The 57269-nt window shown below is 69.0% G+C and carries 48 protein-coding genes (2 of these 48 running past the window's edge); 29 read left to right on the top strand and 19 right to left on the bottom strand.

Features of this window, described 5'->3' with window-relative positions; genetic code table 11:
* From UC35_RS06455 to merP, 6 genes are all read left to right on the top strand, one after another.
* Positions 1-2977, top strand: the 3' portion of a protein-coding gene (locus UC35_RS06455; RefSeq protein WP_061497320.1) for a GH36-type glycosyl hydrolase domain-containing protein. The gene continues 392 nt to the left of window position 1, outside the view; the window shows 2977 of its 3369 coding nt (coding positions 393-3369); its start codon lies beyond the left edge, outside the window; the stop codon is at positions 2975-2977.
* 1 nt (position 2978) lies between these two features.
* Entirely contained in the window at positions 2979-6089 is a 3111-nt protein-coding gene (locus UC35_RS06450) for a discoidin domain-containing protein (protein ID WP_227820474.1), read from the top strand.
* 101 nt (positions 6090-6190) lie between these two features.
* Complete coding sequence (locus tag UC35_RS06445) at positions 6191-8305, top strand: glycoside hydrolase family 3 N-terminal domain-containing protein (RefSeq protein ID WP_227820473.1); 2115 nt, start codon at positions 6191-6193, stop codon at positions 8303-8305.
* A gap of 242 nt (positions 8306-8547) precedes the next feature.
* Complete coding sequence (locus UC35_RS06440) at positions 8548-9606, top strand: transglutaminase-like domain-containing protein (protein WP_227820472.1); 1059 nt, start codon at positions 8548-8550, stop codon at positions 9604-9606.
* Positions 9607-9662: 56 nt separating this feature from the next.
* On the top strand, positions 9663-10004 hold the full coding sequence (locus tag UC35_RS06435) for a mercuric transporter MerT family protein (protein ID WP_061497314.1): 342 nt from the start codon (positions 9663-9665) through the stop codon (positions 10002-10004).
* A gap of 10 nt (positions 10005-10014) precedes the next feature.
* Complete coding sequence (gene merP / locus UC35_RS06430; RefSeq protein ID WP_061497312.1) at positions 10015-10299, top strand: mercury resistance system periplasmic binding protein MerP; 285 nt, start codon at positions 10015-10017, stop codon at positions 10297-10299.
* A gap of 16 nt (positions 10300-10315) precedes the next feature.
* Here merP and UC35_RS22945 read toward each other — a convergent pair whose 3' ends face one another.
* The gene (locus UC35_RS22945; protein ID WP_082792735.1) at positions 10316-10858 is read right to left on the bottom strand and encodes a TlpA family protein disulfide reductase; all 543 of its coding nucleotides are present in this window, start codon (positions 10856-10858) and stop codon (positions 10316-10318) included.
* Positions 10859-11156: 298 nt separating this feature from the next.
* Here UC35_RS22945 and UC35_RS06420 point away from each other — a divergent pair, with 298 nt between their 5' ends.
* The gene (locus tag UC35_RS06420) at positions 11157-12269 is read left to right on the top strand and encodes an S-(hydroxymethyl)glutathione dehydrogenase/class III alcohol dehydrogenase (RefSeq protein WP_061497308.1); all 1113 of its coding nucleotides are present in this window, start codon (positions 11157-11159) and stop codon (positions 12267-12269) included.
* Between the two features lie 75 nt (positions 12270-12344).
* On the opposite strand, the gene UC35_RS06415 is transcribed toward UC35_RS06420, so the two are convergent.
* From UC35_RS06415 to UC35_RS23865, 3 genes are all read right to left on the bottom strand, one after another.
* Positions 12345-12956, bottom strand: coding sequence for a hypothetical protein (locus tag UC35_RS06415; protein WP_061497307.1), 612 nt, complete (start codon positions 12954-12956; stop codon positions 12345-12347).
* 135 nt (positions 12957-13091) lie between these two features.
* Positions 13092-14456 (bottom strand): tetratricopeptide repeat protein, encoded by a 1365-nt coding sequence (locus tag UC35_RS06410; RefSeq protein ID WP_061497305.1) that lies wholly within the window; start codon positions 14454-14456, stop codon positions 13092-13094.
* A complete protein-coding gene (locus UC35_RS23865; protein WP_158513863.1) occupies positions 14453-14611 on the bottom strand; it encodes a hypothetical protein in 159 nt (52 codons plus the stop codon). The genes UC35_RS06410 and UC35_RS23865 overlap by 4 nt, the downstream gene beginning before the upstream one ends.
* Before the next feature lie 210 nt (positions 14612-14821).
* Between UC35_RS23865 and UC35_RS06405 the strand changes: the two genes are divergently transcribed.
* Complete coding sequence (locus tag UC35_RS06405; RefSeq protein ID WP_227820471.1) at positions 14822-16102, top strand: hypothetical protein; 1281 nt, start codon at positions 14822-14824, stop codon at positions 16100-16102.
* A 12-nt stretch (positions 16103-16114) separates the two neighbouring features.
* Here the strand turns inward: UC35_RS06405 and UC35_RS06400 are convergent, their stop codons facing one another.
* Positions 16115-16858: an RNA pseudouridine synthase gene (locus UC35_RS06400; RefSeq protein ID WP_227820470.1), complete on the bottom strand. Its 744-nt coding sequence runs from the start codon at positions 16856-16858 to the stop codon at positions 16115-16117.
* Positions 16859-17009: 151 nt separating this feature from the next.
* Here UC35_RS06400 and UC35_RS24370 point away from each other — a divergent pair, with 151 nt between their 5' ends.
* The 8 genes from UC35_RS24370 to UC35_RS06370 all read left to right on the top strand — a co-directional run bounded on the left by UC35_RS24370 (position 17010) and on the right by UC35_RS06370 (position 30074).
* Positions 17010-17132 carry a hypothetical protein gene (locus tag UC35_RS24370; protein WP_265331337.1) on the top strand — a complete coding sequence of 41 codons (123 nt, stop codon included), beginning with the start codon at positions 17010-17012 and terminating at the stop codon, positions 17130-17132.
* A 178-nt stretch (positions 17133-17310) separates the two neighbouring features.
* Complete coding sequence (locus UC35_RS06395; RefSeq protein ID WP_061497301.1) at positions 17311-18114, top strand: M48 family metalloprotease; 804 nt, start codon at positions 17311-17313, stop codon at positions 18112-18114.
* Positions 18115-18553: 439 nt separating this feature from the next.
* Positions 18554-19558 carry a phosphotransferase enzyme family protein gene (locus UC35_RS06390; protein ID WP_227820469.1) on the top strand — a complete coding sequence of 335 codons (1005 nt, stop codon included), beginning with the start codon at positions 18554-18556 and terminating at the stop codon, positions 19556-19558.
* A 73-nt stretch (positions 19559-19631) separates the two neighbouring features.
* A complete protein-coding gene (locus UC35_RS06385; RefSeq protein WP_061497297.1) occupies positions 19632-25547 on the top strand; it encodes an alpha-2-macroglobulin family protein in 5916 nt (1971 codons plus the stop codon).
* Positions 25544-27667, top strand: coding sequence for a penicillin-binding protein 1C (gene pbpC / locus UC35_RS06380; RefSeq protein WP_061497296.1), 2124 nt, complete (start codon positions 25544-25546; stop codon positions 27665-27667). The genes UC35_RS06385 and pbpC overlap by 4 nt, the downstream gene beginning before the upstream one ends.
* 61 nt (positions 27668-27728) lie before the next feature.
* A complete protein-coding gene (gene pepF / locus UC35_RS06375; RefSeq protein WP_061497293.1) occupies positions 27729-29528 on the top strand; it encodes an oligoendopeptidase F in 1800 nt (599 codons plus the stop codon).
* 117 nt (positions 29529-29645) lie between these two features.
* Positions 29646-29843, top strand: a complete 198-nt coding sequence (locus UC35_RS23440; RefSeq protein ID WP_145979354.1) for a hypothetical protein — start codon at positions 29646-29648, stop codon at positions 29841-29843.
* A 15-nt stretch (positions 29844-29858) separates the two neighbouring features.
* A complete protein-coding gene (locus UC35_RS06370; protein WP_145979353.1) occupies positions 29859-30074 on the top strand; it encodes a hypothetical protein in 216 nt (71 codons plus the stop codon).
* 62 nt (positions 30075-30136) lie between these two features.
* Here the strand turns inward: UC35_RS06370 and UC35_RS06365 are convergent, their stop codons facing one another.
* The 4 genes from UC35_RS06365 to UC35_RS06350 all read right to left on the bottom strand — a co-directional run bounded on the left by UC35_RS06365 (position 30137) and on the right by UC35_RS06350 (position 33932).
* Complete coding sequence (locus UC35_RS06365) at positions 30137-30427, bottom strand: KTSC domain-containing protein (RefSeq protein ID WP_061497288.1); 291 nt, start codon at positions 30425-30427, stop codon at positions 30137-30139.
* A 46-nt stretch (positions 30428-30473) separates the two neighbouring features.
* Entirely contained in the window at positions 30474-31268 is a 795-nt protein-coding gene (locus UC35_RS06360; RefSeq protein ID WP_061497286.1) for a sulfite exporter TauE/SafE family protein, read from the bottom strand.
* A 79-nt stretch (positions 31269-31347) separates the two neighbouring features.
* Positions 31348-33243 (bottom strand): sensor histidine kinase, encoded by a 1896-nt coding sequence (locus tag UC35_RS06355; protein WP_061497284.1) that lies wholly within the window; start codon positions 33241-33243, stop codon positions 31348-31350.
* Entirely contained in the window at positions 33240-33932 is a 693-nt protein-coding gene (locus UC35_RS06350) for a response regulator (RefSeq protein WP_227820468.1), read from the bottom strand. Before UC35_RS06350 ends, UC35_RS06355 begins: the two co-directional genes overlap by 4 nt.
* Positions 33933-34498: 566 nt before the next feature.
* On the opposite strand from UC35_RS06350, the gene UC35_RS06345 reads away from it, so the two are divergent.
* Positions 34499-35545 carry a hypothetical protein gene (locus tag UC35_RS06345; RefSeq protein WP_145979352.1) on the top strand — a complete coding sequence of 349 codons (1047 nt, stop codon included), beginning with the start codon at positions 34499-34501 and terminating at the stop codon, positions 35543-35545.
* 22 nt (positions 35546-35567) lie between these two features.
* Here UC35_RS06345 and UC35_RS06340 read toward each other — a convergent pair whose 3' ends face one another.
* The 4 genes from UC35_RS06340 to UC35_RS06325 are packed head-to-tail and all read right to left on the bottom strand — an operon-like array spanning position 35568 to position 41106.
* Positions 35568-36995: an FAD-binding oxidoreductase gene (locus UC35_RS06340; RefSeq protein WP_061503705.1), complete on the bottom strand. Its 1428-nt coding sequence runs from the start codon at positions 36993-36995 to the stop codon at positions 35568-35570.
* Positions 36996-37026: 31 nt separating this feature from the next.
* Positions 37027-38502, bottom strand: a complete 1476-nt coding sequence (locus UC35_RS06335; RefSeq protein ID WP_061497278.1) for an NAD-dependent succinate-semialdehyde dehydrogenase — start codon at positions 38500-38502, stop codon at positions 37027-37029.
* A 31-nt stretch (positions 38503-38533) separates the two neighbouring features.
* Positions 38534-40051, bottom strand: coding sequence for a UxaA family hydrolase (locus UC35_RS06330; protein ID WP_061497276.1), 1518 nt, complete (start codon positions 40049-40051; stop codon positions 38534-38536).
* Positions 40052-40110: 59 nt separating this feature from the next.
* A complete protein-coding gene (locus UC35_RS06325) occupies positions 40111-41106 on the bottom strand; it encodes a tripartite tricarboxylate transporter substrate binding protein (protein WP_061497275.1) in 996 nt (331 codons plus the stop codon).
* Between the two features lie 149 nt (positions 41107-41255).
* On the opposite strand from UC35_RS06325, the gene UC35_RS06320 reads away from it, so the two are divergent.
* A complete protein-coding gene (locus UC35_RS06320) occupies positions 41256-42188 on the top strand; it encodes a LysR substrate-binding domain-containing protein (protein WP_061497273.1) in 933 nt (310 codons plus the stop codon).
* A gap of 39 nt (positions 42189-42227) precedes the next feature.
* Here UC35_RS06320 and UC35_RS06315 read toward each other — a convergent pair whose 3' ends face one another.
* The 3 genes from UC35_RS06315 to UC35_RS06305 form a co-directional block, all read right to left on the bottom strand.
* On the bottom strand, positions 42228-42593 hold the full coding sequence (locus tag UC35_RS06315) for a TfoX/Sxy family protein (protein ID WP_061497271.1): 366 nt from the start codon (positions 42591-42593) through the stop codon (positions 42228-42230).
* A 28-nt stretch (positions 42594-42621) separates the two neighbouring features.
* On the bottom strand, positions 42622-43527 hold the full coding sequence (locus UC35_RS06310) for an alpha/beta fold hydrolase (RefSeq protein WP_061497269.1): 906 nt from the start codon (positions 43525-43527) through the stop codon (positions 42622-42624).
* 275 nt (positions 43528-43802) lie between these two features.
* Positions 43803-44315, bottom strand: coding sequence for a YybH family protein (locus tag UC35_RS06305; RefSeq protein ID WP_227820467.1), 513 nt, complete (start codon positions 44313-44315; stop codon positions 43803-43805).
* Between the two features lie 101 nt (positions 44316-44416).
* Here UC35_RS06305 and UC35_RS06300 point away from each other — a divergent pair, with 101 nt between their 5' ends.
* From UC35_RS06300 to UC35_RS06290, 3 genes are all read left to right on the top strand, one after another.
* Entirely contained in the window at positions 44417-45394 is a 978-nt protein-coding gene (locus UC35_RS06300; protein WP_227820466.1) for a LysR family transcriptional regulator, read from the top strand.
* A gap of 66 nt (positions 45395-45460) precedes the next feature.
* Positions 45461-45703, top strand: coding sequence for a glutaredoxin domain-containing protein (locus UC35_RS06295; RefSeq protein WP_061497264.1), 243 nt, complete (start codon positions 45461-45463; stop codon positions 45701-45703).
* Between the two features lie 115 nt (positions 45704-45818).
* Positions 45819-46388, top strand: coding sequence for a hypothetical protein (locus tag UC35_RS06290; protein WP_061497263.1), 570 nt, complete (start codon positions 45819-45821; stop codon positions 46386-46388).
* 60 nt (positions 46389-46448) lie between these two features.
* Here the strand turns inward: UC35_RS06290 and UC35_RS06285 are convergent, their stop codons facing one another.
* On the bottom strand, positions 46449-47300 hold the full coding sequence (locus tag UC35_RS06285; RefSeq protein WP_061497261.1) for a hypothetical protein: 852 nt from the start codon (positions 47298-47300) through the stop codon (positions 46449-46451).
* Between the two features lie 129 nt (positions 47301-47429).
* Between UC35_RS06285 and gltS the strand changes: the two genes are divergently transcribed.
* From gltS to UC35_RS06260, 5 genes are all read left to right on the top strand, one after another.
* Complete coding sequence (gene gltS / locus UC35_RS06280) at positions 47430-48620, top strand: sodium/glutamate symporter (RefSeq protein ID WP_061497258.1); 1191 nt, start codon at positions 47430-47432, stop codon at positions 48618-48620.
* Between the two features lies 1 nt (position 48621).
* Positions 48622-50127, top strand: a complete 1506-nt coding sequence (locus UC35_RS06275) for a TAXI family TRAP transporter solute-binding subunit (RefSeq protein ID WP_061497256.1) — start codon at positions 48622-48624, stop codon at positions 50125-50127.
* Between the two features lie 72 nt (positions 50128-50199).
* Positions 50200-50562: a hypothetical protein gene (locus UC35_RS06270; protein ID WP_061497254.1), complete on the top strand. Its 363-nt coding sequence runs from the start codon at positions 50200-50202 to the stop codon at positions 50560-50562.
* 255 nt (positions 50563-50817) lie between these two features.
* Positions 50818-51234 carry a PAS domain S-box protein gene (locus UC35_RS06265; protein ID WP_061497249.1) on the top strand — a complete coding sequence of 139 codons (417 nt, stop codon included), beginning with the start codon at positions 50818-50820 and terminating at the stop codon, positions 51232-51234.
* A gap of 441 nt (positions 51235-51675) precedes the next feature.
* Positions 51676-53061, top strand: a complete 1386-nt coding sequence (locus UC35_RS06260; RefSeq protein ID WP_061497247.1) for an FAD-binding oxidoreductase — start codon at positions 51676-51678, stop codon at positions 53059-53061.
* 43 nt (positions 53062-53104) lie between these two features.
* On the opposite strand, the gene UC35_RS06255 is transcribed toward UC35_RS06260, so the two are convergent.
* Positions 53105-54538, bottom strand: coding sequence for a cytochrome P450 (locus UC35_RS06255; protein ID WP_061497246.1), 1434 nt, complete (start codon positions 54536-54538; stop codon positions 53105-53107).
* Between the two features lie 203 nt (positions 54539-54741).
* Between UC35_RS06255 and UC35_RS06250 the strand changes: the two genes are divergently transcribed.
* From UC35_RS06250 to UC35_RS06240, 3 genes are all read left to right on the top strand, one after another.
* A complete protein-coding gene (locus tag UC35_RS06250; protein WP_061497244.1) occupies positions 54742-55293 on the top strand; it encodes a carboxymuconolactone decarboxylase family protein in 552 nt (183 codons plus the stop codon).
* A gap of 96 nt (positions 55294-55389) precedes the next feature.
* The gene (locus UC35_RS06245) at positions 55390-55614 is read left to right on the top strand and encodes a hypothetical protein (protein WP_061497242.1); all 225 of its coding nucleotides are present in this window, start codon (positions 55390-55392) and stop codon (positions 55612-55614) included.
* 110 nt (positions 55615-55724) lie between these two features.
* Positions 55725-56516, top strand: a complete 792-nt coding sequence (locus tag UC35_RS06240; protein WP_061497240.1) for a hydroxyacylglutathione hydrolase — start codon at positions 55725-55727, stop codon at positions 56514-56516.
* Positions 56517-56544: 28 nt separating this feature from the next.
* On the opposite strand, the gene UC35_RS06235 is transcribed toward UC35_RS06240, so the two are convergent.
* On the bottom strand, positions 56545-57269 hold the 3' portion of the coding sequence (locus UC35_RS06235) for a methionyl-tRNA formyltransferase (RefSeq protein WP_061497238.1). It continues 223 nt past the right edge of the window; only the last 725 of its 948 coding nucleotides appear in the window; its start codon lies off the right edge, out of view — the gene reads right to left on this strand; it ends in the stop codon at positions 56545-56547.

The following is a 57269-nucleotide window of genomic DNA, read 5'->3' as shown; positions in this document are numbered from 1 at the left end:
CGACTACGGCGCCGTGCGGCTGAACGAGTACTACGTGAGCCAGTACGTCGACCACACGCCGCTGGCGCATCCTTCGCGCGGGGCCGTGCTGGCGGTGCGGCAGAACCTGTCCGTAGGCGGACGCCATCCATGGCTGTGCCTCGGTTCCCTGCGGCGAGCGACAGGTTTTTGCACCGATGCGCTCCAGTTCCACGGGCTGTCCACGCGCGCCGGGGGGCCGCCCGCGGCGTTGCTGGCCGAGCGCCTGCCCGCAACGCGCCGGCAGCACGAGCATTCGATGGCCGTGCTGCAGGACGATCCGCTGCGGCTCGCCGCAGGAGAGCGCGCCACCCTCGGCTTCTTCGCATGGCTGGAGCCCGACCATCCTCATGCCAGCAGTGCCGCCGACCTCGGCTTCGTCGATCGCGCCCAGGCGCTGCCCGAGGCTGCCCCGCCAGGCGAGTACAGCGGCGCGGCGTCGGTGCGCGCCGCGACGCTGTTCAGCGATGCGTCGCTGCTCACCGCGGAAGAGCTCGATCCGGGCACGCTGGCGGCGCAGTTCCGCACCGAGCGCCGTGCCGTCGAGGAGGCGCACGGGCAGCTGCTGTCCTGGTTCACCGGTGACGGCGGGCACGTCGTGCTGCCGGCCAAGGAGCGCGCCAGCCTGCGCCCGCACGGGCAGATCCTGCGCACGGGCGAGCGCCTCGTGCCCGACGAAGCGTCGCTCACGACGACGGTGTGGATGGGCGGGGTCTTCCATTCGATGGTGACCCAGGGACACGTCAGCATCAACCGCTTCCTCTCGACCACGCACTCGTACCTCTCATTGTTCTGCTCGCACGGCCAGCGGGTGTTCATCGAGCGCTACGGCCGTTGGCATCTTCTCGGCGGGCCATCCGCCTTCGAGATGACCGGCAGCGGCGCACGCTGGCTCTACCGCCATGCGGATCTCCTGCTGGAAGTGCGCAGTTGGGCGGCAGTGGACCGGCACGAGCTGTGGCTTACGGCGCGAGTGCTCGAAGGACCGCCGTGCCGCTTCCTCGTGTCGCACCACGTGGCCCTGAACGGAGATGACGGTTCGCAGGCAGTCCCGGCCCGCTGGACCCGCGACGGACAGGCCATGGTCTTCGCCTGCCTGCCGGATTCCGACTTGGGCCGCCGCTTCCCGGACGGCACGTTCCGCATCGATGCCACGCGTGAGACTGTGCTGGAGCGCGTGGGCGGCGACGAGCTGCTGTTCGCGGACGGCCGGTCGCGCGGCCAGCCATTCGTGGTGCTCGTCACCGCGCCCAGCACGACGCTGGGCTTGCGTATCACCGGCCAGCTCACCGCCGCACCTCCCGCCGAGGCTGCAGTGGACCGGTATGCGGCAGACGCCGCCTGCGCGGAACGCTTCTGGCGCGGCATGACCGGCGAGCTCGTCCTGGAGCATCCCGGGTGCACGGACGTTACGCGCCTTGCGGCCATCCTGCCGTGGTTCGCGCATGACGCCTGGATCCACCATCTCGCCCCACGCGGCCTCGAACAGTATTCGGGCGGCGGCTGGGGCACGCGCGATGTGTGCCAGGGACCAGTGGAACTGCTGCTGTCGCTCGGGCGCATGCCGCCCGTGCGCGACCTGCTGTTGCGCGTCCTGCGCAACCAGAACGAGGACGGTGATTGGCCGCAGTGGTTCATGTTCTTCGAGCGTGAGCGCGGCATACGCGCCGGCGACTCGCACGGCGACATCGTGTTCTGGCCGCTGCTGGCGCTCGCTCGATACCTGCTCGCCGGAGGCGACGCGGCGGTGCTCGACGAGCAGGTGGCGTTTTTTCATCCCGAAGGCGACGCGAAGGCGCAGCACGGCAGCGTGCTCGCGCACGTCCAGCGCGCGCTGGCGCTGATCGACCGACGCGTGATCCCAGGCACGCGCCTGGCGGCGTACGGTCACGGTGACTGGAACGATTCGCTCCAGCCGGCCGACCCCGCGCTGGCCGGGGAACTGTGCAGCGCGTGGACCGTGACGCTGCACTATCAGACCGTGTCGGCACTGGCGCAGGCACTGCGCCAGTGCGGCCGCGATGCCCTGGCCACTGCGCTCGAGGCTTCGCTGGCGGGCATCCGCGAGGACTTTCAGCGGCTGCTCGTTGCTGACGGCGTCGTCGCCGGTCTCGCGCGCTTTCGGTCCGGCGGCGCGGTGGAGCACTGGCTGCACCCGAACGACGGCGAGACCGGCGTGCGGTACAGCGTGCTCCCGATGATCCATGCGATCCTCGCGAACCTGTTCTCCTCCGAGCAGGCCTCGCATCACGTGCAGCTGATCCGGAGTCACCTGATCGCGGCCGACGGCGCGCGCCTGTTCGATCGGCCCCTGCGTTATCACGGCGGCCTGCAGCGACACTTCCAGCGTGCCGAGACCAGCACCTACTTCGGGCGCGAGATCGGCCTGATGTACATGCACGCCCACCTGCGCTGGGCCGAGGCCCTGGCACACCTGGGCGATGGCGAGGCCGCGTTCCACGCGCTGCGGCAGGCGAATCCGGTCGGGCTGCGCGATACCGTTGCGAACGCGCGGCTGCGCCAGGCCAACTGCTACACGTCGAGCTCGGACGCCGACTTCGCGGATCGCGCCGAGGCCGCGGCTTCCTACGACGCGGTGCGCACCGGCGCCGTCGATGTCGAGGGCGGCTGGCGCGTCTACTCGAGCGGTGCAGGCATCGCCGTGCGACTTGTGCGTGAGTGCCTGCTTGGCCTGCGCCTGCAGCGGTCGGCACTGTGCATAGACCCGGTGCTACCGCGGGCGCTGGACGGACTCGTCGCGCGCGTGCAGCTGCAAGGGCGAGCCGTGACGGTGCGCTACCGCGTCGGCGCGTTGGGGCACGGGCCGAAGGCGCTGGCATGCAACGGCCAGCCACTGGCCATAGAGCGCGAGCCGCACCCGTACCGCACGGGCGGCGCCCTCGTGCCGATGGATGTGCTGCAGGGCGGTGACAACGTCATCGAAGTCGAGGTGGGCTGACATGGCTGACATGACGCCGAACGGTGAGCCGCTGGACGACTTGAGCGACATCTCCGGCTGGGGCGCGATCGTGTCCGGCCGGGCGCGTCTCGAGCTCGCGGCCGATGCCGGCCCGCCCGGCCACCCCGCGCTGCGACTGGACTACGACTTTCATGGCGGCGGCGGCTTCGTGGTGGCGCGCAAGCTCGTGGCGCGCCGGATGCCCCCGGCATGGGCCCTGTCGCTGCGCGTGCGCGGCGCCGCGCCGGCGAACAAGCTCGAGATCAAGCTGGCGGACGCGAGCGGCCACAACGTCTGGTGGTGGCATCGTGACGCCTACACGTTCCCTTCCGAGTGGCAGGCGCTGCGCATCCGCAGCAGCGAGGTGACCTTCGCCTGGGGGCCGGCCGGCGGCGGTACCTTGCGCGAGCTGGGCGTGCTGGAGATCGCGATCGTCGCGGGACCGGGCGGCCGCGGGACCGTGTCGATCTGCGACATCCGCCTGGAGGACCTGGCACCGGCCGGCCCGCCGCGGGTCGCTGCCTCGAGCGCGGCACCCGGCCACGCGCCGGAGCAGGCACTGGACCCATCGCCGCACACCAGCTGGTGTGGCGCGCCCGGCGACTTTCCCGCCTGGCTCGCGCTCGACTTCGGCCGGGAGCACGAGTACGGCGGCCTGGTGATCGACTGGGCAGGGGACGGGGCCCCACTATCCTTCGAGGTCCAGAGCGGCGACGACGGCGCCGCGTGGACGGCACTGGCCACCGCAACGCAGGCCGAAGGCGAGCGCAGCTACGTCTACCTGCCGGGCGGCGGACGCTCGCGGCACCTCCGGCTGCTGGTCCACGGGGTGGCCGCCGCCGCGCCGCCCGAGATCCGCCGACTCGAGTTGCGGCCCTTCGACTTCTCGCGCTCGCTCTCCGAGTTCTTCCACGCTGTCGCCGCGAGTGAGCCCCGCGGACACCATCCGCGCTGGCTGCATCGCGAGCAGTCGTACTGGACACCCACGGGCGCCCCGAGCGGGACGACGGCGGCGATCATGAACGAAGAAGGCATGCTGGAGCCCGAGCGCGGCAGCTTCTCGCTGGAGCCCTTCCTTTACGCGGACGGTACGCTGATCACCTGGGCCGACGCGCAGATCGGCGTCTCGCTTGAGCAGGGCGAGTTACCGATCCCGTCCTCCACGTGGCGCCACGGCGACCTGACCTTGACCATCACGGCGTACGCGGCCATCGAGTCGGGGCGGCCGCAGGCGGTGGCGAGGTACCGGGTTGAAAACGGCGGCCCCGCCGCACGGCGAGTTCGTCTCTTCGTGGCGCTGCGTCCCTTCCAGGTGTCCCCGCCCTGGCAGTCGTACCGTGGCATCGGAGGCATCGCGGAGATCCGGTCGCTCGCCTGGCAGGGCGGCGTGGCGCTGGTCAACGGCTCCACGCGAGTCGTGCCGCGTACGCCGGCCAGCGGCTTCGGCGCCGCGGCGTTCGAGCAGGGTGGCGTGATGCGCCACCTGGTGCGGGGTGTTCCGCCGCCCCACACAGAGATCGTCGACGCGCTGGGCTGCGCGTCCGGCGCGCTGCACTGGGATCTCGACGTGCCGCCGACGGCGAGCCGTGACGCAGAAATCGCAGTGCCCTTCCTCGAGCGACCGGCGCTCGGCCCAGTGACCGCTTCGGGATTGCGCGAGGACGAGCCATCGAGCCTCGACGAAGCCGTGGGCCATTGGTCGCGCAAGCTCGACCGCGTGCGCTTGCAGATCGGAGGAGACGGGTCGGAATGCATTCGGTCGTTGCGTTCCGCCACCGCGCACATCCTGGCGAACCGCGACGGCCCGGCTCTCCAGCCCGGGCCGCGGCGCTACACGCGGTGCTGGATCCGCGATGGCGCGACAATGTCCGCCGCGCTGCTGCGCATGGGCTGCGCCACCGAGGTGCGCGACTTTCTCGCTTGGTACGCGACCCACCAGGCCAGCGACGGCAACGTGCCCTGCGTCGTCGATCGCGACGGCCCGGACTGGTTGCCGGAGCACGACAGCCACGGGCAGTTCGTGTTTACGCTCGCCGAGTACTTCCGCTTCACGGGCGACCGCGACTTCACCGCGGCGCTCTGGCCGGCGGCGCAGCGCGCGATCGGCTACCTCGAGTCGCTCCTCGCGCAGCGCCGCACGCCGGAATTTCGCACACCGCAGCGACAGGCCTGCTTCGGCATCCTGCCCGAGTCGGTCAGTCACGAGGGCTATCTCGCACAACCGGTGCACGCATACTGGGACGACTTCTGGGCGCTGCGCGGGATCGGCGACGGCGCCGATCTGGCGAGAGCGCTCGGCACCGAGGGCGAGGCGGCGCGTCTTCGCGCCCTGCAGGGCGAGTTCGGCGGGTGCCTGTACGAATCGATCGCGGCGACCATGGCCTCGCACGCACTGAACTACATCCCCGGCTCCGTCGAGTGGGCGGATATGGACCCGTCGGCCACCGCCACGGCCATCGCGACCACCGATGCACCCGAACGCCTTGCGCCCGGCCCGCTCGCACGGACTTTCGACGACTACCTGCATCACTTCCGCAAGCGCCGTCGCAGGGAGATCGAGTGGAACAACTATTCGGCGTACGAGATTCGCGTTCTCGGCGCACTGGTGCGGCTCGGCCGCCGAGCGGACGCGCACGAGCTGCTGGAGTTCTTCCTCGCCGATCGCAGGCCGCCAGCCTGGAATCAGTGGCCCGAGATCTCGTGGCGCGACCCTCGCAGCCCGGGCCATCTGGGCGACGTGCCGCACGCATGGATCGGGGCGGAGTACGTGCTGGCGGTACTCGGGATGTTCGCCTACGAGCGTTCCAGCGACGCGGCACTGGTCATCGCGGCCGGCCTTTCCGACGCATGGCTTGACGCTGACGGTGTCGCGATCGAGGGCTTGCCAACGTGGTGGGGACCGCTGAGCTACACGCTGCAGCGCGACGGACCGGACACGCTGCGGCTCGACGCGCAGCCGGGGCTCGCGTGCCCGCCCGGTGGCATCGTCATGCGCCCGCCGCTGCCTAGACCGCTGGTGCGCGTGGAGGTCGATGGCAGGCCTCTCGACGCATTCGATCAGGACGGCGTCACCTTGCCAGAGTTGCCAGCACGCGTTGTGTTCCGTTGCTAGCATTGCCGGTTGCATCGACTCGCCGGCGCCTCCAGCATGATGCCCCTTTGGTCTTGTTTGCCAGGTTTCCGATGAGTCGCATTGATACCCTCCTGGGGCGGATGACGCTCGCTGAAAAGCTGGGCCAGCTGACGATGACGGCCTGCAGCCATGCGGTGACCGGGCCGGTGATCGCGGGCAATACCACGCGGGCTATCATCGACGGCACGATCGGGAACCTGCTGAACCTGGTGGGGGCCGGGCCGGTGCACGAGATGCAGCGGCTGGCCGTCGAGAAGTCGCGGCTCGGCATTCCGCTGCTGATCGGCCTGGACATCATCCACGGTCATCGCACGCTCTTTCCGATCCCGCTCGCGGAGGCGGGTGTCTTCGATGAAACCCTCTGGGAGCGCACGGCGCGCGAAGCCGCGCGCGAAGGCGCGGCCGAAGGTCTGGCGATGACTTTTGCGCCCATGCTCGACGTGTCGCGCGATCCCCGCTGGGGCCGTACGGCGGAAGGCCCTGGCGAAGACCCCTGGCTCAATGCGCGCATCGCGCAGGCCAAGGTGCGTGGTTTCCAGGGGAGCGACCTGTCGTCGGCCGATTCACTGGCTGCCTGTGCAAAGCATTTCGTCGCGTACGGCCCGGTCACCGCGGGGCGGGACTACGCCGCCGTGGACATCTCCGAGCGCGCGTTGCGCGAAGTGCATCTGCCAGGCTTCGAAGCGGCGATCGGCGCCGGCGTCGCGACGCTGATGCCGGCCTTCACCGATCTGAACGGCGTGCCCATGACGGCGCACGTCCTCTTGCTGCGCGACTGGCTGCGCGGCGAGATGGGCTGGGGCGGCGTGATCGTCAGCGACTACAACGCGATCGCGGAGTTGATCAAGCATGGAATTGCCGCAGATCTCGTCGATGCCGCGGTGCTGGCGCTGCGCGCCGGCGTTGACATCGACATGATGGCCGACGCGTATCGCAAGGGGCTGCCGGTCGCGCTCGAGCAAGGCCGGGTGACGATCGAAGAGATCAACGCTTGTGTGCGCCGCGTGTTGCGGCTCAAGGATCGGTTGGGCCTGTTCGACGATCCCTACCGCCGCGGCGCGAGTCCGGAACCCGCGACGGCCGTTGCCGAGCGACATGCGCTCGCGCGCGACGTGGGGCGCAGGGCGGTCGTCATGCTGAAGAACGAGCGCGACACGCTGCCCTTGCCTGCCGTGGTGAAAACGCTGTGCGTCATCGGCCCGCTGGCCGACGCGAGCACCGAGATGAAGGGCCCGTGGTGGGGCGCCGGCGAACACGAGCCGGCCGTCAGCGTGCTCGGCGGCCTGCGCGCCGCGCTGCCAGAGACCGCCATCCGCCACGCCGCTGGCGTCGCCATCGAGAGCGATGACGAAAGTGGCATCGAAGCCGCCGCCGCGCTGTGCGACGGCGTCGACGCCGTCCTGCTGTGCTTGGGTGAGCGTGCGACCATGAGCGGGGAGGCGGCGAGCCGCGCCACGCCGGCGCTCCCCGGCCGGCAGATGGCATTCGCCAAAGCGGTGACGGCCCGTGCACACGACCAAGGCATCCCCGTCGTCGCGATCTTGTTTTCGGGCCGCCCGCTGGTCATCCCCTGGCTGTCCGAACACGCCGATGCGCTGCTGGCGGCCTGGTTTCTCGGCGTCGAAGCCGGCAACGCGGTGGCCGATGTGGTCACGGGCCTGGTGTCGCCCAGCGGTCGCACGGCGATGAGTTGGCCGCGCGCCGTCGGGCAGGTGCCAATCTACTTCGGCCAGCGTCCCACCGGCCGGCCGATGAACCCCGCCGACCACTACACGAGCAGGTACCAGGACGTAGCCAACACACCGCTGTACCCCTTCGGCCACGGTTTGACCTACGGCCGTTTTCACTACGACGCGCTGCAGGTCGTACCGCGACACGCAGGCGAACGGGACACGCTCAAAGTCAGCGTCCGGCTTCGAAACGAAGGCGCGCGTAAGGCCGAGGAGACCATTTTCCTATTCGTTCACGACAAACTCAGTCGCGTCACGCGGCCTCTGCTCGAGCTCAAGGGGTTCGCGAAGCTGCGCTTGCGGCCCGGCGAAGCCGGCTGGGTCGAGATGGATCTGCCGGCGGCCGAGTTGCGCTATCTCGGGCCGGACCTGCAGTCCCTGTTCGAGGCGGGCGAGGTCGAGATCCTCGTCGGACCGAGTGCCGACCCAACAGCCTTGCTGCGGCAGTCCATCGATTTGTTTTGAATCCGGGGAGCTTGCCGCCCAAGGCATCCTTGCGAGAACGGCGGGCTTCCTCGCACCGAAACCAGCCGCGCAACCCTGGCGGCCTTCACGGCTGAGCGACGCCCAGATCGCACTTTGGCAAAATCGCGTCCTCAGCTGAAGCGCCGCCACGTCTGCAGATGGCTATCGCGAATCGTCCGGAACCTCGCATGACTCACCTTTCTCGTCGATCATTTGTCCACACCGCTTCCGCCATACTGGCGATGGCAGGCGCCCCCGTGATCCGCGCGGAGCAGGCCGCGCGCCGGTTCGAACCCTTGCCCGCCGGCTGGCGGGCGTTCGAGGTGACGACGACCGTCAAGCTGCGCGAGTCGGCCGGCGGCTCCCTCGTGTGGCTGCCGGTGCCGTCGCTCGAGACGCCGTGGCAACGTACCGTGAATACAAGCTGGTCGGGGAACGCCAGCGACGCGCGCCTCGTGGCCGACGGCACGACAGGCGCGAAGGTCCTGGTCGCGCGCTTCGACGACGGCACGTCCGAGCCGACCATCGTGCTCAGCAACCGGGTCGAGACGCAGAGCCGTGCGGTGGACTGGAAGCAGGGCCTCGCTGGCGCTCCCGCGGACCCGGCCGACCTGCGCAAGTGGCTTGCCCCCAGCGAGCGGATCGTCACCGACGGCATCGTGCGCAAGGTGGCGACGCAGATCGTGCTTGGCGCACGCAGCGATCGCGAGAAGGCGCAGCGCATCTACGACTGGGTTGTCGTCAGCACGTATCGCGAGCCCAAGGTTCGCGGCTGCGGCGAGGGTGACATCAAGGCCATGCTGGAGACCGGCAACCTGAGCGGCAAGTGCGCGGACATCAATGCGCTTTTCGTCGGGCTGTGCCGCGCTGCCGGACTGCCGGCGCGCGACATCTATGGCCTGCGTTTGGCGCCGAGTGCATTCGGCTACCGCGAGCTGGGTGCGAACCCGGCCAGCCTCAAGGGTGCGCAGCATTGCCGTGCCGAGGTGCACCTGAAGGAGCACGGCTGGGTGGCCATGGACCCGGCGGACGTGACCAAGGTCATGCGCCAGGAAACCGCGGAATGGATCAAGGATGCCGGCCATCCGATCGTGGCGCCGGTGCGCAAGGCGCTTTTCGGCAGCTGGGAAGGCAACTGGATGGGCTTCAACACCGCCAGCGACATCCGCCTGCCGGGCGCGAAGCGGGGCAAACTCGGGTTCTTCATGTACCCGCAGGCCGAAACGGCCGCGGGCGCCCGCGACCCCTACGACCCCGACACCTTCGCATACCAGATCACGGCCCGCGAGGTCACTGCGTGAGCGTGCGGGCCAGAACAAGGGCTGCCCTGCGGCGCCGGCCTGATCGTGCATCGGACATGGGAAGCGCGTCGGCGCTGACGCTCGCCGGCATCGCCGCGCTGCTGTCGTCCGCCTGCTGCGTCATGCCGCTGGTATTCGCCGTCGTCGGGATTTCCGGCGCGTGGATCGGACAACTGCAGCGGGTCGAGCCGTACGCGCTCGCGCTGTCGGCGCTGGCGGTCGCCTCGCTCTCCTGGGCAGCGTGGCTGCTTTACCGGCCTTCGGCCAATGCCTGCGACCGGGGCAGTGCCGCTGATTGCCGGCGCGTCGGCGCGTCGGCGCGTCGCTGGTTCTGGGTGGTTGTCACCCTCACCCTGGTGCCGATTCTCGTGCCGCTCGCGGCGCCCCTGTTCTACTGAAAGAGCCTGAATGAGCAAGTCGATTGCGATTGTTGCGGCCACACTCCTGTTCGCGGCGGGCTCTGCTTGCGCGGCGACGCGCCAGGTGACCCTGAGCGTGCCCACCATGCACTGTGACACCTGCCCGGTGACGATCCGTATTGCGCTCAAGAAGGTGCCGGGTGTGAGCGGCGTGGTCGTGAGCTACGCCCGCCGCAATGCCAAGGTGACCTTCGACGACACCAAGGCCGACGTCGCCGCACTCACGAAGGCGACGGACGCCGCGGGCTATCCCTCCTTTTTGGCGGACGAGTAGTAGCTCGCCGCGGCCGCTACAGGAGTTCCGAGACCCATCGCCCCGCGAGCGGGCTGTTCCAGTCGAACTCCCCTGTCACCACGAATCTCACGCGGCCGCTGCGGTCGATGGCAACGGTGCTGGGGAAGATGCGGACCCCGAAAGCCTTGGCTGCGGCGCCCTCCGGATCGAACAGCACTGGAAGGTCCAGCCCCGTCGAACCGGTGAAGCGGCGCACGGCCGCTTCGCTTTCCTTGTAGTTGATGGCCAGCACCCGCAGTCCATTGGCCTGGCGATGTCGGGCGAGCGCTTGCAGCGACGGCATTTCGGCACGGCAAGGTTCGCACCAGCTCGCCCAAAAATTGAGGAGCACGGGGCTGCCGACCGAAGAGGCGGGAGTCCAGCTGTCGCCATTGGCGAACCGGAGTTCGACGGCGGGCGTCGGGCGCGAGCGCGGCCAGGGTCTGCGCTGTGAGCCCGATTCGGCCAATGCCGCGGGGGCAAGGGGCAGCAAGGCGGCTGCAATCAGCCAGCACCGGCGGGAGCTTGCGGTCTCTAGCTGCAGGTCGAAAGCGGCCATGCTGATCAATGTCCCTGTCCTTTCGACTGGCGCGCCGCCATCGGCAGACCGCCTGCGCCGGCCCAAGGCTGCGCTCTTTCGGCGAACGCCTTGATGGGTTTCAGAATAGCCGGAGTTGGCACGACGCCTCCTCAAGAACGATGCCCAAGCTTACCTCTGGCCGTAGCCGGCTTCGCCGGCGCGTGCCGGCAGCCCGCGACCTTCGGGTTCGTGCGTGGACAATGCTGGCGCGAGTCGTGCGTGGTGACTAGCGAAGCTGCGTCTGCATTTAACCCATTCTTTTTGGAGCTTGTGAAAGATGAAGTCCCGTGCCGCCGTTGCCTTCGAAGCCGGAAAACCGCTGCAGATCGTCGAGATCGATGTCGCTCCGCCCAGGAAGGGCGAGGTACTGGTCAGGATCACGCACACGGGTGTCTGCCACACCGATGCGTTCACCCTGTCGGGGGACGACCCCGAAGGGCTGTTCCCCGCGGTGCTGGGGCATGAGGGCGCCGGCATCGTCGTCGAAACGGGCGAGGGCGTGACCAGCGTGCAGCCGGGCGACCACGTGATTCCGCTCTACACGGCCGAGTGCGGCCAATGCCTGTTCTGCAAGAGCGGAAAGACCAACCTGTGTGTGTCCGTGCGCGCCACGCAGGGCAAGGGCGTGATGCCCGACGGCACGAGCCGCTTCTCCTTCAACGGCCAGCCGGTCTACCACTACATGGGCTGCTCCACCTTCAGCGAGTACACCGTGGTTGCTGAGGTATCGCTGGCCAGGATCAACCCGCGGGCCAACCCCGAGCAGGTCTGCCTGCTGGGCTGCGGCGTGACCACCGGTCTGGGCGCAGTCAAGAACACGGCCAAGGTGCAGGAGGGCGACAGCGTGGCCGTGTTCGGCCTGGGCGGCATCGGCTTGGCGGTGATCCAGGGAGCGAAGATGGCCAAGGCCGGCCGGATCATCGCGATCGACACCAACCCCGGCAAGTTCGACCTGGCCAGGACCTTCGGTGCGACGGATTGCGTCAATCCCGATGACCACCCCAAACCGATCCAGCAGGTCATCGTCGAGATGACCGGGTGGGGCGTGGATCACTCCTTCGAATGCATCGGCAATGTCAGCGTCATGCGCGCGGCCCTGGAGTGTGCCCACCGCGGCTGGGGCCAGTCCGTGATCATCGGCGTGGCCGGCGCGGGCCAGGAAATCGCGACCCGGCCGTTCCAGCTGGTCACCGGCCGACGCTGGCTGGGTACGGCCTTCGGCGGGGTCAAGGGCCGCAGCCAGCTGCCGGGCATGGTGGAGGACGCGATGAAGGGCACGATCCAGCTCGCACCCTTCGTCACCCACACGATGCCGCTGACCGGCATCAACGAGGCCTTCGACCTGATGCACGCAGGCAAGTCGATCCGCTCCGTGGTGCACTACGGATGAATCAAACCTCGGGCGGGATCGCGTCCGGCACCTGTCAATAGGCTCACAGGCGCGGCGGAAGCGGCTCGGGACGCGTCATGCTTGCCCGCGATGCCGCACGAGAGCCAGGTACTCCGACCGGGTTTGCGGCGTCACGGCGGACACCAATTGGTCGTACGAGGTCTGATGGCGCGACAGCATGCGCGCGGACGCAACCGTCTTGGTTCTGCAGAACCAGTGGCAGGTGTGTTGCATCAGGAACAGTTCGGCAGAGATGGCGAAGGCGCGTTCACGCGGCGATGTGGCAGCGTTGGCGTCGATGGCGCGACGGATGCCGCGCGCATGGATGGCCAGCGCTTCGCGCATGTCGAAACTCCGGAAGATGGCGAATGAGAACGGCACCCAGATCGGCAGCAAGCTGACCCGCACGAGCGCCGGATCGGCGGACGCAAAGTCCGAGGCCAGGCGCGTGACCTGGGAGCACAGTTCCTGTTCAGTGGGGCGCAGGACGCCCCAGACGTGCTGCTGGCGGTCAGGCTCGGCCTCGCCGAGCGCGCGCAAATACCCCTGCGTCAGCGTTTCCATGTTCTTCTCGATGCGATGGCGCGACAGGAAATGCCCGAGCAGCGCGATGCGACGACCCTGCTGCCAGGATTTGAGCATCCAGCAGGCGATGAGTAACAGTGGGATGAGCAGCAAGGGGTCCATGGGAGGGCAGTTGGGTTTCCGGCGACGGCCAGGCCGTGCACGACAGGGACGGCAGCATAACGCCGCCGCCCCCTTGCCCTTCTCATGAGCCCGCGGTCGCGCACGCGGCTCGAATCCCATGGCGCCGCCCGGCAATCAAGCATCCAGGGCCCGGTCGGCTGCCCGCAGCTCAGTGGAATGGAGCGCCTGCCTTCCAGCCGGCTTGACCGGGGTTCGATCCCGTCCGTGCAGGCCATCTCTCGCTCTTCCACTCGACCTCAGGACGATCCGCGGCGGACGGCGCAAGCGTTCGACGGCTTTCAGCAGCGTCAGGTGCAGCACATCGCGCTGCGCGTGGCTGCCACCCAGGCGGTGCGCGTGCGCCGGCAGGCTGGCCAGCAAGCTGGTCGCGAGCGCGTCGTCGCCACGGCAGAAGGCGATCAGCGCCCGGCACGCCGGCAGGCCGAGCTGCAGCGTGGTCTGACCATGCCGCGTTGGCAGGTTCTGCGCGGCCGCCAGCGCGCGCTCCAGCCTCAGGGCGCGCTGCCAATCGCGCGCGCCGACGAAGGCCAGCATGGCGTGAACGTCGTTAAAACTGCAAAAGCCGTCGTCGATGTGCGGTGACCACGCGGCGGACAGTTCCTGCCAACGCGCACGGGTGTCCGTGCTGCCTTCGAGTTCAAGGCGCCAGAGCAGGGCGGCGGCGTCGATCAGGTCGGCGATCCCCTCCGACGGCACGGCCCTGACGCGCCGGTCGTACAGCGCGAGCGCGCGGTCGGCCTCGCCTTGCGCCAGGTGGAACAGCGCCAGGTGCCACCAGCAATGGGTGCTGACCAGGCTGTCCTCGGCCCAGTCCTGGATGTGCGCGTTCATCCAGCGCAGGCCCTCGGCGGTGCGGCCGGTCATCTCGAACACGTGCGCCATCACATGGTGGGCCCGCGCATTGGCGGGGTTCAGGGCGAGGGCGTCGCGCGCGGTCTCCTCGGCGCGCTCGAAGTCGCCGCACTCGCCCAGGCCGAAAGCGTGCATGGCCAGCACCGTGTGGTAGCCCGGCAGGTCGGCCGACCACTCGGGCAGCACCGCGGCAACGCGATCGTGCAGGCGCGCGACATCACCGGTGACGTGGTCGAACGCATGCGCCACGTGCAGTGCGACTGCATCGCGCGGATAGGTATCCAGCACATCGCCGAGGCGGGCCTTGGCCGCTTCGTAGTCGTCATCGATGACGGCTGCCAGGACGGCGAGGTGGCCCTGCTCGCGGCTGTTGGCGCGCAGCGCGGCGGCGCGCGCAACCACCGGGCGCGCCAGACGCACGCCCTTCGGGTCGCGCCCGCACGCCAGCAGGTAGGCCTGCAGCAGATGCGCCATCACGAAACCGGGCGACTGCTGCAGCGCCTGGGCCAGCGCCTCCTCGGTGCCGCTGCGCCAGCCGAGAAAGGCCGCCAGCGCGCGCTCGTAGGCCAGCAGCGCCGCCGGCGTGGCGCCGGTCACGGGGCAATCGCGTGCGTCGGCGGCGCTCATATCGATCCCTCGGCCAATACGCCAGGCGCCGGCGCGATGTCGAGATGGACGTCCGGCGGCGGATGCCCGATTTCCGCGATCACGCTGATGATGACGGCCGTCACCGCGATCGCCGACGCCATCGCAGCGGCCCGTTTGTAGAGCGGCAGAGTCATGGTGCTCTCCTTGGAATGCCTGTTCCGTGGAAGCGTCGACTGTCGCCGGCCGCGGTATTCGCGCCATTTCAGGGCGCACCGGTTTGCGGTCGTTTTGTATCGCGGGCGTGTCCGAAGTGGCCGCGTCGCCATGGCCGAGCTTGTGCTGCAGCACGCGCCGGCACGTGTGGCCCGAAGGTCCACTGGCGCCTGCCCGGGGGAGCAGGAAAGATGAAGCTCCGCCATTGCGCGGGGCTGGCGCTGCAGCACATGGACCCTTGTTCTTCTTCCGCCCTGTTCCAGACCCCTGGCCGGACCGCCGATCGGGCGGGCGCGGCCGGTGCGGCCCCGTCGATCCGCCATACGTGGTGGATCAGGAGCCCCGCCTGGGACCTCGTCTGGGTCCTGAACGCGCTGTGGCTGGCGCCCCTGGTCCTGCTGCTGGAGCGCACGCACGGACACGCACGCCACAGTCCCGTGGACTGGTTGTTCTTCGCCCTCGCCGTCCCCCTGTGGTTCGGCCATCGAGTCTCATCGGCTTGGCTCGCCTACACCACGCGGGCCTACCGCCCCCTGCTGTCGACCCAGCGCCTGCGCTTCGTGGCTTGCCCCCTGGCGATCGCCGTCGCCTGCTTCTCGGTCCTGCTCGCGCCCGAAAGCGTGCTGCCGATGCCGCTGGAACAGCGCGTGGTCTGCCTCGCCATCGTTGACTACCTGTTGGTCAGCCATCATTTCGCCGCACAGCACTTCGGCCTGCTCAGCCTTTACCGCGGCCGGGCGGGGCGCGGCGCGGACGGCATCGCCCGTCGCTTGGATCGGTGGTTTGCGCTGGTCGTGGGGGGCGGGGTCGTCGTGCTGGCCAACGCCCTGGCCGGATCGATTGCATTCCAGGATCGATGGATCGACCCGCTGCTCGGGGAAGCGCTGTCCGACACGGTGGTGCAGGCCGTGAGCAACGGCAGCATGGTCCTTGTCCTGACCCTCACCACGCTGATGCTGGCGGTGGAACTGCGTTCGCCGCGCCCGTCGCTGCCGCGCATGGCCTACGTCGCCAGCGTCTCCGCGATCGTTCTTCTCGGCTTCCTCCATCCCTTCGTGTTTCTCGTGCTCTGGAGCGTGCAGCACTGGAGCGCCGCCATGGGCGTCGCCGCGCTGGCGGCGGCCGGCGGGCCGCAGGAAACCGGCGCGCACTGGCAGCGCCTGCTCGCGCCTGTCAACCGGCGTGGCTGGTCCGTCCTGCTCGTGCTCGCCGTGCTTTCCGTCTTGCTGTTGCCCTTGCTGGAGGTGGAGGCGGTGAGCGACGACTACGTGTACGCCGATCGTCTCTTCGGCGAAGCAGCGCTTTGGCTGCGCGCCTCGCCTTTCGTGCCGGCGTTGCTGGCGCTCGGTTTCTCGACCGGATTCATCCACTACGCCCTGGACCGCGCTGCCTTCCGCTTCTCCTCGCCCGAGGTGCGGCAGGCCGCCCGCGGGCTGCTGGAGCGCGCCGACGAAGCCGACCCGCGGGCCTAGACCCCGCTCAGCTCAGAAGCGCTCGCCCGCCGGCAGATAGCGCCACTGCCCCGGCGGCAGGCTCGCCATGGGGACTCGCCCGATGCGGATGCGCCGCAGCGCGGCAAGCTCGAGACCGACCTGGGCGCACATCCACGCGATGGCTTCCGGTGCGATGCCCTTCACGGCGAAACGCAGGTGCGCTTCGCTCTGCCAGCTCACGCGTGCCGGCGGCAGCGCCCGCCCGTTCCGGACCAGGCCATGGCCAAGCCGCGACAGGCCGTCGGGCGCCATCGCGCCCTTCACTTCGGCGACGAGTTCCTGCTCGATGAAGGCCGCATCTTCGGTGAGCTTGCGCACCACGCGGAAATCCTGGCTGAAGACACACAAACCGCTCGCGTGCACCGGCAGCGGCAGCAGCGTTTTCAGGCCGACCTGGTGGGCCTTGCTGCGGCGGATGCCCGAGGTGTCCCCGCGCCAGTGGCCGGCCTCCGCCAGCAGCTCGCGCGCTGCCTCGCCCTCCATGCCCGCCGGCTTGTGGATCAGGAAGGTGGCGGACACGACGGGCTGCAGGCGCGCCTGCGGATCCACTTCCACGTGCTGGCCTGCCGCGACGCGCACCTGAGGCTCGTCGACACGCTGCCCGTCCACCCGCACCCAGCCTTCGGCGATGTATTGCTCAGCCTCGCGGCGCGAGCAGGGCACCAGGGCGGCGACGACCTTGGCGAGACGCTGGGCGTCGCCGGGCAGGGTGGGCATCGGGGGTGGCGTGCTCATGTCGAACATCATCCTATGGAGGGCGCGTTTCGTGGTGGGGACTGTTGCCCCCGCTGTTCAGGCGAACTGAACCCAATCCCTGCCAGTGGCAACTCAGTGGCGACCGGCCATTCAGAAACGGGCGTCGAGTGATCAACAGTGGAGAGAAGACATGGCGAACTACCGGATCGGGCGCATGGCCCTCCACCTGATGTGCATCCTGCGCGGCAGCGACTTCCGAATGCACATAGAGGGCATGGCGCGGGAACTGCAGCGCTGGCCTCCTGGCTGCTGAAGGCACGGATGGGGTGGTTCAGGCCAGGGCGGCCTCGCGGTAAAGACAGTCGCGCTCTAGCACCGCACGGAAACGCCCGGACCGCGATCCCTGGCCGGGAGATTTCCCACTGCTGTTCTTCCTACGGTCAGTCACCTATTCTTCGACGCAAGATGGTGTATTCCGGAGGTTCAGGCCGATGCTGAAGTTCCTCACCGTGTGCAGCGCGCAGGCTTCTGCCGCGCTTCTCGTGTCTGCAAGTGCCGCCTTGCCCGCATCTTCCCTGGCGCAATTGGCGTATGAACCCGTCGCGCTCGCCTGGACGGCGATGGAAGTCGAACATGCCGGCGTCAACGGTTGGGAGGCCATTCGCCAACGGGCCGCGCACGACGACCCCCTGGACTGCCGCAGCGCGTGTGAACGCGCCCAGTCGATCTTTCAGGAGTTGCTCCTCGTCGCCCGGGCGCAGACGCCACTGGCGCGGCAGCTGGACTGGTCGCTCACCATCGTTCGCGATCCTGCGATCCGCGCACTGTCGTTTCCAGGCGGACAGATCGTCATTTCGGACGCTTTCATCGGCGCGGAGCTCGTGAGCGACGAGGCCCTCGCGTTCGTGCTGTCGCACGAAATGGCGCACTGCGTGCTGGAGCACGAGCGTCAGGCACTGACCTTTGCACGGATGCTCTTGCCGCGCGAGGTTCCGCGCAGCGTCGCCGACGTCTACACTGAAATGGACTACAACTTCGGCCTGCTTCAATCGATGGAGCCCGTGCTGCAGCAGGGCGAGCTCGAGGCCGATGAGCTCGGGCTGCTGATGGCCAGTGCCGCCGGCTTTGCGCCTTCGCGACAGCTTGAATTCATGCAGCACGAGGTCCGGCGCGCAGGAAACGAGACGACTGTCGTCAACACACACCCAACTGCCGGCCAACGCCTGCAACTGCTGCGTGATCGCCTGCCCTTGGCCGAGCGTCTGTATGCCGCCTCGCCTGTTCGGGGCAACTAGGATACGGCTGGCGAGGGTCAGCGGTACGCAGACACGCAGCGAAGATTCAGCACACTTCGGCGCGCAGCTGACGCCTTGGCGCCGGTTCCGGCACCACTTCCAAGCCTGCACGCGCCCGTGGTCTCCCATTCCCGGAGAGTGACAGCCAGCAAGCGCTGCACGCGAGTGCGGAAGAGCGCCTGCTCGAAAACGTGACTTGCGGAGTCGCGGCCAACGATGGACCAGGATGCGTTCATGATGTCTCCCTGAAGCACGCGATTCTGCTTGGCGCGTATGTCATCCCGACGACAGGTGGTAAGCCGGCGTAAACCTGAGTTGGCGTGATGCGTGACAGTACTCAGCGGTGCCATCACGTCTGCGGCGATGCCTGGCCGAGCCATGCCGCTACCCATGTGGCAGAATGCGCCCCCTTCCTTCGCAGCCACTCCGAGGATTGCCAGTGACGTCCATCTCCATTGCGCAATCGACACCCACCGCCGCGGCCATCGCCGCCGTCGTCGCCCGCCACTACGCGTTCGGGGAAGCCGGCGAATGCGAATTCCTGCGGCGCAGTTTCAACCAGGTCTACGGCCTGCGGTTCGGCGATGGCCGCCGGGTCGTGGCCCGGCTGTGCGCGGAGCGGCCGCGGGGCGCGCCGAACACGATCTACGAAGCGGCGCTGCTGCGGCACCTCCGGGGAAGGGGCATCCCCGTCTCCGCCTGCCTGCCCAGCGCGGCTGGAGAAGACTCGGTCATGGTTCTTCTGCCCGAGGGCGAGCGGGCGTTGATGCTGTTCGAATACCTGGAGGGCGATGAGACCGGCGACGCGCCCGAGGACATCCACGCATTCGGCGCGGGGCTGGCCCAGCTGCACGACGCGGCCTCGAGCTACGCCGGCCCACCGAGCCGGTATGCGTTGGACCTGGACTACCTGGTCTCCCGGCCGCTGGCGCGCACGCTCCAGGCGCCGACCATGACCGACGAGCTGCGACCGCAGTTCCAGGCGATCGCGGCGCGCTTGCGTTCACGCATCGAGGAAATGCAGGGACTCACGCAGGTGGTCTGCCACGGCGATTCGCACGGGAGCAACAACTTCATCACGGCGGATCCGCACGGGCGCAGGGTTGCTTCCTTCTTCGACTTTGACGAGTGCGGCCCGGGCTACCTCGCTTACGAACTGGCGGTGTACCCGTGGTCGCTGCACCCGCGCAGCGTCGATGGCCAGCTGAGCGAGAAGGCGCTCGATCGCTGGAAGCGCTTTCTCGACGCGTATCGCGCCGTGCGCCCGGTGGCCGGGCAGGATGTCCAGGCCCTGCCGGCCTTCATCTCGGCGCGCCAGTTCTGGCTGATGGGCGAGTACGCCGGCCGCATTCCCGTGTGGGGATCCCAAGCCATGCCGACCTCGTGGCTGCGCCGGCAGGTGAAGATGCTCACGTACTGGGAAGAGATGACTCTGCCGAACTGACAGGGTCAGCCAGGCCGCGCCGTGGGCCGGGTCATGACCACTTGCGCTACGCTTCCCGCCACAGGAGGGGAACATGGGGCCAATCCAAAGAGCCGCCTTAGGCGGGCTGGTGTTCGCCGCGACGGTGGCACACGCGGTGCAGGTCGTGGGCGTCTCGCCGCAGGGCGAAGTCGCGCGGGTGCGCCAGCTCGTCGCCAGGTTCGACGAGGCCGCGGTCGCGTTCGGCGATCCGAAGGCGCCGGCACCCTTGCAGCTGTCCTGCTCCGATGCGCAGGCCACGCGGGGCACCGGCCGCTGGACCAGCGAGCGCGAGTGGGTCTTCGATTTCGCCGAAGACCTGCCCCCGGGCATCAACTGCACGATCCAGACCCGCGCCGCATTCAAGCCCGCCAAGGGCGAGCTGCTGGCCGGCCAGTGGCGCTTCAGCACCGGCGGGCCGTTCGTGCGCTGGGCCCAGCCGCCCGGCGGGCGGATCGACGAAGAGCAGCAGTTCCTGCTTCAGCTCAACGGCGACGCGACGCTGGCCAGCGTGCAGGAGCGCGTGTGGTGCGAAGTCGAAGGACTGGGCGAGAAGGTGCCGGTTCGGCTGCTGCAGGGACGCGAGCGCGACGAGCTGCTGAAGGCCCTGCACCGCGACAAGGCGGCTGCCAAGGCGCCGCTGGCACACCTCACGTTTGCCTGCAACCGCCGCCTGGCGCCGAACGCGCACGTGCGCGTCGTCTATGGCAAGGGCGTGCAAACGCCCAGCGGCGTGCCCAACTCGGTGGAACGGCGCTTCGAGTACCAGGTGCGCGAGCCGTTTGCGGCGAGCTTTTCCTGCGAGCGCGAGAACGCGCAGGCGGCCTGCCTGCCGATCCGGCCGGTGTTGCTGCGATTCAACGCGCCGGTGCCGCGCAAGCACGCCGCGCAGGTGCGCCTGCGCGGCGACAAGGGCGTCATCGAGCCCAGGCTCGATGACGCCGGCAAAGACGCCGACAGCGTCGTCGAGTCGCTGAGCTTCCCGGTGCCCCTGGCCGAGCGTGCGCAATACAGCGTGGAACTGCCCAAGGACTTCCGCGACGCCTCGGGCCGCGCGCTGCACAACGCCGACAGCTTTCCGCTGAAGTTCTCGACCGCGGCGATGCCGCCGCTGGCGAAGTTCTCCGCCGCGCCCTTCGGCATCGTCGAGCGCTATGCGGAGCCCGACTCGGGGCCGCTGCTGCCGGTGACGCTGCGCAATGTCGAGCCCGCGCTGCGCGTGCAGGCCGCAAGCCCGGGCGAAGTCATCGACTTGAAAGCCCAGGCGGATACCGAGATCGTGCGCTGGCTGCTCAAGGTGCAGCGCTACCACGAGAATCGCGTCGAGCGGGCGCGCGCGCAGGCCGACAGCCGCCTGCCGCTGCCGCCCGCGTTGGACAAGCAAGGCCGGGATTGGGTGGAGGGCCGCGCCGTTTCGCTGCTGGCCAACCAACCCGGCGCGCGCGTGCTGGAACTGCCACGGCCGGCGTCGAACGATCCGCGGCCGTTCGAGGTGGTGGGGATTCCGCTGGCGCCGGGCTTTCACGTCGTCGAGATCGCCTCGCCGGTCCTGGGGCAGTCGCTGCTCGATCCGCGCTACGGCCAGGCGCGCACCATGTACGTCCGCACCGCGGCGCTGGTGACCAACTTGAGCGTGCATTTCAAGCTGGGCCGCGAGAACGCGATCGCCTGGGTGACGACGCTGGACAAGGGGGCCGTGGTGCCGAATGCGCGTGTGCGCGTGTCGGACTGCCAGGGCCGCGAGCTCGCGAGCGCGGTGACCAACGCGCAGGGCGTAGCCGAACTGAAAGGGCTGGACCCCGAGGCACCCGCTTGTGGCGGAGGCGACGGCTGGCGGCGCGCCTATTTCGTCAGCGCCCGCGCCAAGGATGCGCAGGGTGGCGAGGAACTCGCCTTCACCTTCAGCGACTGGTACCGCGGCATCGAGCCTTGGCGCTTCAACGTGCCGACCAGCCGCGACAGGCAGCCCGATGCGCGGTACCACAGCGTGCTCGACCGTGCGCTGTTCCGCGCCGGCGAGACGGTGTCCATGAAGCATGTGGGTCGCGTCGAGACCAGCAAGGGCTTCGGCCTGCCGGAGGACCCGCCGCGCGACTTGGTGGTCACCCACCTGGGCAGCGGCCAGCAGTTCACGCAAGCGCTGGCCTGGCGCAAGACCGCCACCGGCGGCCTGAGCGCAGAATCCGCGTTCAAGATTCCGCCGGCGGCCAAGCTGGGCGAGTACTCGGTGGTGCTGAAGGGCAAGCCGCACCGCGAGTTCCCCTCGGCCAACTTCCGGGTCGAGGAGTTCCGCCTGCCGGTGCTGGAAGGGCGCGTGGCGCCGGAGCAGAAGACGCCGCTGGTCGCCGCGACCAGCGTGCCGGCCACCGTGCAGGTCAACCACGTCGCGGGGGGCGCGGCCGTGAACCTGCCGGTGCGCCTCTCGGCGCTGGTGCGCGGCAAGAACCTGTACTTCCCGGACTACGAGGAGTTCAGCTTCCAGCCGCCGCGCGAGCGCAAGGACACCGGCGCGGCGCCGGGCGAAGACGACAGCCAGCAGCCGGACGACGGCCGCGTCGTGGCCGACAAGCTGCCGGTCACGCTGGACCGCAACGGGTCCGGGCGGGTCGCCATCGAGAAACTGCCCGTTTCGCCACGCGCGCGCGAACTGGTGCTCGAGGCCAGCTACGCCGACCCGAACGGCGAGGTGCAGACGCTGCGCGCCGTGCACGCGCTGTGGCCGGCCGCGGTGGTCGTCGGGCTCAAGACCGAAGGCTGGGTGTCGGCCGGCAAGGCGATCCGGTTCCAGGCCATTGCGCTGGGATTGAACGGCAGGGTGCTCGAGGGCGTGCCGGTGCAGGTCAAGGCTGCGGCGCGTGCCGTCAGCACCAGCCGCAAGCGGATGGTGGGCGGCTTCTACACCTACGACAACCAGACCACGGTCAAGGACCTCGGCACCGTGTGCGAGGGCAGGAGCGACTCGCGCGGCCTGTTGCTGTGCGAGGCGACCATGGCGGAGCCCGGCGAGATCGAGTTGGTCGCGACCGCCAAGGATCCGCAAGGCCTCGCCAGCCAGGCCGCAGCCTCGCTGTGGGTGACCCGGCAGGGCGAACTCTGGTTCGGCGGGGACAACAGCGACCGCATCGACGTCCTGCCCGAGAAGAAAAGCTACCAGCCCGGCGAGACCGCGAAGTTCCAGGTGCGCATGCCGTTCCGCCAGGCGACCGCGCTGGTCACGGTGGAGCGCGAGGGCGTCATTTCCTCGCGGGTGATGCAGCTGCGCGGCGACGATCCCACGGTGGTGCTGCGCATCGAAGAAGGCTGGAGTCCGAACGTGTACGTCAGCGTGCTGGTGCTGCGCGGGCGCCTGCGCGAGGTGCCCTGGTACAGCTTGTTCACCTGGGGCTACAAGTCGCCGCGCGAATGGTGGCATGCGTTCCGCTTCGAGGGCCGCGACTACGTGGCGCCGACGGCGCTGGTCGACCTGTCCAAGCCGGCGTACCGCCTGGGGCTGGCCGAGATCCGCGTCGGCCACCAGGCGCATGAACTGGCCGTGAGCGTCAAGCCCGACAAGGAAGCCTATGCGGTGCGCGGCACGGCCCGGGTCAGCCTGCAGGTCACGCAGCCCAATGGGCAGCCGGCGGCCAACGCGGAAGTGGCGCTGGCCGCGGTGGACCAGGCGCTGCTGGAGCTAATGCCCAACGAGAGCTGGAAGCTGCTCGAGTCCATGCTGCGGCGGCGCAGCTGGGGCGTGGAGAATTCCACCGCCCAGATGGAGATCATCGGCCGGCGCCACTACGGCCGCAAGGCGGTCGCTGCCGGCGGTGGCGGCGGCAAGAGCCCGCAACGCGAGCTGCTCGACACCCTGCTGCTGTGGAACCCCAGGGTGCAGCTCGATGCGCAGGGCCGGGCCACGGTGAACGTGCCGCTCAACGATGCACTCACCGCCTTCCGCATCGTCGCGGTGGCCGACATGGGCACCGGCCTGTTCGGCACCGGCCAGGCCACGATACGCGCCACGCAGGACCTGCAGATCATCAGCGGACTGCCGCCGCTGGTGCGCGAGGGCGATGCCTTCAGTGCGCAGCTGACGCTGCGCAACACCACCGCCAAGCCGATGAAGGTGGAGGTCGCGCCGCGCGCGACCCTGCTCGCGCTGGCGCCGCAGACGGTGGACATCCCGGCCGGCGAAGCGCGCGATGTCGCCTGGAACGTGATCGCGCCGGCTGCGCTCGCGTTCACGCGCAACGAGGCCATCCTGTGGGAGCTGGAGGCGCGCGACACGCTGGGCGGCGCGCGCGATGCGCTCAAGGCCTCGCAGCGCATCGTGCCGGCGGTGCCGCTCACCGTGCAGCAAGCCACCCTGGTGCAGCTCGACGGCCCCTACAACCTGGAGGTGGCGCTGCCGGCCGACGCGCAGCCGGGCCGCGGCGGGGTGCGGCTGGCGCTGCAGCCCCGGCTGGCCGAAGGCTTGACCGGGGTGCGCGACTGGTTCGCCGCCTATCCCTTCGTCTGCCTGGAGCAAAAGGCCAGCAAGGCGATCGGCCTGCGTGACGCCAGGATGTGGCAGTCGGTGGCCGCGCAGCTGCCGACCTACCTGGACCGCGACGGCCTGGCGAGCTACTTCCCGCCGCGCGACGGCGAGTCCGATCGCGGCAGCGACGCGCTCACGGCCTATGTGCTGGCCGCCACGCACGAGGCTTCTGCCATCGATCCCGGCTTCGCGCTGCCGGACGACCTGCGCGCCCCCATGGAGAACGGCCTGGTCGCCTTCGTCGAGGGCCGCATCCAGCGCAACTTCTGGGCGCCGCGCAAGGACCTGGACGTGCGCAAGCTGGCGGCGATCGAGGCGCTCTCGCGCTACGGCAAGGCGCAGGGCCGCCTGCTGGGCAGCGTCACCATCGCGCCGAACGAGTGGCCCACCAGCGCGGTGATCGACTGGCTGAACATCCTGCGCCGCGTGCAGGATGTGCCGCAGCGCGAACAGCGCCTGGCGGAGGCCGCCACGATCCTGAAGGCACGCCTGTCGTACCAGGGCACCAAGCTGGTCTTCAGCACCGAACGCGAGGACTACTGGTGGTGGCTGATGGCCAACGGCGACGTCAACACCGCGCGGCTGATCCTCAGCGTGCTCGACGATCCGGCCTGGAAGGACGACATGGGGCGCCTGGCCAACGGCTTCATCGGGCGGCAGCAACGCGGCGCCTGGCACACCACCACCGCCAACCTGTGGGGCGGCCTGGCGCTGGAGAAGTTCTCGCGCAAGTTCGAATCGGTGCCGGTGGCGGGCACCACGCGCGCGGCGCTGGGCGGCACCAGCGCCAGCGTCGACTGGTCGCGGGTGGACCGCGTCACGACGGCCAGCGCCGACGGCGCGCCGCACCAGACCCGCTTGTTCGGCGCCCCCGCCGCGCCCGGCATGCTGCGCAACAACGCCATGATGCTCGCCTGGCCGCAGGAACCCGGCAAGTCGTCGCTGGCGGTCACGCAGCAGGGCACCGGCAAGCCGTGGCTCACCATCCAGTCGGTGGCGGCGGTCGAACTGAAGTCGCCGTTCTTCGCCGGCTACCAGATCCGCAAGACCATCACGCCAGTGGAGCAGGCGGTCGCGGGCAAGTGGAGCCGGGGCGACGTCGCCCGCGTGAAGCTGGAGGTGAACGCCGCCACCGACATGACCTGGGTGGTGGTGTCCGACCCGATCCCGGGCGGCGCCACCCTGCTCGGCAGCGGCCTGGGCCGCGACTCGGCCATCGCCACGCGCGGTGAGAGAAAGGCCGGCTCCGCCTGGGCGGCGTTCGAGGAACGCAGTTTCGAGGCCTTCCGCGGCTACTACGAGTACGTGCCCAAGGGCAGCTTCAGCGTGGAGTACACCATGCGACTGAACAACCCGGGCGAGTTCGCGTTGCCCCCCACGCGCGTGGAAGCGATGTACGCGCCGGAGATGTTCGGTGAGGCGCCCAACGCGCGGGTGAAGGTGGAGGCGGGCCGGTGAAGCGCTGGCTGGCCACGCTGCTGTTTGCCTGCGCGCTGCAGGCGCAGGCCCTGCCCTCGTTCGAGGAAGTGCGCGGCGACTGGCGCGCTTCCGAAACGCTGGTGCTCGATCGCAACGGCCAGCTCCTGCAGCGGGTGCGCACCGACATGAACGTGCGCCGGGGCGAATGGGTGCCGCTGGCGGATGTGTCGCCCGCGCTGCTCACGGCGCTGGTTTACTCCGAAGACCGCCGTTTCTGGGAGCACAGCGGCGTCGACTGGCGCGCCGTGCCGGCCGCGGCCTGGGCCAACCTCTGGAACCGCCGCACGCGCGGCGCCTCTACCATCACCATGCAGCTGGCCGGCCTGCTCGACGAAGCCGGCCGCAGTCCCGGCGGTCGAAGCGTGGGACAAAAGATCACGCAGGCCGCGGCGGCGACGCGGCTGGAGACGCTCTGGCGCAAGGACCAGATCCTGGAGGCCTACCTCAACCTGGTGCCGTTCCGAGGCGAACTGGTGGGCGTGGATGCGCTCTCGCGCACGCTGTTCGGCAAGGCGCCGCACGGGCTGGACGCCGAGGAGGGCGCGATCGCGGCGGTGCTGGTGCGCGCCCCCAATGCGGGCGCGCACCAGGTGGCGCAGCGCGCCTGCGCGGCGCTGCGCGAGGCGCAGGGCCTGCGCGAGTGCGCGGGCATCGCGGTGCGCACCGAGGCCGCACTGGCGCGGCGCGCCTTCGCCCCCAGCGAAGGCATCGCGCCGCACTTCGCGCGCATGCTGCTGCGCGGCACGCCCGCCGCGCCGGCGCGGATCAGCACCACCTTGCGCGCCGATGTGCAGCGCTTCGCATCGGCCAGCTTGCGGCAGCATCTACGCGAGCTGCGGCAGCGCAGCGTGGAGGACGGCAGTGTGGTCGTGCTCGACAACGCCAGCGGCGAGGTGCTGGCCTGGGTGGGCTCGTCCGGCGACCTGAGCGATGCGCAGGAGGTGGACGGGGTCACCGCCCTGAGGCAGGCGGGCTCCACGCTGAAGCCTTTCCTGTACGCGCAGGCGCTCGCGCAGCGCAGGCTGACGGCGGCGTCGCTGCTCGATGACTCGGCCGCCGCCATCCCGACGGCCGCCGGCCTCTACATCCCGCAGAACTATGACCATCACTTCAAGGGCTGGGTGTCGGCGCGCACAGCGCTGGGCGCATCGCTGAATGTCCCGGCAGTGCGCGCGCTCGTCATGGTGACGCCCGAAGCGATGGCGCGCACCCTGCAGGCCGCGGGCCTTCCCTTGCGCGATTCGGGCGACTACTACGGCTACAGCCTGGCGCTGGGCAGCGCCGAAGTGCCGCTGCTGGGGCTGGCGAATGCGTATCGCACCCTGGCCAATGGCGGGCGCTTCGCGCCGGTGCGCTGGACGCGGACGGCGTCACCGGCGGCGCAGGCGATCGATCCGGCGGCGGCCTTCATCGTCGGCGACATCCTGTCCGATCCGAACGCGCGGGCGCGCACCTTCGGCACCGACAGCCTGCTGGCCACGCGCATGTGGACGGCGGTGAAGACCGGCACCAGCAAGGACATGCGCGACAACTGGGCGGTCGGCTGGTCGTCGCGCTACACGGTGGGGGTGTGGGTCGGCAACGCCAGCGGCGCGCCCATGCACGACGTGAGCGGCACCAGCGGCGCCGCGCCGGTCTGGGCGGCGGTCATGCGTCACCTGCATGCGGACCTGCCGTCGCGCGCGCCGGCGCCGCCGCCCGGGCTGGTTCGCGTCCGGGTGCAGTTCGCCGATGCCCTGGAAGCGGCGCGCGAGGAGTGGTTTCTCGCCGGCACCGAGCAGGCGCTGGTGGCCGTGCACGACGAGCGCGCCTCGCGCCACATCCGCTCGCCGGCCGAAGGCACCATCGTGGCGCTCGATCCCGACATCCCGGCCGCGCGGCAACGGCTGCAGTTCACGGCCGGAAGTCCCGCGGTGCGCTGGCGCGTGGACGGCCGGGAGTTCGCCCGCGGGGCGCAGGCCGCCTGGCTGCCCTGGCCCGGGCGGCACCTGATCCAACTCACGGATGAGCGTGGGGCGGTGCTCGACGAGGTGCGCATCGAAGTGCGCGGGGCCGGCCTGAAGGTCGCGGGCGGCGCGGGCCAGCCGAGGGCGAAGTGACGCGGCGGCGCTGACGGTTTCCGACTCGACAGGACAATGACCCTCCGGTGATACTCGGCTGATGAAGAGACTCATGACTCGCGCCGAGGTTGACCCCGCGCAGACCTGGAACCTGGACGATCTGTTCGCCTCAAGGGAAGCCTGGCTGGCCGAGTGCGAGGGCATCGAGCGCGCCCTGCCGACCATCACGGGCTACCAGGGCCGGCTCGGCGAGGGCGCGGCCCAGCTGCTGGCCTGCCTCGATGCCCGCGACGCGCTGCTCGCGCGACTGCAGCGCGCCAGCGTGTACGCCGGCCTGCGCAACGCCGAGGACGGGCGCGACCCGCAGCGGCAGGCGGCACTGGCGCAGGCGAACAGCCTCGGCGCGCGCGTCGAGGCCGCCATCAAGTTCGTGGACACCGAGATCCTGGCCTTGCCGGGCGGCACCATCGACCGGTACCTGCAGGCCGAGCCGGGGTTGGCAGTGCACCGGACGGACCTGCGGGACCTGGAGGCCCTGAAGCCGCACATGCTCTCGCCGGAGACCGAGCGCGTGCTGGCGGCACTCGGCGAGGTGCTGGGCGCACCCGCGATGATCTACAACCGCGCCAAGGCGAGCGACATGCGGTTCGAGCCGTTCACGGATCCTGCCGGGGCGTCGCAGCCGAACTCCTTCAACCTCTACGAGTGGACTTACGAGGGGTCGCCCGAGGTGGGCGTGCGCCGGGCCGCCTGGAAGACGTTCTGCCAGGGCTTGAAGCCGTACCAGCACACCTTCGGCGCCACGTTCGCGACGGAGGTGAGCAAGAACATCGTGCTGGCCCGGGCACGCCACCATGCCAGCGCCGAGCGCTTCCTGCTGCACGAGCACAAGGTGCCGTTCGAGTTCTACACGACCGTGCTCGACACGATCCAGGCGGAACTGTCGCCGCACATGCGCCGCTATGCCCGCCTGCGCAAACGGGTGCTCGGGCTCGATGAGCTGCTGTACTGCGACCTCAAGGCCACGCTGGACCCGGGCTATACGCCGAAGATCTCTTTCGAGGAAGCCGGCGCTTTGATCTTGGAGGCACTGGCGCCGATGGGCGAGGACTACGTCGCCACCGTGCGCAACGCCTTCGAACGGCGCTGGATCGACCGGGCGAACAACATCGGCAAGTCCTCCGGCGCCTTCTGCGCCTCACCCTACGGCGTGCATCCCTACATCCTGATGACCTGGGCGGGCTCCATGCGCGACGCCTTCGTGCTCGCCCACGAGCTGGGCCACGCCGGCCATTTCGCATTGGCCGGCCGCCACCAGCGCTACGTCAACACGCGCCCGGCGATGCCTTTCGTCGAGGCACCGTCGATCATGAACGAGGTGCTGCTGGCACGGCAGATCCTGGCGCGCGGCGGCGACCCGCGCATGCGGCGCTGGGTGCTGATGCAGGTCCTGGGCACCTACCACCACAACTTCGTCACGCACCTTCTCGAAGCCGAGCTGCAGCGCCAGGTCTACCGATTGGCCGAAAGCGGGACGCCGGTGACCGCGGACCTGCTGAACGAGCGCAAGGCCGCGATCCTCGCCAGATTCTGGGGCGACACCCTGGTCATCGACGAGGGTGCCGCGATGACCTGGATGCGACAGCCGCACTACTATTTCGGCCTGTACCCCTACACCTATTCGGTCGGCCTGGTGGCCGCCACCTGCCTGGCGCAGAAGGCCGAGCGCGAAGGCGCCGCGGTCATGACGGGCTGGCTCGATGTCTTGCGCGCGGGCGGAACCTTGCAACCGCTGGAGCTGATGCGCAAGGTGGGCATCGACCTCGCCTCACCGCTGCCGCTGCGCGATGCGGTCGGCTACGTCGGCCAGCTGGTCGCGGAGCTCGAAGCGAGTTTTTGAGGGTTCGGCGCGGCCCGGAGGGAAGCCGAACGCCCGGCGGCTTCCTGTGAACGACCGCACAAGACGCGGGCTCACAACTCACAGTGGATTTCCCGGCTGCCCGGCAATCATCTGGGCATGCAATACACCACCGCCCACCCCGACAATTGCCGCTACTGCAATTCGCCGCTGCGGACACAGGCGAACTTCTGCGAGCAATGCGGCCTGCCCACTACGCGCCAGCGCCCGCCGGCTGATGTCCTGGCGCGGCCCCAACCGGGTGCCGCCAGGGAAGCCGGCGGTGCCCAACGGGCGATGTCCGATTGGCTGGCCTGACGTCAGGTGCTGTTCATGCAGTCCGCTGACATCGCTTTTGTCGTGTTCGCCTTCATGTTGCTGATCCTCGTGGCGCTGCTGATCCAGGGCATCACGCGCGAGGCGCGGCAGCGGGCCGAGGAAGAAAAGACCGCGTTCCTGCGCGAATACCCCGGGCTCACGGAAGAACTCGCGCGCGAGCGGCGCGCAGCACGGGGCATCGCCTTTCGTTCGCTGGAAGCCCGACGCTGAGGGGCGGCCTGCGCTGAGGGTGCTGGGCGGCGGCGGCCATCGGCGGAAGCGCGCGCCCCGCTTCACTCGCCGGGTTTCTTGTCGTCCAGCTCGCCGAACAGGTCGCTCAGTGTCCGGCCGCCTTCCGGATGCGCGCTCGACGTCATCGGCGTCCCTTTCGGATACTCCTCCGCGATGCGGTCTTCCCAGTAGGTCGCGGGGTTGGGCGCGCTGCACAGGCGCCGGTACACCTCTTCCGGAACGTGCTTGTAGGCCAGGATCGACTGGTTCTCGAAGTGCAGGTCGAGCTGGCGCGAGGCGCTGTCGTAGTGCGCCTTGCGGATGCGGCCGCCGCTGAAGGTCTTGCTTGGCATGGGATGGGCCCGGGAGTTGAGCCCATTCTGCACCCCGGGCAGCGACTTACGCGTAGGTCCACAGCATCTTCGTCGCCAGCACGTACAGCAGGAAGGCGAAGATGCGGCGCAGCGTGATCACCGGCAAGCGGTGGGCGAGGCGGGCACCGACGGGCGCCGTCAGCACGCTGCCGGCCACGATGCCCAGCAGGGCAGGCGCGTACACGAAGCCCAGTGCCATGGGCGGCAGGCCGGGGACTTGCCAGCCGCTGAACACATAGCCGAGCGTTCCCATCAGCGCCACCGGCAGGCCGAGCGCAGCACCCGTGCCGATCGCGGTGGTCATGGAAACGCCGCAGAACAGCATGAAGGGCACGGTCAGGAATGCCCCGCCCGCCGACACCAGCCCACAGACGGCCCCGAACAACAGCCCGATCGCCACCAGCGCCGGCGTGCCGGGCAAACTGCGCGCGGCCGATGGCTTGCGGCCGAACAGGATCTGCGTCGCGCCCGCGTACACGATCACGGCGAAGGCCAGCGCCAGCGCGCGCTGCGACACCCATCCCGACAGCGCGGTGGCCAGCAGGGCGCCGACGACCATGCCGGGCCCCATGCGGCGAACCAGCGACCAGTCGACGCCTCCCAGCCGGTGGTGGGCGCGCACGCTGGCGCTGGAAGTGAACACGATCGACGCCATGCCCGTGCCCAGGGCCAGATGCACCACGTGGTCCGGGGCGAGTTGTTGCGCGGTGAGCATCGCCGCCAGCAAGGGAACCAGCGTCATGCCGCCGCCGATGCCCAGCAGCCCCGCAAGAAAGCCGACGAAGGCGCCCGTGCCGAAGTAGATGAGGATCCAGAACATCGAAGCAGTATGGCTCAGCCTCGGGCTTCCGTGACGAAGCCGTGACCGTCACTTCCGTGCGCTGGTGGCGTTCCAGCCGTTACGCGCAGCGGCGTTCTACTGGCAGCACCACCTCCACGACCGTCTGCCCCTGGCTGCTTTGCACAGCCAGCTGAGCCCCAATGAGGGCGGCGCGTTCACGCATGATCTTGAGTCCCTTCCGGGCGGGCCCCTCTGCATCGAAGCCGCGACCGTTGTCGACCATGCGCAGATGCACGGCACAACCCCGCGTCTGGGCCTGAATGGTCAAGGTCGTCGCGTTGGCGTGCTGAAGGACATTCGACAACGCCTCGAACAGCATGAACTGCAGGTGCCGCATGGCGGCGCCATCCATATGGCGCAGGGGCACGATTTCCTCAACTTCCCAAGCCAGCTGGATCCCGGAGGCTACAAGGCGCGGCTCGAGGCGATAGCGCAGGCCGGCGAGCAGCGCGGTGACGTCCCCCTCCGGAAGGCTCATGGCGTCGATCGACAGCTTCAGCTGCTCCAGGGCGTCTCTCAGTGTGACCACAACCTGCGCCGGCTGCGTGCTTTGTGATTGCAGTTGACGGATGGCCGTGTTGATGTGGGCGCCGACGCCGTCGTGCATGTCGCGCAGGATTCGACTGCGCTCAGCCAGGCGCTCCTGTTCGCGGGCCATGCTCTCCAGACGGGTGTAGCTGCCGCGCAGTTCCTCTTCTTTTTGGGCCACTTGTTCCGCCAGGCTCTCGAGCAGGTGGGCCAAGTGGGCGTTGGCCGCGCGGTAGCGGGCAATGACGATGTAGCCCAGGGACAGGCCAAACAGCACGGACGAGTATCTCAACCACATCGTCGTTCCATAGGCGTCTGCAACACGAAGTGCCCAGGCGTCGCGCACCCCCATCGCGACATTGATAAAGGTGGCCAATGCAATCAGGCGGAGCTCCCACGAAGCTTTTCTCGAAAGGGCGTCGCGGCACAAGATGATGGCGAAAGGCACGAAAAAGATCGCTGCCAGCAGGTAGAACGCAGACAGCGGCCGGATGCTCTCCAGCGTCCAGCTCAGATGGGCCGCGGCGGCCCCGAACACCGGCAGCAGCCACCAGGGGCCGAACTTCGCCACGGGGTGTTTCCAGCCCGCGAGTTGGGCACAAAAAGCCATCATCCCCGCGCCCCAGGTTGCAATGGCGACGACCATCAGCACCGACCAGTACTCCCAGCCCAGAGGCGGGTTCATGAGAGGGAGATTGCTTAGCCGCAAGGCCCAGCTCAGTTCCGCGATACAGACAAAGAGGTACAGGGAATCGCGCTGATTGCCGCCCGGGCGCTGGTCCTTTTGCGTCAGCCAGAGGGCGAAAGCGGCACACGCAACCACCAGGCTCAAGACCACCACCCCCACAGAGACCAGAATCTGGTCTGCATAGTCCCTCTGGTACAGCTTGGCGACATCCTCCGCCGGGCCGAAGACCACGGGGGTCAGCCCCGCGCGCCGCCCGCCATCGGCGCGGATCAGGACTTTCAGCACGTTGTGTTCGCGAACGAGGTTCGCCGGCACGTCGACCAGCCTGGGCGCCTTGGCCGTGTCGGTCGTCCCGGAGGCCAGCAGATCCCCTTTCCTCTGCAGCAGAACGTCGTTGAGATGGATCTCATAGGCGTTGCCAACGCGAGAGATGTAGATCGCCAGCGGCTTGCTCGAGGCGGGGTGAAAGTCGAAGTTGATCTCGAAAGTTGCGGACCCGGGCAGGCCGTCATGCTGCCTGTCCCAGAGGTAGGGCAAGCTGACCGCCTGCGAGTGCGCACCGAAGCGGGTGACCGTCGTGGCCTCGGCACGGGCCAGCGTGAGCGCCTGCACCTGTGCATGTTCCGATCGGCTTGTCGCCAGGACCAGGAGAAGCAGGCTCAAAAAGACCAAGGCCATCCAGGCCACGCGACCGGTCGCCAGCAGGCTCGCGTATCGAGAGCGCACGAGCTGGGTCACACCTGCTTGGGCAGGTGAAGCAATCCGAGCTGGGACGCCTCGTACACCGCCTCTCCACGCGACTTCACTGCGAGCTTGGCGTAGAGATTCTTGACGTGGGTCTGAACGGTCGTCACGCCGATCCCCTTCAGCCGGGCAATGTCGCCATAGCTGAACCCTCGCGCAATGAGCTCGAGCACTTCCTGCTCCCTCGGGGACAACGCCCGCATGCCACTGGCGGCGGTTGCGCTTGCCGAGCTCAATCGGCTTCGCTCTTGATTCCCATTGATTCTTGCCAGCACGCGCCTGGCGATCATCGGCGACATTGGGGATCCGCCTTGCTTCATATCGACGATCACTGCGGCCACATCTTCCGGCGCTGAATCCTTGTGGATGTAGCCCAAGGCCCCGGCTTCGATACAAGCGAGGATATTTTCGTCATCGCCAAACATCGTGATGACCAGCGCCTCGCATCGCGGCTCGCGCTGCAGGGCGTAGCGGATCACGTCGATGCCGCTGCCGTCCGGCAATCCAATGTCGATCAAAAGCACATCCAGAGGCGGGTGGTCGCCATCGAGCCAGCGGCGCGCCTCCTGAACCGAGCTGGCCTGCCCGGCCAAGGCCAGTCGAGTGTCCTGCTGAATGGACTGGGCGAAAAAGCTCAGGCTTGGCGGGTCGTCTTCAACGACCAATACCTGCAATGCCTGCATGGCACTCATCCTTCGGAAAGCAAGGACGCCAGCATAACGCGCGGATGGCGCCGTCCCGGGGCTATCACTCGTGGTCTCACTCGAACATGGGATGGACGGCAGCGAGGAGGCCTCCTTGATCGACCGCAAGGAACGTCTGGGATGGCGTTGGCCTCCCTAATTCAAGGGAGGCATGGGTTGACCAAGGCGAAGTAGGCTTCGCTTGAATCCAGCTGTTCATCGTCAAGTCAAGATTCGCCGCTTTGTCGGTGAGGTAAGCCGCGGCAGGACATCAGCTATTGCGACAAGCGGCGCGAAGTCGACGAAATAGGGGAGTGAGTTCCAATGAAGTTATTGGCGAAGTCATTCGGCTTGTCGTCCGAGCCGCAGTTTGCTCACTCGCAACTCACACTGCCGCAAGCCCGTTCCAGCGGGCAGGCGCATGACGCGTCGCGCCTCCAGAGCCAGTTCTCTCGCACGGAGCCGATGTGCTTGGAATGACCGGAGGGCGGACGCTCGCGTCAGAAGCCGGACGTGTCCAACCATGGACCGGCTCCCGCAATGACCAGTCGAGCAAACTGCAGACATTGAGCCAGCCACGACTCCGGGAACCGACCCAGCACGAACAGCCGGTGTTCGGGCTCGGCATGTTCGGCTTCAGCCCGCTGGATCGAAGAATGCTCGAGGCCTGTCTGATCCCACGTGACGCAAGGCCGGGCTGGAATGTCTGCGCTTTCGCCGAGGCCGACGCCTGGTGGATCAATGGCGCGAACGTGCGCGTTCTGCCGGACGGCAACCTGCGCGTGGCCGCTGGTGTACCAACCGAAAAGGCGCTGCGCCTGGACCTTGCCGAAGTCGACCGCCCGATTGCAGTCGCGACGCCGCTTTCGCCCGATTTTGAGCCGCACTGGCGGTTCGATCCGCTGTCGCCGCCCAGCATAGAGGCGGTGCTGCTGCAGTTTGAGACCTGGCTGTGGCAGGCGCGTGCGCAGTTTGTGCTGGGGGCGATGATCGCGGAGAACATCGACCAGATGCGTGGCGCTGTCTACCATGTCAGCCACCAGGGGCATTTGCTTGCGGTGGTCGATCTCAGTCAGAACAAGGCGGCGTTCTTGCCGCGAGTGCATCCCGAGACGCTGTGGGAAGCGAGCTGGCAGCGGCGCCCGCCTGCTGCGAACGCCCTGCCCGCGAGTTTCGTGAATACGACCCCTGCCGTGCTGGCCTGGACCTACGCGCGGCACACTGGACGTTCGCTGATCCCCGCGAGATACCAGCAACTCACCCTCTACTACCGTGGCGCGCCACGCGTGCCCTTGCGATTGCTGCGCGACTCGCATCTGCTGATCCTGTCCGAGCTGTCCGCGGGCCCTGCCAGCCTGGACGAACTGGAGCGCAGGACGACTTTGCCGAGATTGCGTCTCGAGAACGACCTGGCATGCCTTTACTACGCCGGCGCAATCACGTCGCGGCAGCGCAATGCGGGGAATCCGGGGCAGGACTTCAAACGTGAAACTGCGATTGCCCAGGTGTCCGAGTTCGATGCGGAAGCGCTCTGGGGCACCACGAAACCCCCGCCGCAGGATGTCATTTCCACCGCTCCGGTGATGCTCGATCCCGGTGCTCACAAAAGCTAGCCCCAGAGGACCACGAACGCCTTCAGCGCAGCACCTTGCCCGGATTCAACAGGCCCTTCGGATCCAACGCCTGCTTCAACTGCCGCATCAGCTCCAGTTCCACCGGGTCCTTGTAGTTGGCCAGTTCATCACGCTTGGCCACGCCGACGCCGTGCTCGGCCGAGATGGAGCCGCCCATGCCGTGCGCCACGTCGTCCACCAGGCGGCTCACGCGCGCATGGTGGGCCGCGAGGAAATCGGCGGCGGTCTGCCGCGCGGGCCGCAGCGGGTTGAAGTGCACGTTGCCATCGCCCATGTGGCCGTAGATGACCATGCGCGACTCGGGCACCAGCGCCAGCACGCCGGCCGAGGCCTTGCGCACGAAGGCGGCGATGCGTGACAGCGGCACCGAGACGTCGCAGCGGACGCTGCCGCCGGTGCGGGTCTGGGCATCCGAGATCTCCTCGCGCAGGCGCCAAAAATGCTGCACGTCGGCCAGGCTGGCCGCGAGGGCCGCGTCCTGCACCCAGCCGCGCTCCATGCCGGTCTCCAGCACCTGCTGCAGCGTCTCGTCCAACGCCTGCTGTGCGCCGCCCGAGTTCAGCTCCACCAGCACCATCCAGTCGTGCTCCTGCGCCAGCGGCGAGGGCACGCCGCCCAGGTACTGGCGCACCAGCGCCAGCGCCGGGGCTGAAATGAGTTCGAACGCGGTCACGGCCGGGCCGGCCACCCGCTTGGCTTCGCCCAGCAGCTGCACCGCGGCCTCGACGTCGGTGACCGCGACGAACGCCGCCGAGGTGGCGCGCGGCAGGGGCGCGAGTTTCAGCACCGCGGCCGTGATGATGCCCAGTGTGCCTTCCGAGCCGACGAACAGCTGCTTGAGGTCGTAGCCGGTGTTGTCCTTGCGCAGGCCGCGCAGGCCCCGGTAGATGCGGCCGTCGGGCAGCACCGCCTCGATGCCCAGCACCAGGTCGCGCATGTTGCCGTAGCGCAGCACCGCGGTGCCGCCGGCGTTGGTGGAGAGGTTGCCGCCGATCTGGCACGAGCCCTCCGAGCCAATGCGCAGCGGAAACAGGCGGCCGGCCTGCTCGGCGGCCGCGCGCGCGGCCGCCAGCGTCACGCCCGCCTGCACGGTCAGGGTGTCGTTGGTTTCGTCCACTTCCAGCACGCGGTTCATGCGCGACAGGCCCAGCACCACCGCGCCGCCGTGGGCGTCCGGCACGGCGCCCCCCATCAGCGAGGTGTTGCCGCCCTGCGGCACCACCGGTACGCCGTGGGCATAGCACCAGGCCATGACGCGGCTCACCTGATCCGTGCTGGAGGGCAGGACCACGGCGGCGGCCCGGCCGGTGTAGATCTTGCGGTAGTCGGTGACGAAGGGTGCGACGTCGGCGGGCGCGGTGAGGCAGGCCGAGGCGCCGACGATGTCGGCCAGGGCCTCGGCCAGGGGTGCGGGGGAGGAAACGTCCATGGAGAGCATCAGTATGCGGCTGAGAGCGTGGTCATCGAAGTCCTCCCTGGCACAGGTATTTCAGGTGCATGTAGTCGTCCAGCCCGTGGCGCGAGCCCTCGCGGCCGTAGCCCGATTCCTTGATGCCGCCGAAGGGCGCCGCCTCGGCCGCCAGCGCGCCCTCGTTGATGCCGACGATGCCGCTCTCCAGCCGTTCGGCCACGCGCCAGATGCGCGCCGCATCGCGCGAGTAGAAATAGGCCGCGAGGCCGAAGGGGGTGTCGTTGGCCAGCCGCACCGCCTCGTCCTCGTCGGCGAAGCGGAACACGGGAACCACCGGGCCGAAGGTCTCTTCCTGCGCCAGTTCCATGCCGGGATCGGCGTCGATCAGCACCGTGGGCGCATAGTAGTGGCCGGCACCGATGTCCGGCAGCGCGCGGCCGCCCACCACCACCCGCGCGCCGCGGGCCTGCGCGTCGCGCACATGGCGCTCGATCTTCTGCACGGCGCGCGCGTTGATCATGGGGCCGATCTGCGAAGCGTCATCTGTGGCCGGTCCCACCGTCAGCGCGCCCACGCGCGCGGCCAGCTTGTCGACGAAGCGCTCGTGCACGCTCTCGTGCACGTAAACCCGGTTGGGGCAGACGCAGGTCTGGCCGCCGTTGCGGAACTTGGCGGCCATCAGGCCAGCGACGGCGGCGTCGAGGTCGGCATCCTCGAACACGATGAAGGGCGCGTTGCCGCCCAGCTCCAGCGAGAGCTTCTTCAGCGTGTCGGCCGATGCGCGCGCCAGCTGCTTGCCCACCGGCGTGGAGCCGGTGAAGGTGATCTTGCGCACCCGCGCATCGCGCAGCCACAGGTCCACCACCTCGGGCGTGCGCTCGCGCGAGGCGGTGACCAGGTTGATCGTCCCGGGGGGCAGGCCGGCTTCCTCGGCCAGCGCCACCAAAGCCAGCGCGGTGAGTGGCGTGTCCTCGGCCGGCTTGGCCACCACGCAGCACCCTGCAGCCAGCGCCGGCGCCAGCTTGCGCGCGATCATGGCCAGCGGGAAGTTCCAGGGCGTGATGGCCGCCACCACGCCCACCGGCTCTTTCACCGCCATCAGCTTCTTGCCGCGCACCGGCTCCGGGATGATGTCGCCGTGGGCGCGGGTGGCTTCTTCGGCGAACCACTCCACGTACGAGGCGCCGTACAGCACCTCGCCCCGCGCTTCGGCCAGCGGCTTGCCCTGTTCGGCCGAGATGATGCGCGCCAGGTCCTCCTGGTGCGCCAGGATCAGCGCGTGCCACTGCTTGAGCAGCTGGGCCCGCTCGCGGCCGGTGCGCTCGCGCCAGGCGGGAAAGGCCGCCTGCGCCGAATCGAGCGCGGCCCGCGCATCGGCGGCGCCGCTGTCGGCCACGCGGGCGATGACCTGCAGCGTGGCCGGGTCCGCCACGTCGAGCGTGGCGCCGCCGGCCGCGCCTTGCCAACGGCCGGCGATGAAGTTGCGATCGCGCAGCAGTTCGCGGCGCGCCAGGGGACCCAGCATGCGGTGCTCCAGAAAAAAAAGGGGGGAAGACTCAGCTCACGATGCCCAGGTGCCAGGGCACGAACTCGTGGTCGCCCAGCCCCAGCGACTCGCTCTTGGTCGGCTCGCCGGAGGCATGGCGCAGGATCGCCTCGAAGATGCGCTGGCCCATCGCCGGCACGTCCAGCTCGCCGTCGAGGATGGCGCCGCAGTTGACGTCCATATCGCCCTTGAGCTTCTCGTACATCGCGCTGTTGGTGGCCAGCTTGATGGTGGGCGCGGGTTTGGAGCCGAACATCGAGCCGCGTCCGGTGGTGAAGCAGATCAGGTTGGCGCCGCTGGCGATCTGGCCGGTCACGGCCACCGGGTCGTAGCCCGGCGAGTCCATGAACACGAAGCCGCTGCGGTCGATGGGCTCTGCGTACTCGTACACGCCCTGCAGCGGCGTGGTGCCGCCTTTCATGGCGGAACCCAGCGACTTCTCGAAGATGTTGGCCAGGCCGCCGGCCTGGTTGCCCGGGCCGACCACGCCGTTGAACTGCCCGTTGTGGCCGCGGGTGTATTCCTTCCACCAGTCCAGCCGCTGCAGCAGCTTGCGGCCGACCTCGGGCGACACGGCGCGGCGCGTGAGCATGTATTCCACGCCGTGGATCTCGGGCGTCTCCGACAGGATGGCGGTGCCGCCATGGCGCACCAGGATGTCCATGGCCGCGCCGAGCGCGGGGTTGGCGGTGATGCCGGAGAAGCCGTCGGAGCCGCCGCACTCCAGGCCCACCTTGATGTGGCTGGCCGGCACCGGCTGGCGCCGGTAGGCATTGGCCAGCGGCAGCATCTCCTCCACCGCGCGGATGCCGGCGGCGATGGTCTCCTGCGTGCCGCCGACCTCCTGCATGACCATGGTGCGCAGCAGGCGGCCGCGTTCCAGGCCTTGCGAGTCCACCAGGTCGGCCACCTGGTTGCGCTCGCAGCCCAGGCCGACGATCAGCACGCCGGCCAGGTTCGGGTGGCGCGCATAGCCGGCCAGCGTGCGACGCAGCAGGTCGAAGTGCGCGCTGGGCGAGGACATGCCGCAGCCGGTGGTCTGCGCGAAGGCCGCCACGCCGTCGACGTTCGGGAAGTCGCGCAGCCGCTCGGGAGTGAAGTGCGCGGCGATGCGGCTGATGACGGTCGCCGAGCAGTTGACCGAACTGAGGATGCCGATGAAATTGCGGGTGCCGACCCGGCCGTCCTCGCGCACATAGCCCTGGAAGCGGGCGCGCTGGTCCTCGGGGACGTAGTCCACCGGCCGCACGTCCAGGCCGAAGCCCGGGTCGCGCTCGAAATCGGCCAGCGCCAGGTTGTGCGAATGGACGTAGTCGCCCGGCTCGATGTCGCGCGCGGCCACGCCGATCACCGCGTTGTACTTGTAGACCGGTTCGCCGCGGGCGATGCGGCGCGCGGCGACCTTGTGGCCGGCCGGCACCTGGGCGCGCAGCTTCACGCCGAAGTCGTCCAGGACCTGGCCCAGCGCCAGCGGCGCGCGGGCGACCAGGACGTTGTCGTCGGGATGCAGGCGGATCAGGGGACTCATGCGATTCGGGCGGTGGGCAGACAGGCAGGCAGGCAGGGCAGGGCGAGGCTAGTAAGCGCTCAACCCTTGGCCAGCAACTCCTTCAGCTTGAGGCGCTCGATCAACTGGGTCTCGTGCTCGTACACCTGCCCCACGTACTTGCGGTAGTCGGGACCGTCCAAATACATCACCGGTGCATCGATGCGGTCGGCCACAGCCTTGAACTCCTCGCTCAGGACAGCGACGCGCAGCGCCTCGCGCAGCTTCTTCTCGACCTCCGGCGGCAGGCCGGCCGGCGCGCCGATGCCGTTGGGCGCATCGACCACCACCTTGAAGCCCAGCTCCTTGAGCGTGGGCGTGTCCTTGAAGCGCGGCGTGCGCTGTTCGCCCCAGGTGGCCAGCAGGCGCAGCTTGCCAGCTTCCACGTGCGGCGCCCAGGAGCTGGAGTCGGCCAGCATGTCGACCTGCCCGCCCAGCGTATCCTGCAGCGCGGCGGCGCCGCCCTTGTACGCAATGGCGTTGAGCTGGATGCCCGCGGCCAGCGCGAACTCTTCCATGCCGACGTGCGTGGCGCCACCGACGCCCGCGTGCGCATAGGTGACCTTGCCGGGGTTGGCCTTGGCGTGGGCCACCATCTCCTGCAGCGTCTTGAAGCGCGAGCCGGGCTGCACGGCGATGCCGAAGGTCTGGCCCGAGGTGCGGGCGAGGTAGGTGAAATCCTTGCGCGGGTCGGCCTGCAGCGTGCCCAGCTGCGAAAAGCGCGTCACCGAAATCGGGATCTGGCCGATGGTGTAGCCGTCCGCCTTGGCCGAGGCGATCGCCTTGGCGCCGATCATGCCGGCGGCGCCGGCGCGATTCTCCACCGCGATCGGCTGCTTGAGCACGCGCGCGGCCGTCTGGCAGATGGCGCGCATCGACGCGTCGGCGGTGCCGCCGGCCGGCCAGGGGCAGATGAAGGTGATCGGCCGCTCGGGGTAGGTGTCGGCCGCCAGCGCCAGCTGCGGCAGGGCCAGGCCGGCCGCGCCGGCGGCGGCGCCCAGCAGCACGCTGCGGCGGCGGATGTTCAGTTCATTCATGCATGTCTCCTCATGAGGTCGGTGGACGAATCGCGTGCGGCCCATTCGGAAAGACGGGCTGGAGCAGCGGATTGTTCCCGGCGGCTTCATAACAGACAAATCGATAATCATCATCGCTTCATGCAGACCACGTTAACTATGATCGCGCCATGAGCCGAATCGACCGCGCCCTGCGTTCCAACCTCAAGCTGCGCCACCTGCAGCTGGTGGTGGCGCTCGACCAGTTCCGCCACCTGGGCCGCACGGCCGAGTTCCTCGCGGTCAGCCAGCCGGCCGTCTCGCGCATGCTGGGCGAGGTGGAAAGCATGCTGGGCCTGAGCCTGTTCCTGCGCTCCACCCGCGGCACCGAGCCGACGCCGGCGGGCGCCTCCATCGTCCGCTTTGCCCGCCAGGTGCTGGCGGAGTACGAGCGCACGCGCGAGGAGATCGCGGCGGAGGAAAGCGGCGCCAGCGGCCGCGTCCGCATCGGCTCCATGGTGGTGGCACTGCCGACCGTGGTCGGGCCGGCGGTGGAACTGCTCAAGCGCCGGGCGGCGCAGGCCACCGTGCTGGTGGAAGAAGGCGACCTCACGCAGCTGCTGCCCAAGCTGCGCATCGGCGAGCTGGACCTGTTCGTCGGGCGGCTGGAGCCCGGCTATGCCTCGCCCGACCTGGTGACGGAGGCGCTGTACAACGAACCCATGCGGGCGGTGGTGCGCCCGCAGCACGCGCTGGCCGGCAAGCGGCGGGTCGCCTGGTCCGACCTCGCATCGCTGCCCTGCGTGCTGCCGCCGCCCTGGGCGTCACTGCGGGTCAAGCTGGAGCAGCAGTTCTTCCGCTATGGGCTGCCCCCGCCGGTCGACCTGGTGGAGAGCGCCTCCTTCCTGGCGCAGCTGGCGTTCATCCACGAACGGGACGCGGTCGCCTTCATGGCGGATTCGGTGGCCCGGCATGGCGAGCAGCTCGGCGTGGTCAAGGCCCTGCGCCTGGATGTGGCGGTGGACCTGCCGCCGGTGGGCATGATCACCCTGCGCGGCCAGCGGCCGACCGCGGCGACCGCGCAGTTCATGGAATGCGTCCGCAAGGTCGCGAAGAAGGACTGAGGAGGACCGAGGCGGACTGAGGCGGACTGACTGCTGGCGTCAGATTTTCAGCGTGCGCTTTCCTCGCCGCACCGGGGCCCGCGCCCGGAGTGCCGCCTCCACGGCGCGCTGGGCCCAGGGTGCCATCAGGGCCGGGGAGTCCATCGCCTCGGCCGGCACCGACCAGTAGTGCAGCCTCATGGTCTTGCCACGCGCCTCGTACTCGAACATGCGGCAGCCGGCCGCCGCGAACGCAGGCTCCGTGGTTGGATCTGCCTTCAGGAAGAGCGCGTCGCCGGTGACGATCGCGATGAAGAGCTCGTCGACGTACAGGCCGTGGCCGCCGAACATGCGCTTGACGCGCGCCGGCCCGACGGCCGAGAGCAGCTCGGCGCAGTAGAGTGCGAACGCATCCTTGGCGGCCATGCGCGAGTGTAGGTCGGGCAGGGGTCTCTCAGGCCGCGCGCACCAGCTGCAGCACCGCTTCCGCGAAAGCCACGGGCGCCTCCTGGGGCAGGTTGTGGCCCACCTTCGGCAGGACGCGGTGCTCGCGGCTGCCGGTGAAGCGACCGGCATGTGCCGATGCGGGCGAGGCCGGCCGCACGCCGTCGTCCGCGCCATCGAAGGTGATCGCGGGCACCGTGATGGGTGGCTGGGCCGCGAGCGCCTGCTCGATCGCGGCATAGGCCGGATCGCCATCGACCAGCCGATAGCGGTGGCGGTACGAGTGGATCACCACGTCGACGAAGTCGGGGTTGTCGAAGGCCGCGGCCGAGCGCTCGAAGGTCGCCTCGTCGAAGTTCCAGCAGGGCGACCAGGTGCGCCAGAGCAGGCGAGCGATGCCGCGCCGGTCGCGGCGCAGGCCCTCGCGTCCGCGTTCCGAATGGAAGTAGTACTGGTACCAGAGCTTGCGCTCGTTCTCCGGCGTGTCCGGCTCCAGCGCGCGTGCGTGATCGAAGATGTTGTAGCTGTTGAGCGAAACCAGGCCGCGGCAGCGCTGCGGCCAGAGCGCGGCGACGACGCAGCAGGCGCGGCCGCCCCAGTCGTAGCCGGCCAGCACGGCGCGCCGAATGGCCAGCGCATCCATCAGCGCCAGCAGGTCCGCGCCGAGTGCCGCCTGCTCGCCCGAGCGCGGGGTGTCCGTGCGCAGGAAGCGCGTGGAACCATAGCCGCGCAGGTAGGGAACGAGCACCCGGCAGCCCGACGCGGCCAGTTGCGGCACGACCTCGGCATAGGCGTGGATGTCGTAGGGGAAGCCGTGCATCAGGAACACGGGTGGCCCGTCCGGCGGCCCGGCTTCGTGAAAGGCGACGGCGAGCACGCCGGCCTCGACGTGCTTGAGCGGATGCAGCGTGTTCATTTCCGCAAGCGTGCCACAGACCCGGGCCGCTCGGGAGCCAGGGGTCTGCTTCCGGCCCGGGCGGTCGCACAATGGGCTTCGGACGCGGCGGCGTGGAAAGCCAGACACGCACCGAAGCCGACGGCGGCGCAAGCCACTCCGAACAAGCGCAGGGCTCAAGGACCTGCGTGCGCACCGCGGATAAGGGCGGCCTAACAACCGTTCGCCGGAGTAGCGCCCGGCCCGCGTCCGTTGGGAGTTGCAAGCAGGCCCCGCACCGCGCCACCGGCTTCTTGTCAGGCGTACTCGCCCCGGGCGATTGCGGCCGCGTGCTCCAGGGTGATGCCGGGCCCGAGCGCGTCGGCGTGGCGGTGCGCCAGCCGCCATGCAAAGTGCTCGCGCCGGTACACCAGCGTGACGCGCAGTTGCCAGTCTTGCGCGGGCAGTCCGCCGACAGCGCAGCGCACCCATTCGATCAGCGCGAGCACCACCAGGTCCTTCGCGCTGTACGCCTGGACCAGCTCCACCGACAGGGTCCCGTCCTTGAAGAACTGCCGCAGCGATTGCCGCGCCTCAGCAACCTGCTTGGCGCGTGATGGCTTGCCGCCGAAAGGCGACATCAGGGTGAAGTCATCCGCCAACGGCGCCAGCGCGAAATAGCGATCGGCATCGCCGCGCAGCAGGGCCGCATTGGACTCCTCGGAAAGCTGCAGCAGCTCGGCGACATCGCCGTTCGCCGGCAAGCCAGCTGTAGCCGCCGCATAGCCAGCGGCAGTGGACGCCATCATGGAAGGTCTAGCAGTTGACATGGTCTCTCCAGTGAATCGGAAGCAAGGGCAAGGGATGCCAAGGCCGGCGAAGGATGGGCGCCGGGACCTACTGAGTCCAGCGATATGATTTCAGGAAGGTGATGAATCCGGTTCATCTCTCGCGCACCGACCTGAACCTGCTCGTGCTGTTCGAGGTCGTGCTGGAGGAGCGTCATGTCGGGCGGGCGGCCCGCCGGATGAACCTGACGCCTTCGGCGGTCAGCCATGGCCTGGGCCGGCTGCGACGGCTGCTGGGCGATCCCTTGTTCCTGAAGACCCCCAAGGGCGTGGTTCCCACTGCGCGCGCCCTGGAGTTGGCCGCGGCGGTCGGGGACGTGCTCGCGCGCGCCAGGAGCCTCATCGCGTCGGCCGAGCCCTTCCAGCCGGGGAGCTCCACGCGCCGCTTCACGATCGGCGCGCCCGATGGCGCCTCGGCCGTTCTCGTGCCGTCCTTGCTGGAGCGCCTGCGCCAGTCAGCGCCGGGCATCGGCATCGGCCTGCGGCAGCTCCTGCCCATGCCCGGGGCATCCGCCGATGCCGCGTGGGGCCTTGCCTTCGCCGAGCTCGAGACCCGGGCGCTGGACGTGGCGATCGTGCCCTCGGACCGCGTGCCGCCCCGATTCCACAAACGGCTCCTGTACCGCGAGGACTTCGTGGTGGCGCTGCGCGCGGGGCACCCGCATGCGCGCAGGTTCACGCTGGACCGCTACTGCGCGATGCAGCACCTGGTCGTTTCCCAGAGTGGCGACCCCCATGGCTTCGTCGACGACGTTCTCGCCAGCCATGGCCGGGCCAGGCGCATCGCGATGACCGTCCCGGACTTCACTTTTGCGCTCATGGCCGTGGCCGACAGCGACCTGGCGTGCGTGGTGCCGAGGCGTTTTGCCGAAGTCCATGCGGCAAGGCTTGGCGTGGTGAGCATCGAGTCGCCCGTGCCGCTGCCGCGATACCGGCTGCATGCGGTCGTGCCGGAACAGGCGATGATGGATTTGGGCGTCGCTTGGCTGCTGGACATCATCGAAGCATCCGTGCCGGCGCGAGCCAAGGCCGGTGGCCGGGCGGCCGCCTCGCGCCGCTAAGCGCGCGCCGCCGAGGACGTCCGCACCGTGCCTCGATTCCCGACATGGCAGAGCTACACTGGCGCCATGCAACTGAAGATCGTCGTCTATTCCAAATCGGCCTGTCCTCAGTGTGACTCGGCCAAGATGATTCTCAAATCCCGCGCCCTGGCGTTCGAGGAAATCAAGATCGACGACGAGGCGGAGCGGCTGGCTTTCTACGCCAAGTGCGGGCCTTCGGTTCGCCAGATGCCCCAGATCTTCATCAATGACCAGCGCGTGGGAGGCCTGGCCGGCCTGCAGGCGGCGCTTTCCCAGCTGGGTGGCTAGCCTGGGAGCCCCGATCGACCGGTTGGCGCGCTGTCGGGGAACGATCGCGCTCATCCCGGTGTTCGGTGGACCGAGGTGGGCCCGCTGCTGGTTGGCTGCGGCCTGGCTTCTGGCCATGCCGTTCGCGGCCAGCGCCCAGGATGCGGTGCGCCAGTTCGCCGCCGAGCTGCAACTGCACGAAAGCCAGCAGGTGCTTCATGCCGACAAGCCGGTCCGCTATGTCGACGGCGAGGCCGGGGCGCGGCTGCAGCGCTTGCTCGATCCGTCGCGCGCGGCGCAGGTGCTGGACGACATGGTGGCCGCCATCCTCCGGGGCGACTCCGTGCCCGACCTGGGCGTGCAGATGAGGCCCATGGCGAGCCGGTACCTGAAAGCCTTCGACCAATGGCCCGTCGAGTACGAGAACGAATACCTGGACGTGCAATTCTGGTCGGTGCAGATCACCAAGCGTGCGCTGGCGAACGTCGCCGTGCAAGGCCCGGGCGCAGACTCGTCCAGCGCACCTGCGTCAAGCCAGTGGCTGGCATCGGGTCGCAGCCTGCTGCTCGGGGTCGCCCGCGTCATGGAACTTGCCATGCGGCAGAAGATTGAATCCGGCGTGCTCAGCCCGGGTGGCAGCGAACGGGCACTGGTGCTGGTCAACGAACTCGCCGGCGCCCGTGGCGAGCCCGCCGGTCCCAGGTAACTCCGTCAGCCAAGGCCATTGGCATCCGATGGACCGGCAGCGTGCTTCAGCGGTACGGCGTCATGCCGGCTCCACCAGGATGCGCATCTGCGCCAGCATCGATTCGCCCGGCGGCAGCACCACCACGCCCAGCTCGCTGGCGGGCAGGCCGGCGGCATGGAGCTGCAAGGCATTGTTGACGTGGGTGACCGGCTCGATGGCGAGGTAGTCGCGCACCGGCGAGCAGAACACCACCGCCCGGGTGAGCTCCGACTGCACGGTCACGCGCATCACCGGATCGGTAAGCTTGGCCTGGCCATCCCAGCCATCGAAGCAGTGGTCCACCGCCAGCGTCTCGCAGGGCTGATCCAGCCCGCCGGCGGGCTCGCGCCGGGTGGGCAACATGTCCGTGCCCATCTCCCAGCGGCCGGTCGCATGGAAGGCGATGCGGGCGCCCGGGCGTTTCACGAAATTGGGATGCCAGCCCAGCCCCATGGGCGCCGGCTGCGCCGACTGGTTGGTCGCCGCCAGCGTCATCTCCAGCCCGGCAGGGGTGAGGCGCAGCATGTGCGAGCAGTCGAAGCCGAAGGGCCAGGTGGGGTCCGGCCGGTGCTCGCAGGCCAGCATGATCGAAGCTTCGTCCTGCTCCAGCACCGACCAGGGACGCTGCCAGCCAATGCCATGGATGGCGTGCGGCTCGGCGCTGTCGTTGCGCACCAGGGGATGCAACGTGCCCTGCCACACCAGCCTGGCATGGCCGATCCGGTTGGAGTAGGGCACCAGCGGATAGCAGCCGGACTGGCGGGCCGAGGACAGCTCAGCCACCGGCATGGAACGCAGCACCGGCTGGTCCTGTAGCCACAAACCGGCGATGCAGCCCCCGAGCTGCGGGAGCAGCTGGCACCTGAGTGCGCCGGCGCGCAGTTCGATCATGTGAACGTCTCCTGCTGGCCACCGATTGTGCATGGCGGCAGGCGCTTATGCGCCCAAAGTCCAAGTTGCCGGGGCGGCGGCTTGCTGTCCAGAATCGAACTCGGCCGCAATGGGCCGGGGGAAAACGCCATGCGACTGGATTCGCTCACATCGCTGCTGGCGGCGCTGGTGGTGCTGCTGGTGGGGACCTTGTTGAACCGGCGCATCGGCCTGCTGGCGCGCTACAACATCCCGGACCCCATCACCGGCGGACTGCTGTTCGCCGCGCTGGCCTCGGGCGTGGCGACGGCGAGCGGCTTCCGGCTGCAGATCGACCAGACCATCAAGCCGGTGCTGCTGCTGCTGTTCTTCGCCGGCGTGGGCATGGGCGCGGACCTGCGGCAGCTCAAGCGCGGCGGCAAGGCGCTCGTGATCTTCCTGATCATCCTGTTTCCCTACATCCTGGTGCAGAACGCGGTGGGCATCGCCGGCTCCTGGGGGCTGGACCTGCACCCGATCTTCGGCCTGGTGTCGGGCTCGATCACCCTGGTGGGCGGCCATGGCACCGGCGCGGCCTATGCCGAGCGCTTCGCCGACGTCAACAACCTGCAATCGGTGATGGACCTCTCGATGACGGTGGCCACCGTGGGCCTGATCCTGGGCGGCATCATCGCCGGTCCGGTGGCGCAGTACCTGATCGCGCACCACCACCTGCGCTCCGAGGCGGCGCAGGAGGCGGTGGCCGAGGGCGACCGCGTCGAGCGCGGCGCGATCACCACCGTGGGGGTCATTGGCGCGCTGGCCGGCATGCTGGCGGCCGTACTCGCCGGCCAATGGCTGGCCGCCAGGTTCTCCGGCGGCTCCATCACCATCCCGGCCTTCCTGTGGTGCATGCTGCTGGGCGTGGCCATCCGCAACCTGGGCCCCTTCCTGCGCCTGCGCTTCGACGACCGGGCGTCGGACCTGACCTCGGGCGTGTGCCTGTCGCTGTTCCTGGTGATGACCATGATGGCGCTGAACCTGGTCGAGGTGGTGCTGGCGGCGGGTCCGCTGCTGCTGATCCTGGCGCTGCAGGTGGTGTTCATCGCGCTGTACGCCGTGTTCGTGTGCTTCCGCTTCATGGGCCGCGACTACGAGGCCGCGGTGACCTGCTCGGCTTTCATCGGCTTCTGCATGGGATCGACCGCCACCGCCATGGCCAACATGCAAGCCATTACCGCGCGCTACGGGCCGGCGCCGCAGAGCTACCTGATCGTCCCGCTGGCGGGAGCGTTCTTCGTCGACCTGATGAACGCCTTCCTGCTCACTTTGATCCTGGCCCTGCCTTTCATGGGAGGCTGAGATGAAGCAGCCTGAGATGCGCCACCTTGGATTCCTGTTGAGCCTGCTCATGCTGCTCGCCGGCTGCAGCGGCGGCCCCGACACGCAAGCCCTGCGGCGCGATGTGGAGGTGCGCGTGGCGCAGGCGCTGCCCGGCGAGGCGCTGGTGCTGCAGGACTTGCAGCGGCGCGGTTCGCAACGCGACCAGAAGGCGCCGGAGGGGGAGAGCCGCCGCATCGTTTACTACGACGCCAGCTTCCGCGTGCAGAAGGACATGGACTTCGGCGCCTGGGACGCCCCCGGCATGGCCGGCCTCGTCTCGGCCTTGGGCGCGGGGCCCAAGGGGGTGGGCGGCGTGCAGTCGGGCGGCAACAAGGCAGGCGACATCGTGCGGGCGCACGGCACGGCGCTGTACAAGCGCGAGGCCGACCATTGGGTGGCGGTGGCCGGCGCCGGCTTCCGGCCCAAGGAGGCGCCGGCCTATGCCACCAACACCGCCACCGGTCCGGCCGCTATTCTGGACGCGATGCGCAAGGTGATCGATTCGGTGTCCAAGGAGACCTCCCCGGCGCAGATGGCCATCATCGAGGAGGAACTGACCGCCGCGCAGGCATCCATCCGGGCGCGGCTGGCCCGCGCCAGCGCGGGCTATGCGATCGCCGCCGGCCCGGAACATGGCCAGTACCTTCGCTTCGCGCGCGCCCTGGACGAGCCCGGCGGACCGCGCACGCTGCCTCTGGTGACCTTCGGTGGCGAGGAGAACCTGGATCTGCTGCGCGAGGGCAAGGTGCAGGTCGCGCTGGCCCAGGCCGACTCGGCGCTGGCCGCCTACGAAGGCACCGGCCCGTTCCAGGCGCGCGGTGCGGCACCGGCGCTGCGCGCCCTCGGCAGCCTGTACCCGGAAGCGGTGCACGTGATCGTGCGCGCCGACAGCGGCTTGGCCGCGGTGGCCAGCCTGCGCGGGCGGGTCGTCGCCATCGGGCAACCCGGCGCCGCCTCGCGCACCACCGTGCTGCGGGTGCTGGAGGCGCATGGGCTGACGCCGCGCGACATCCAGGCGCGCGAGATCGGGCTGGCCGACGCGCTGGTGGCGCTGGGGCGCAAGGAAGTGGATGCGGTGCTGCAGGTGATCGGCATTCCCGCCGACAGCGTGCGCGACGCGCTGACCAACGTGCCGCTCAAGCTGCTGCCGCTGTCGGATAGCGCCATTGCGCAACTGACGGCTGGCCGCACCGGCCTGTTTGCCTACGCCATCCCGGCCGGCAGCTATCCCAGGCAGGGCGCGGGCGTGAACACCGTGGCCACCGCGGCCGTGTTGCTGGTGGGGGCGGACCTGTCCGAAGCCGAGGTGGGCGCGCTCACCAGCTTCGTGTTCCGCAAGGGGCGCGACTTCGCCGCCCGCGGCAGCGCGCAAGGCCTGCAGGTGTCGGCCGCGACGGCGCGCCAGGGCCTCACGGTGCCCTTGCACACGGCGGCCGCGCGGGTGCTGGCGCCGACAGCCCAGCCGGCTGCCAGCGCGCCGCGCTGATATCCGCGTCGACCTGACGGTGGAGTCAGGGGCAGCGCCGAAGGCCTCCGCCGTCGATGTCAGAATGCGGCCATGAGCGGCCAGAACGACCAGAACGCAGTGCAGGAGACTGCCGAATACATCCCTTTCGAAGAATTCCGGAACGGGCTGCCCCACGGGCGCTTTCGCGTCATCGTCAATCCCGCGCTGGCGGCGCCCTTCGTGGCTCACCGCACGCACGCCACGCCCCTGGCGCTCGCCATCATCGGCCCGGGCATTGCCGCGGCCCTGGTCGGCTATCCGTGGATCGGCGCGCTGCTGGTGGCCGCAGGCATCCTGCTGCGCCGCGTCATCAAGACCCAGGCGCCGCGCATCCTGCTGCACCTGGCTTCGCACCAGGCATCGGCCTACGAGCAGGCCACCGAGCACGGCGTGATGGAAGTGCGGCGGGCCTGAGCGCGCGCCTCTGCTGAACTCCGGGCCTCGCGGGATCGCCGGCGCACTAATCATTCGTTCGAGCAAATGGCAGGGAGCCGATTCGCCAGCAATGCCTGATGCACCCCGCGCAGATTGCCCCCGCGCCCGAGCAATGTCTGCCCTGGGTCAAGAGCGGCGTCATGGCAGCTTCGGTAGGATGTGGCGAGCACCCACCGAACGTGTCACGCAAGACCAGACCTTGCGGCCCCTTGGGTGCATCCTGGAGCCCCAACCATGAACGAATCTCCACAGCTGGCGGAATGGATCCTCGAGCAAACAACGGATGCCCTCATCTTTGCTGATCCCGCCGGCAACATCGTCCGCTGGAACGAGGCTGCCGGCAGGCTGTTCGGCTACAGCGCCGCGGAGGCCCTGGGCCAGAACCTCGACCTGATCATTCCGGAACGCTTGCGCGCAGCCCATTGGACCGGCTTCGGCAAAGCGATGACGACCGGCCAGACCCGGCTGGCCGGCCGGCCGTCCTTGACGCGGGCCGAGCGCAAGAACGGGGACAAACTCTACGTCGAGATGACCTTCGCCGTGGTGAAAGACGACGCGGGTGGCGTGGCCGGTTCGGTCGCGATCGCGCGCGACGTGACGGAACGGGTGCAGAAGGAGCGCGCGGCCGCCGCGCCGCCCTCGGCCAGCTGAGCTGCGACTTCGGTCGACACGGCCCTAGCACAGGTCGGGCAGGGTCGATTTCCACAGATCGCGTGGAGAAGGCTGTGGAAAACCGTGGCCCAAGTGCTGAGCCGCCAGTCCTGGCGCGGCGCGCAGCCCGGTGCTGCTTCCGTGAGCAGCGGCAGCCGCCGCTGCCTCTTCAATGCGATCCTGTGGTGCGAGCGACACACTGAAGTCCTCGTGCGGTTCTGGCTCGCGACGGGCCTCCCCCGCGCCCCCAGACAAGCAAGTCCTTCGCGCGCAGAGCGTCGCGCGACCCCGGCCTGCACGACAGGGGGAGCGTTACACGGCTGATACGCAGCCGTCCGTCTCAGAAACAGCGCGGATACAGCGTTCCGGCAGATTGTTGCCCTGACGCGTCCCATCGCGCCAGCCGACCCCCTTGACCCTCCATCGACGAAGGAGAACACCATGACAGACCAGATCGTCTCCGCACTGCAGCAAGGCATGCGCGGGCGCGTCATCGGGCGAGACGACGCCGACTACGACGCTGTTCGCGCCCTCTACAACGGCATGATCGACAAGAAGCCGCGCGTCATCGCCCGCTGCGTTGATGCGGCGGACGTCATCGCCGCCGTCAACTACGGCCGCGACCAGGGCCTGTTGATCGCGATCCGCGGCGGTGCACACAACGGCCCGGGGCTCGGCAGCTGCGACGACGGCCTGATGATCGACCTGTCCCTGATGAAGAGTGTGCGGGTGGATCCGCAGGCGAAGACCGTGCGGGTGGACCCGGGTTGCACGGGGGGTGACGTGGACCATGCCACACACGCGTTCGGCCTCGCGGTGCCCTTCGGCATCGTCTCCAGCACCGGCGTGGCCGGGCTGACGCTCGGCGGCGGCACCGGCTACCTCACGCGCAAGCATGGCTTGACGATCGACAACCTGCTCGAAGTCGACATGGTGCTTGCCGACGGCAGCTTCGTGACGGCCAACGAGCGCCAGCATCCCGACCTGTTCTGGGCCGTGCGCGGCGGCGGCGGCAACTTCGGCGTCGTGACGAGCTTCCTGTTCCAGGCGCATCCAGTCCGCATGGTCTATGCAGGGCCGATCTTCTGGGATGCTGCCGCGCACGGGAAAGCCGTGATGAGCGCCTATCGCGACTTCCTGCCCTCGGCGCCGGAAGAACTCGGCATATTCGTCGGGCTGAAGACGGTGCCGCCTATGGATCCGTTCCCGAAGGAGCACTGGGGAAAGCGCGCCTGCGCCATCATTGGCGCCTTCAACGGCAGCGCGGCCGAGGGCGAGAAGATCATGGCGAAGCTGCTCGGCGGCTTGCCGGCACCGTTCTTCAACTGGATGGGCGAGATGCCGTTCACGGCGATCAATTCGATGTTCGATCCGTTCTTCCCGAAGGGCCTGCAATGGTATTGGAAGGGCGACTTCGTCAAGTCGCTGCCTGACGCCGCGATCGAGGCGCACATCGCACAGGCCGCCAATGCGCCCAGCGACCTGTGCCTGATGCACCTGTACCCGATCGACGGCGCCGCGCGGCGCGTGGCGAAGGACGCGACGGCGTGGAGCACCCGCGATGCGACCTGGTCGATGGTGATCGCGGGGATCGATCCGGACCCGAAGAAGGCGGAGGCGCTCAAGACCTGGGGACGCGCCTATTGGAAGGCCGTCCACCCCTACAACATGGAAGGCGCCTACGTCAACTTCATGATGGACGACGAGGCGGATGGCCGCGTGCAGGCCACTTACGGCGACAACTACGCCCGCCTCGCGGCCATCAAGGCGAAGTACGACCCGAAGAATCTCTTCCGCGTCAACCAGAACATCAAGCCGGCCACCTGAGGCCTGGCCGCCGGCCCATCCAACGAATGCGCCCGCCTGCCGTCTAGGCCGCCGGGCGCTTTCGCAGGCTCATTCTCAAGCCGACCGGCGCCATGGTGAGCGCCAGCCGCTCGCGCGGTTCGTCCACGCCGGCCGCCGAGACGTCCACGACGTCGAACTGCGCCAGCAGCATCGCAGCGACCATCTTGATCTCCGCGATGGCCAGGTAGCGGCCCGGGCACATGCGCGGACCGGCGCCGAAGGGCATGGCAACGCGCTTGGCGGAAGACAGCGACGCGGCGGCGCCGGGGCCGCCGCGCCAGCGCCCCGGATCGAACTGCATCGGTCTCGGGAAATGCGCATCGTCGAGGTTGGCCGGACGCAGCAGGCAGATGACGATGCCGCCGCGGGGCACCAGGACATCGGCGACCACGGTCTCTTCGCACGCCTCGTTCATGATCATGGGCGCCACCGGCTTCAGCCGCATGGCCTCGTTGGCGCAGGCCTCCACGTAGTCCAGGCGCGCGAGGTCGTCGATGGCCCGCACCTGCCCGCCGGCTCCCAGCACCGCATCGACCTCGGCGCGCGCCGTTGCCAGGGCCTGCGGGTTGCGATACAGCAGCCAGAACAGCCACGCCAGCGTGTGCGCCGTCGTGTCCTCACCGGCCAGAAGCATGGTGAGCACATTGCCCGACACGTCCTCCTCGGTGATGCCGTGCGCGGCATCCTCGCTCGCAGCCACCAGGGCCTGGATCAGGTTGGCCGGCTGCTGCCGCAGCGCGGGCTGTTCCGCCAGGTCGCGCCGCGCCTGGGCGATGAACTCCTGCACGGCCGCGCGCAGCGCAATGACGTGCCCGGCCAGCGCCTTGTCCGGCCACCGCGGCAGGGGCGACATCAGGCGCTTGAACAGCGCCGGCAGGATGACGTTGAGGTGCTGCTGGATTGCGGTCTCGGTGCTCGCCTCCAGCGTGTTGAGGTTGTGGCCGAAGGCCAGGCTGGTCGTCACGTCGACCGTATAGCGCATCAGGTCGGCCGTGAGGTCGATCTCGCGCCCTGCCGCGGCTGCGTCCAGCCAGCGCCGCCGCAGGCGGTCGGTGATGGCGGTCAGTGCCGGCAGGTAAGTGCGGATGTGCGCCGGGTCCAGCCCAGCCAGCACCATGGGCCGCTGCCGGCGCCAGGTATCGCCGCTGGCGGAAAACAGCCCCAGGAAACCAAGCTCGCGCGAGGCTTGTTCCAGGCGCGTCGTCCGGCGGAAGACAGCCGGACGCCGCCGCAAAACGCCGGCCACGGTCTCGGGATCGCTGACCGCCAGGAAATGCCGGCCGCCGATGCGGAAGGCGAACACGCTCCCGTAGCGCCCGGACCAGGCCTCCAGTTGCCGGTGGAAGCTCTCAGGCCGCACTTGCGGCGCGACCCCGACAACCGGCCAGCCGCGCGGGCCGGGCACGGTGCTCAGCGCACGGGGCGCTGCAACGGCGGACGACGCGTCGCTGCTCATGCTGCCTCCATTCACGGCAGGGCCGTGATGCTACCCTTGTACACGACCTGCGCGCGTGCTGACGCAACCTTGTGTAGCGGGTTCGAAGGCTGCTGCGGCCCGGCGTGCGGCCGACAAGGGGCCGTGCCGCCTGACACCCGGGTGACTGCCCCTTAGGCGCATCGGCATAGCATGTCTGGCGCTGAAGTCACCGGAGAGAAGCCATGTCCGCACGCATCGCACCCGCCAGTCCTCCCTTCGACCAGGAGGTTGCCGAGATCATCGACCGGACGATGAAGGGGAAGCCGCCCCTGCACCTGTTCGCGACCGTCGCCCGGGACCCGCGGCTCAGCAAGAAGTTCTTCGCGGGCGGGCTGCTGGACAAGGGAAACCTGACCCTCCGGCAGCGGGAGATCGTCATCGACCGGACCACGGCGCTCTGCGGGTCCGAGTACGAGTGGGGTGTGCATGTCACGGTGTACGCGGCGAAGGCGGGCCTGACCGAAGAACAGATCCGATCGCTTGCGAGGGGTTCGGCCGACGACCCGTGCTGGACCGAAGAGGACCGGCTGCTGATTCGCCTGTGCGACGCGCTGCACCGGCATTGCGATATCGACGACGAGCTCTGGCTTTCCGTGCGCGGGGCGTTCAGCGAGAACGCCATCCTCGAGTTGCTGATGCTGGCCGGCTTCTACCGGACGGTCAGTTATCTGACCAACGCGCTGCGAATACCCTTGGAAAGCGACGGCGCCCGGTTTCCCGGCCAAGGCCCGTGAACAAGCAAGCCTGCGGAGGGCCGGTCTGTCAAGCGCGGCAGGGAGCGGGCGCGGGTTATAGGGGAAATCCCAGCCCTTCTGCCCGACAATATCGGCATGACGATTGCGACGACCTCCCACGATCTCCCGCTCCAGAACCTGGAGAACCTTCTCACTTCACAAGAGATGGAACTTCTGACGCCCAAGGAACTGGAAATCGAGCGCAAGGCTAAGCTGGAGGAGCTCAAGAAGCTGAGCTGGATGCGCCAGTCCGCCGAGCAACTCGTCAGCCGTGTCCCGGTGTCCGTGTTTGCCATGGGCAGCCTGGTCGAGGCCGACTAGGCGACAGGCGCGGCAAGCGGCATCTTGTTCCGCCAAGGGCCCCGCACGACGACTCAGCTGTTTCCCGCCCATACGGTAAAGTGCCTTGGCTCAAGCCAAAGGTGGACCGCATGATCGTCGAGCGAATCTGGACCGGCAACTCGCTGCGCAACTTCAACTACCTGGTGGCCTGCCCCGACACGGGGGAGGCGCTCGCGATCGATCCGCTCGACCATGAAAAGACCCTCGCCACCGCGAAGGTCAAGGGCTGGCAGATCACGCAGATCCTCAACACGCACGAGCACCACGACCATATCGGCGGCAACGCGGCCGTGGTCGCCGTCACCGGGGCCAAGGTGATCGCGCACCATCGCGCCGCCAGGCTCATTCCCGGTGTCGATCGCGGCGTGCAGGCGGGGGATGTCATCAAGGTCGGCAAGCGCGTCGAGCTGGAGTGCATGGATACGCCGGGCCACACGATGTGCCACATCTGCCTGCGTTCGCACACCGACGAGCCGGCGCTGTTTTCGGGCGATACGCTGTTCAACGCCGGGGCGGGCAACGTGCACAACGGCGGCGACGTGAACGAGTTGTTCGCCACCTTCGTCAACCAGCTCGGAAGGCTGCCCGCGAACACGAAGATCTATCCGGGCCACGACTACATCGAGAACAACCTGCGCTTCACCCTGGCGCGCGAGCCGGACAACGCGGCGGCGCAGGACCTGCTGCCGAAGGTGACGGGCCACGATCCGGCCAAGTCCATCGTCACGACCCTGGCCGACGAACAGCGCATCAACACCTTCATGCGTCTGGACAGCCCCGGCGTGGTCGCACGCCTGCGCGAAGACTTCCCGGAGCTGCCGGCGCAGCCGGACGCCAAGACCGTGTTCACCAAGTTGCGCGAGCTGCGCAACAAGTGGTGAGCGCAGGGGCTTCCATGCGCCCGGCGGCTCAAGCCGGCCGCAGGTAGGACTGCCAGGCCGTCGAGACCGCCAGCCCGCGCTGGCGCGCGAATTCGCCGGCGTCCATCTTGGCGCCGCCTTCGGGGCGCAGCCGGAACACCTCGATGAGGCCGCCGTGGGCCCAGATCACGATGGAGCGTTCAGTCACGCCGGCGATGTCGCCGGGCTTGTGGCCCGCGGCCACGAAGCGGCCCACCACGTGCTTGCGGCAATCGAAGAAGCGCACCTTCAGGCCATCGAGGAGGGTCCAGGCGCCCGGCGCCGGGTTGCAGGCGCGGATCAGGTTGTAGGCGACGTCGACGTGCCCGTTCCAGTGGATGCGCGCCTCTTCGTCGTGCATCCAGCCTTCGTACGTGGCGTGGCGCTCGTCCTGCACTCGTTCACCATGCCGGCCGTTCACCACCAGGTCGGCGGCTTCGAGCAGCGCGCTCACGCCCAGGGGGAAGAGCTTGTTGAAGTAGACCTCGCCCAGCGTCTCGTCGGGGCCAATGGGGCAGGTTTTCTGCAGCACCACCGGACCTTCGTCGAGGCCGTCGGTGGGGCGGAAGATGGTGATGCCGGTCTCGCGCGCACCCAGCGCGATGGGCCAGCTGATGGAAGACGGCCCGCGATGCCTGGGCAGCAGCGAAGGGTGGAACTGGATGGTGCCGTGGCGCGGGATGTCCACGAAGGATCGCGGCGCGAACTGCAGCACGTAAGCCATCACGCCCAGGT

Source organism: Ramlibacter tataouinensis (assembly GCF_001580455.1).
GTDB classification, from domain to species: Bacteria; Pseudomonadota; Gammaproteobacteria; order Burkholderiales; family Burkholderiaceae_C; genus Ramlibacter; species Ramlibacter tataouinensis_B.
The sequence above is the reverse complement of the archived record's forward strand: the minus strand, read 5'-3'. Positions and strand labels throughout refer to the sequence as shown.

What these genes read in the sequence shown, in the direction of transcription:
- UC35_RS06450 (WP_227820474.1), top strand. Translation starts at nt 2,979, where the DNA reads ATGGCTGACATGACGCCGAACGGTGAGCCGCTGGACGACTTGAGCGAC.
- UC35_RS06445 (WP_227820473.1), top strand. Translation starts at nt 6,191, where the DNA reads ATGACGCTCGCTGAAAAGCTGGGCCAGCTGACGATGACGGCCTGCAGC.
- UC35_RS06440 (WP_227820472.1), top strand. Translation starts at nt 8,548, where the DNA reads ATGGCAGGCGCCCCCGTGATCCGCGCGGAGCAGGCCGCGCGCCGGTTC.
- UC35_RS06435 (WP_061497314.1), top strand. Translation starts at nt 9,663, where the DNA reads ATGGGAAGCGCGTCGGCGCTGACGCTCGCCGGCATCGCCGCGCTGCTG.
- merP (WP_061497312.1), top strand. Translation starts at nt 10,015, where the DNA reads ATGAGCAAGTCGATTGCGATTGTTGCGGCCACACTCCTGTTCGCGGCG.
- UC35_RS22945 (WP_082792735.1), bottom strand. Translation starts at nt 10,858, where the DNA reads ATGGCCGCTTTCGACCTGCAGCTAGAGACCGCAAGCTCCCGCCGGTGC.
- UC35_RS06420 (WP_061497308.1), top strand. Translation starts at nt 11,157, where the DNA reads ATGAAGTCCCGTGCCGCCGTTGCCTTCGAAGCCGGAAAACCGCTGCAG.
- UC35_RS06415 (WP_061497307.1), bottom strand. Translation starts at nt 12,956, where the DNA reads ATGGACCCCTTGCTGCTCATCCCACTGTTACTCATCGCCTGCTGGATG.
- UC35_RS06410 (WP_061497305.1), bottom strand. Translation starts at nt 14,456, where the DNA reads ATGAGCGCCGCCGACGCACGCGATTGCCCCGTGACCGGCGCCACGCCG.
- UC35_RS23865 (WP_158513863.1), bottom strand. Translation starts at nt 14,611, where the DNA reads ATGACTCTGCCGCTCTACAAACGGGCCGCTGCGATGGCGTCGGCGATC.
- UC35_RS06405 (WP_227820471.1), top strand. Translation starts at nt 14,822, where the DNA reads ATGAAGCTCCGCCATTGCGCGGGGCTGGCGCTGCAGCACATGGACCCT.
- UC35_RS06400 (WP_227820470.1), bottom strand. Translation starts at nt 16,858, where the DNA reads ATGAGCACGCCACCCCCGATGCCCACCCTGCCCGGCGACGCCCAGCGT.
- UC35_RS24370 (WP_265331337.1), top strand. Translation starts at nt 17,010, where the DNA reads ATGGCGAACTACCGGATCGGGCGCATGGCCCTCCACCTGATGTGCATC.
- UC35_RS06395 (WP_061497301.1), top strand. Translation starts at nt 17,311, where the DNA reads ATGCTGAAGTTCCTCACCGTGTGCAGCGCGCAGGCTTCTGCCGCGCTT.
- UC35_RS06385 (WP_061497297.1), top strand. Translation starts at nt 19,632, where the DNA reads ATGGGGCCAATCCAAAGAGCCGCCTTAGGCGGGCTGGTGTTCGCCGCG.
- pepF (WP_061497293.1), top strand. Translation starts at nt 27,729, where the DNA reads ATGAAGAGACTCATGACTCGCGCCGAGGTTGACCCCGCGCAGACCTGG.
- UC35_RS23440 (WP_145979354.1), top strand. Translation starts at nt 29,646, where the DNA reads ATGCAATACACCACCGCCCACCCCGACAATTGCCGCTACTGCAATTCG.
- UC35_RS06370 (WP_145979353.1), top strand. Translation starts at nt 29,859, where the DNA reads ATGCAGTCCGCTGACATCGCTTTTGTCGTGTTCGCCTTCATGTTGCTG.
- UC35_RS06365 (WP_061497288.1), bottom strand. Translation starts at nt 30,427, where the DNA reads ATGCCAAGCAAGACCTTCAGCGGCGGCCGCATCCGCAAGGCGCACTAC.
- UC35_RS06360 (WP_061497286.1), bottom strand. Translation starts at nt 31,268, where the DNA reads ATGTTCTGGATCCTCATCTACTTCGGCACGGGCGCCTTCGTCGGCTTT.
- UC35_RS06350 (WP_227820468.1), bottom strand. Translation starts at nt 33,932, where the DNA reads ATGCAGGCATTGCAGGTATTGGTCGTTGAAGACGACCCGCCAAGCCTG.
- UC35_RS06340 (WP_061503705.1), bottom strand. Translation starts at nt 36,995, where the DNA reads ATGGACGTTTCCTCCCCCGCACCCCTGGCCGAGGCCCTGGCCGACATC.
- UC35_RS06335 (WP_061497278.1), bottom strand. Translation starts at nt 38,502, where the DNA reads ATGCTGGGTCCCCTGGCGCGCCGCGAACTGCTGCGCGATCGCAACTTC.
- UC35_RS06330 (WP_061497276.1), bottom strand. Translation starts at nt 40,051, where the DNA reads ATGAGTCCCCTGATCCGCCTGCATCCCGACGACAACGTCCTGGTCGCC.
- UC35_RS06325 (WP_061497275.1), bottom strand. Translation starts at nt 41,106, where the DNA reads ATGAATGAACTGAACATCCGCCGCCGCAGCGTGCTGCTGGGCGCCGCC.
- UC35_RS06320 (WP_061497273.1), top strand. Translation starts at nt 41,256, where the DNA reads ATGAGCCGAATCGACCGCGCCCTGCGTTCCAACCTCAAGCTGCGCCAC.
- UC35_RS06315 (WP_061497271.1), bottom strand. Translation starts at nt 42,593, where the DNA reads ATGGCCGCCAAGGATGCGTTCGCACTCTACTGCGCCGAGCTGCTCTCG.
- UC35_RS06310 (WP_061497269.1), bottom strand. Translation starts at nt 43,527, where the DNA reads ATGAACACGCTGCATCCGCTCAAGCACGTCGAGGCCGGCGTGCTCGCC.
- UC35_RS06305 (WP_227820467.1), bottom strand. Translation starts at nt 44,315, where the DNA reads ATGTCAACTGCTAGACCTTCCATGATGGCGTCCACTGCCGCTGGCTAT.
- UC35_RS06300 (WP_227820466.1), top strand. Translation starts at nt 44,417, where the DNA reads ATGAATCCGGTTCATCTCTCGCGCACCGACCTGAACCTGCTCGTGCTG.
- UC35_RS06295 (WP_061497264.1), top strand. Translation starts at nt 45,461, where the DNA reads ATGCAACTGAAGATCGTCGTCTATTCCAAATCGGCCTGTCCTCAGTGT.
- UC35_RS06290 (WP_061497263.1), top strand. Translation starts at nt 45,819, where the DNA reads ATGCCGTTCGCGGCCAGCGCCCAGGATGCGGTGCGCCAGTTCGCCGCC.
- UC35_RS06285 (WP_061497261.1), bottom strand. Translation starts at nt 47,300, where the DNA reads ATGATCGAACTGCGCGCCGGCGCACTCAGGTGCCAGCTGCTCCCGCAG.
- gltS (WP_061497258.1), top strand. Translation starts at nt 47,430, where the DNA reads ATGCGACTGGATTCGCTCACATCGCTGCTGGCGGCGCTGGTGGTGCTG.
- UC35_RS06275 (WP_061497256.1), top strand. Translation starts at nt 48,622, where the DNA reads ATGAAGCAGCCTGAGATGCGCCACCTTGGATTCCTGTTGAGCCTGCTC.
- UC35_RS06270 (WP_061497254.1), top strand. Translation starts at nt 50,200, where the DNA reads ATGAGCGGCCAGAACGACCAGAACGCAGTGCAGGAGACTGCCGAATAC.
- UC35_RS06265 (WP_061497249.1), top strand. Translation starts at nt 50,818, where the DNA reads ATGAACGAATCTCCACAGCTGGCGGAATGGATCCTCGAGCAAACAACG.
- UC35_RS06260 (WP_061497247.1), top strand. Translation starts at nt 51,676, where the DNA reads ATGACAGACCAGATCGTCTCCGCACTGCAGCAAGGCATGCGCGGGCGC.
- UC35_RS06255 (WP_061497246.1), bottom strand. Translation starts at nt 54,538, where the DNA reads ATGAGCAGCGACGCGTCGTCCGCCGTTGCAGCGCCCCGTGCGCTGAGC.
- UC35_RS06250 (WP_061497244.1), top strand. Translation starts at nt 54,742, where the DNA reads ATGTCCGCACGCATCGCACCCGCCAGTCCTCCCTTCGACCAGGAGGTT.
- UC35_RS06245 (WP_061497242.1), top strand. Translation starts at nt 55,390, where the DNA reads ATGACGATTGCGACGACCTCCCACGATCTCCCGCTCCAGAACCTGGAG.
- UC35_RS06240 (WP_061497240.1), top strand. Translation starts at nt 55,725, where the DNA reads ATGATCGTCGAGCGAATCTGGACCGGCAACTCGCTGCGCAACTTCAAC.